This is a genomic window from uncultured Collinsella sp. (assembly GCF_959026545.1).
Classification (GTDB): Bacteria; Actinomycetota; Coriobacteriia; order Coriobacteriales; family Coriobacteriaceae; genus Collinsella.
In genome coordinates this window covers 1-46,010 of record NZ_CAUFLV010000015.1, presented here as the reverse complement: position 1 = coordinate 46,010, position 46,010 = coordinate 1, and the positions used below count along the sequence as shown (strand labels likewise).

The 46,010-nt window shown below is 62.3% G+C and carries 42 protein-coding genes and 1 riboswitch; of the genes, 20 read left to right on the top strand and 22 right to left on the bottom strand.

Annotated elements, in window-relative coordinates:
- Positions 1–118 precede the first annotated feature (118 nt).
- The 3 genes from Q5Q88_RS07475 to Q5Q88_RS07465 form a co-directional block, all read right to left on the bottom strand.
- The gene (locus Q5Q88_RS07475) at positions 119–1,102 is read right to left on the bottom strand and encodes a hypothetical protein (protein ID WP_302742659.1); all 984 of its coding nucleotides are present in this window, start codon (positions 1,100–1,102) and stop codon (positions 119–121) included.
- Positions 1,103–1,110: 8 nt separating this feature from the next.
- Positions 1,111–2,184 carry a septum formation initiator family protein gene (locus Q5Q88_RS07470; protein WP_294123160.1) on the bottom strand — a complete coding sequence of 358 codons (1,074 nt, stop codon included), beginning with the start codon at positions 2,182–2,184 and terminating at the stop codon, positions 1,111–1,113.
- A gap of 88 nt (positions 2,185–2,272) precedes the next feature.
- Positions 2,273–2,842, bottom strand: coding sequence for a TetR/AcrR family transcriptional regulator (locus Q5Q88_RS07465; protein WP_158574789.1), 570 nt, complete (start codon positions 2,840–2,842; stop codon positions 2,273–2,275).
- 177 nt (positions 2,843–3,019) lie between these two features.
- On the opposite strand from Q5Q88_RS07465, the gene Q5Q88_RS07460 reads away from it, so the two are divergent.
- Together Q5Q88_RS07460 and Q5Q88_RS07455 are read left to right on the top strand one after the other, a co-directional pair.
- Entirely contained in the window at positions 3,020–3,514 is a 495-nt protein-coding gene (locus Q5Q88_RS07460) for an HsmA family protein (protein WP_294123165.1), read from the top strand.
- A 28-nt stretch (positions 3,515–3,542) separates the two neighbouring features.
- Positions 3,543–3,995 (top strand): hypothetical protein, encoded by a 453-nt coding sequence (locus Q5Q88_RS07455; RefSeq protein WP_118652757.1) that lies wholly within the window; start codon positions 3,543–3,545, stop codon positions 3,993–3,995.
- Here the strand turns inward: Q5Q88_RS07455 and mazG are convergent.
- The 5 genes from mazG to Q5Q88_RS07430 all read right to left on the bottom strand — a co-directional run bounded on the left by mazG (position 3,961) and on the right by Q5Q88_RS07430 (position 8,343).
- Positions 3,961–4,833: a nucleoside triphosphate pyrophosphohydrolase gene (gene mazG, locus Q5Q88_RS07450; protein ID WP_118652755.1), complete on the bottom strand. Its 873-nt coding sequence runs from the start codon at positions 4,831–4,833 to the stop codon at positions 3,961–3,963. The two genes, Q5Q88_RS07455 and mazG, sit on opposite strands and share 35 nt — an antisense overlap.
- A gap of 34 nt (positions 4,834–4,867) precedes the next feature.
- Positions 4,868–5,428 carry a phosphodiesterase gene (gene yfcE / locus Q5Q88_RS07445; protein ID WP_302742653.1) on the bottom strand — a complete coding sequence of 187 codons (561 nt, stop codon included), beginning with the start codon at positions 5,426–5,428 and terminating at the stop codon, positions 4,868–4,870.
- Positions 5,429–5,655: 227 nt separating this feature from the next.
- Positions 5,656–7,068 (bottom strand): nickel pincer cofactor biosynthesis protein LarC, encoded by a 1,413-nt coding sequence (gene larC, locus Q5Q88_RS07440; protein WP_302742651.1) that lies wholly within the window; start codon positions 7,066–7,068, stop codon positions 5,656–5,658.
- The gene (gene larB / locus Q5Q88_RS07435) at positions 7,068–7,832 is read right to left on the bottom strand and encodes a nickel pincer cofactor biosynthesis protein LarB (RefSeq protein ID WP_302742649.1); all 765 of its coding nucleotides are present in this window, start codon (positions 7,830–7,832) and stop codon (positions 7,068–7,070) included. Before larB ends, larC begins: the two co-directional genes overlap by 1 nt.
- A gap of 151 nt (positions 7,833–7,983) precedes the next feature.
- Complete coding sequence (locus Q5Q88_RS07430) at positions 7,984–8,343, bottom strand: arsenate reductase family protein (protein ID WP_302742647.1); 360 nt, start codon at positions 8,341–8,343, stop codon at positions 7,984–7,986.
- Positions 8,344–8,409: 66 nt separating this feature from the next.
- Here Q5Q88_RS07430 and Q5Q88_RS07425 point away from each other — a divergent pair, with 66 nt between their 5' ends.
- Complete coding sequence (locus tag Q5Q88_RS07425; protein ID WP_233546030.1) at positions 8,410–8,970, top strand: Gx transporter family protein; 561 nt, start codon at positions 8,410–8,412, stop codon at positions 8,968–8,970.
- Entirely contained in the window at positions 8,963–10,000 is a 1,038-nt protein-coding gene (locus tag Q5Q88_RS07420) for an FAD:protein FMN transferase (RefSeq protein ID WP_302742645.1), read from the top strand. Before Q5Q88_RS07425 ends, Q5Q88_RS07420 begins: the two co-directional genes overlap by 8 nt.
- A gap of 230 nt (positions 10,001–10,230) precedes the next feature.
- Here the strand turns inward: Q5Q88_RS07420 and Q5Q88_RS07415 are convergent, their stop codons facing one another.
- The 3 genes from Q5Q88_RS07415 to Q5Q88_RS07405 form a co-directional block, all read right to left on the bottom strand.
- On the bottom strand, positions 10,231–10,569 hold the full coding sequence (locus Q5Q88_RS07415) for a PTS lactose/cellobiose transporter subunit IIA (protein WP_118652745.1): 339 nt from the start codon (positions 10,567–10,569) through the stop codon (positions 10,231–10,233).
- Between the two features lie 9 nt (positions 10,570–10,578).
- Complete coding sequence (locus tag Q5Q88_RS07410) at positions 10,579–11,301, bottom strand: GntR family transcriptional regulator (RefSeq protein WP_302742643.1); 723 nt, start codon at positions 11,299–11,301, stop codon at positions 10,579–10,581.
- 71 nt (positions 11,302–11,372) lie between these two features.
- Positions 11,373–12,296 carry a haloacid dehalogenase-like hydrolase gene (locus tag Q5Q88_RS07405; RefSeq protein WP_118652741.1) on the bottom strand — a complete coding sequence of 308 codons (924 nt, stop codon included), beginning with the start codon at positions 12,294–12,296 and terminating at the stop codon, positions 11,373–11,375.
- A gap of 344 nt (positions 12,297–12,640) precedes the next feature.
- Between Q5Q88_RS07405 and Q5Q88_RS07400 the strand changes: the two genes are divergently transcribed.
- Complete coding sequence (locus tag Q5Q88_RS07400) at positions 12,641–14,326, top strand: PTS lactose transporter subunit IIBC (protein WP_302742640.1); 1,686 nt, start codon at positions 12,641–12,643, stop codon at positions 14,324–14,326.
- Positions 14,327–14,452: 126 nt separating this feature from the next.
- Here the strand turns inward: Q5Q88_RS07400 and murB are convergent, their stop codons facing one another.
- Complete coding sequence (gene murB, locus Q5Q88_RS07395) at positions 14,453–15,403, bottom strand: UDP-N-acetylmuramate dehydrogenase (protein ID WP_302742638.1); 951 nt, start codon at positions 15,401–15,403, stop codon at positions 14,453–14,455.
- Between the two features lie 132 nt (positions 15,404–15,535).
- Positions 15,536–15,684, top strand: a riboswitch (FMN riboswitch).
- Positions 15,685–15,692: 8 nt separating this feature from the next.
- On the opposite strand from murB, the gene Q5Q88_RS07390 reads away from it, so the two are divergent.
- The 6 genes from Q5Q88_RS07390 (at position 15,693) to Q5Q88_RS07365 (ending at position 22,455) form a co-directional block, all read left to right on the top strand.
- A complete protein-coding gene (locus Q5Q88_RS07390) occupies positions 15,693–16,238 on the top strand; it encodes an ECF transporter S component (RefSeq protein WP_118652735.1) in 546 nt (181 codons plus the stop codon).
- On the top strand, positions 16,235–17,872 hold the full coding sequence (locus Q5Q88_RS07385; RefSeq protein ID WP_302742636.1) for an ABC transporter ATP-binding protein: 1,638 nt from the start codon (positions 16,235–16,237) through the stop codon (positions 17,870–17,872). Before Q5Q88_RS07390 ends, Q5Q88_RS07385 begins: the two co-directional genes overlap by 4 nt.
- Complete coding sequence (locus Q5Q88_RS07380; protein ID WP_302742634.1) at positions 17,856–18,656, top strand: energy-coupling factor transporter transmembrane protein EcfT; 801 nt, start codon at positions 17,856–17,858, stop codon at positions 18,654–18,656. The genes Q5Q88_RS07385 and Q5Q88_RS07380 overlap by 17 nt, the downstream gene beginning before the upstream one ends.
- Before the next feature lie 135 nt (positions 18,657–18,791).
- The gene (locus Q5Q88_RS07375; protein WP_302742632.1) at positions 18,792–20,015 is read left to right on the top strand and encodes a CHAP domain-containing protein; all 1,224 of its coding nucleotides are present in this window, start codon (positions 18,792–18,794) and stop codon (positions 20,013–20,015) included.
- Between the two features lie 162 nt (positions 20,016–20,177).
- Positions 20,178–21,233 carry a UDP-glucose 4-epimerase GalE gene (gene galE, locus Q5Q88_RS07370; protein ID WP_118652727.1) on the top strand — a complete coding sequence of 352 codons (1,056 nt, stop codon included), beginning with the start codon at positions 20,178–20,180 and terminating at the stop codon, positions 21,231–21,233.
- A gap of 154 nt (positions 21,234–21,387) precedes the next feature.
- Complete coding sequence (locus Q5Q88_RS07365) at positions 21,388–22,455, top strand: polyprenyl synthetase family protein (RefSeq protein WP_118652725.1); 1,068 nt, start codon at positions 21,388–21,390, stop codon at positions 22,453–22,455.
- Between the two features lie 45 nt (positions 22,456–22,500).
- Here the strand turns inward: Q5Q88_RS07365 and Q5Q88_RS07360 are convergent, their stop codons facing one another.
- From Q5Q88_RS07360 to Q5Q88_RS07350, 3 genes are all read right to left on the bottom strand, one after another.
- Positions 22,501–23,397, bottom strand: coding sequence for a TVP38/TMEM64 family protein (locus Q5Q88_RS07360; protein WP_294160096.1), 897 nt, complete (start codon positions 23,395–23,397; stop codon positions 22,501–22,503).
- A gap of 174 nt (positions 23,398–23,571) precedes the next feature.
- Positions 23,572–25,380 (bottom strand): HAMP domain-containing sensor histidine kinase, encoded by a 1,809-nt coding sequence (locus tag Q5Q88_RS07355; protein ID WP_294160098.1) that lies wholly within the window; start codon positions 25,378–25,380, stop codon positions 23,572–23,574.
- Positions 25,377–26,111, bottom strand: coding sequence for a response regulator transcription factor (locus tag Q5Q88_RS07350; RefSeq protein ID WP_302742628.1), 735 nt, complete (start codon positions 26,109–26,111; stop codon positions 25,377–25,379). Before Q5Q88_RS07350 ends, Q5Q88_RS07355 begins: the two co-directional genes overlap by 4 nt.
- A 419-nt stretch (positions 26,112–26,530) precedes the next feature.
- Here Q5Q88_RS07350 and Q5Q88_RS07345 point away from each other — a divergent pair, with 419 nt between their 5' ends.
- The 9 genes from Q5Q88_RS07345 (at position 26,531) to hypE (ending at position 36,233) form a co-directional block, all read left to right on the top strand.
- Positions 26,531–27,394, top strand: a complete 864-nt coding sequence (locus tag Q5Q88_RS07345; RefSeq protein WP_294123746.1) for a PRD domain-containing protein — start codon at positions 26,531–26,533, stop codon at positions 27,392–27,394.
- 143 nt (positions 27,395–27,537) lie between these two features.
- Positions 27,538–28,968, top strand: coding sequence for a PTS transporter subunit EIIC (locus tag Q5Q88_RS07340; RefSeq protein WP_294123748.1), 1,431 nt, complete (start codon positions 27,538–27,540; stop codon positions 28,966–28,968).
- Between the two features lie 110 nt (positions 28,969–29,078).
- Positions 29,079–29,933, top strand: a complete 855-nt coding sequence (locus Q5Q88_RS07335) for a Nif3-like dinuclear metal center hexameric protein (protein ID WP_118652717.1) — start codon at positions 29,079–29,081, stop codon at positions 29,931–29,933.
- A 298-nt stretch (positions 29,934–30,231) separates the two neighbouring features.
- The gene (locus Q5Q88_RS07330; RefSeq protein WP_118652715.1) at positions 30,232–30,480 is read left to right on the top strand and encodes a hypothetical protein; all 249 of its coding nucleotides are present in this window, start codon (positions 30,232–30,234) and stop codon (positions 30,478–30,480) included.
- A gap of 2 nt (positions 30,481–30,482) precedes the next feature.
- The gene (nikR, locus tag Q5Q88_RS07325) at positions 30,483–30,998 is read left to right on the top strand and encodes a nickel-responsive transcriptional regulator NikR (protein WP_294123757.1); all 516 of its coding nucleotides are present in this window, start codon (positions 30,483–30,485) and stop codon (positions 30,996–30,998) included.
- A 66-nt stretch (positions 30,999–31,064) separates the two neighbouring features.
- The gene (hypF, locus tag Q5Q88_RS07320; RefSeq protein WP_302742623.1) at positions 31,065–33,665 is read left to right on the top strand and encodes a carbamoyltransferase HypF; all 2,601 of its coding nucleotides are present in this window, start codon (positions 31,065–31,067) and stop codon (positions 33,663–33,665) included.
- A gap of 82 nt (positions 33,666–33,747) precedes the next feature.
- Positions 33,748–33,987, top strand: a complete 240-nt coding sequence (locus Q5Q88_RS07315; protein WP_294160112.1) for a HypC/HybG/HupF family hydrogenase formation chaperone — start codon at positions 33,748–33,750, stop codon at positions 33,985–33,987.
- Positions 33,984–35,108 carry a hydrogenase formation protein HypD gene (gene hypD / locus Q5Q88_RS07310; protein WP_118652707.1) on the top strand — a complete coding sequence of 375 codons (1,125 nt, stop codon included), beginning with the start codon at positions 33,984–33,986 and terminating at the stop codon, positions 35,106–35,108. The genes Q5Q88_RS07315 and hypD overlap by 4 nt, the downstream gene beginning before the upstream one ends.
- A gap of 15 nt (positions 35,109–35,123) precedes the next feature.
- The gene (gene hypE / locus Q5Q88_RS07305) at positions 35,124–36,233 is read left to right on the top strand and encodes a hydrogenase expression/formation protein HypE (protein WP_118652705.1); all 1,110 of its coding nucleotides are present in this window, start codon (positions 35,124–35,126) and stop codon (positions 36,231–36,233) included.
- A 149-nt stretch (positions 36,234–36,382) separates the two neighbouring features.
- Here hypE and Q5Q88_RS07300 read toward each other — a convergent pair whose 3' ends face one another.
- The 7 genes from Q5Q88_RS07300 to acpS form a co-directional block, all read right to left on the bottom strand.
- Positions 36,383–38,224 (bottom strand): carbon starvation protein A, encoded by a 1,842-nt coding sequence (locus Q5Q88_RS07300; RefSeq protein WP_302742619.1) that lies wholly within the window; start codon positions 38,222–38,224, stop codon positions 36,383–36,385.
- A gap of 470 nt (positions 38,225–38,694) precedes the next feature.
- A complete protein-coding gene (gene tsaD, locus Q5Q88_RS07295) occupies positions 38,695–41,130 on the bottom strand; it encodes a tRNA (adenosine(37)-N6)-threonylcarbamoyltransferase complex transferase subunit TsaD (protein ID WP_302742617.1) in 2,436 nt (811 codons plus the stop codon).
- A gap of 85 nt (positions 41,131–41,215) precedes the next feature.
- A complete protein-coding gene (tsaE, locus tag Q5Q88_RS07290) occupies positions 41,216–41,719 on the bottom strand; it encodes a tRNA (adenosine(37)-N6)-threonylcarbamoyltransferase complex ATPase subunit type 1 TsaE (RefSeq protein WP_294160116.1) in 504 nt (167 codons plus the stop codon).
- A gap of 1 nt (position 41,720) precedes the next feature.
- A complete protein-coding gene (locus Q5Q88_RS07285; RefSeq protein WP_118652697.1) occupies positions 41,721–42,428 on the bottom strand; it encodes a uracil-DNA glycosylase in 708 nt (235 codons plus the stop codon).
- A 39-nt stretch (positions 42,429–42,467) separates the two neighbouring features.
- Positions 42,468–43,619, bottom strand: a complete 1,152-nt coding sequence (alr, locus tag Q5Q88_RS07280; protein ID WP_118652695.1) for an alanine racemase — start codon at positions 43,617–43,619, stop codon at positions 42,468–42,470.
- Positions 43,620–43,622: 3 nt separating this feature from the next.
- Positions 43,623–45,230, bottom strand: coding sequence for an NAD(P)H-hydrate dehydratase (locus Q5Q88_RS07275; RefSeq protein ID WP_302742612.1), 1,608 nt, complete (start codon positions 45,228–45,230; stop codon positions 43,623–43,625).
- Positions 45,227–45,775 (bottom strand): holo-ACP synthase, encoded by a 549-nt coding sequence (gene acpS / locus Q5Q88_RS07270; protein ID WP_302742610.1) that lies wholly within the window; start codon positions 45,773–45,775, stop codon positions 45,227–45,229. Before acpS ends, Q5Q88_RS07275 begins: the two co-directional genes overlap by 4 nt.
- Positions 45,776–46,010: the final 235 nt, after the last annotated feature.

Below are 46,010 nucleotides of genomic sequence, written 5' to 3'. Positions count from 1 at the left end.
CAAGTCCTTTCGCCCGCACCATAAGATTTGTGAGCCCCAGCGATGGGGCTTTTTCATGTCCAGGCACCACAGGATGAAAAGGCCGTCCAGGAGCCTGTCCGGCGGTGTTCCGGCGGCGCTACAAAGCGCTGAGCGTCGGCGTCCAGCCAATCACGGGGGCCTCGCCCGCCATTGCCTCACACATCGTTGCCGCGGAACCCGCAAGCAGGCTGTTCTCGCTCACCGTCAGGCGGTCGTAACCACCCGAGCGCATAAGCTCGCGCATAACGACCGCTCCCGCCAGAATAACCGGAGCGCGCTTTGCCTGAATTCCCGGCAATGCGGCAATTTCCTCGATCCCCATGGCTCGCATCTTGGCAATTGCGTTCTCCACCTGGTATATCGTCAACTCACGCAAGTGCACGAAGTGCGAATCGTATACGGTCAGCTCATGGACCATCGCCACGAGCGACGTTACCGTACCGCCAACCGCGATGAGGCGGTCAGGTCGCTCGTCCAGCGCCCGCCAATAAGCATCGAACTGGGGTCGCATCCACGCGACCGCGGCGTCAAGCTCCTCACCACGAGGCGGCAAAGCAGAGAAAAAGCGCTCCGTCACCCGACGGCACCCGATATCGAGCGAACGGGCGCACTCGAGTGCAAAAGCGTCGCCCTCAGAGCTGGGCGCATATGTCCCAACCACGATTTCGGTCGAGCCGCCGCCCGAATCTGCCACGGCGATACGCTCGCCGGGGAAATCGTGCGCAACACCGTAAAACGTCAGGCGCGCCTCGACTTCGCCCGGAATGACCTGCGGCTCAAGGCCAAGGTCGCCCAACTGTTCGAGCAGCGCGTCCCCGTTCGACACATCGCGGGCGGCGCTCGTGAGCGTCGTGCACACCCGAGACGCTCCATACGAGCGGGTCTCATCGACGAACTCCCGGCATGCGTCCATCACGCGCTCGATAGCGGCTGCAGAAAACACTCCCCGCGCATCCACGCCCTCGCCCAAATCGGTAATGACCGTGTGCTTGCGGGATTCGACGATCGCCCCATCGTGCATGGTCGCACACAACAGACGCGACGATACCGTTCCCAAGTCGATGGCAGCGAGCTTTACCATGGACACTCCTATTCCCCCGTTGAGACAACCGCCATACCGTTGACGCCATCAAAGAAGAAGATCACGTCAAGCACCTTCCAGTACCAGGCGGAATTCTCGAGAACCGCCTGTTCGGCGGCCTCCACTTCCGCCGACGTCTTGGGGTTGTCCGTGGACTTGGAGGAGCCATTGTCAGCAGATGAGGCGTCCTTACTGGCCGCATCGGCCCCCTTGATCGTGTCCTTCTCCTGCTTGGATGCGGCGCCATTGGCGTTTGCGGGATCCTCCTCGGAAGCACCGTTCGCGCCAGAGGCACCATCCGAGGCCTCCCCATCCTCGCCCTGCGCGCTGGTATCGACCACAACCGGGTCGCCGTTCTCGTCCAGACCCTCAACTGTGATGGTCTTCTCGCCGGGCATGACCATGCCATAATCCCTGCGCGCCGCGTCCTCAACGCCCTCCTGCGAGAGCAGGGACTCGACCTCTTCTCCCAACGAATCGTTATAGGTTTCGCGAATAGCCTTCTGCTCTTGCAAAATCGCCTCGGTGCGATGGGCGATGTAAAAGTCGCGCACGGGCATGTACACGCCCACGCCCACGATTGCAGCGATGATCAGATAGAACAGGTGACGGCTCGGGCCCGTGGTGAAATCGTACAGCCATCGAACCGCCCGGTTGTCCGTTGCGTACTTCATGGCAGCGCGTTGAGACGCCTGCGATTCCCGGGGTGCGCCGCCGCGGCTCCTGCGACCAACGCCGGCATGCGCTCCGCCAGCAGGCCCTCCCCCCGACGACGAGCGAAAGCCCGCGCGGTCGGAACTGCGGGAGCCCTGCTTGCGAGCATCGCGGCGCTCTTTTTTCTCACGTGCTGCGACCTCGCTCCCCCGTGCCGAACGCCGGGTGGGCTTTGCCGTCGCCGCCCCCTCGTCGCCTGCGGAGCCCGGCTTGCCGTTCATGTGCCCCGGAGCCGACGCGCGCTTGGCCGCGACTCGTGCCTCGGCGGCATGCACCGCTGCGGCCTGACGGGCAGCAGAAAGGTCTCCGGTCTTGCCGGGATCGATTCCGCGAGAGATACGTGCAGTTGTGTTCGAAGTAGATGCCATATGCGCCTTGTGCGGTTGAGGGTGTATGTGCGCTTTGCTTCCCTCATTATGGCACGCGGGGCGAATGCAGATGTGCAGGCTTTGCGAGCTACGTATAGAGCGCGAGCTCCATGAGGGCAAAAAGCGTCTCACATGACCCATCGCCCCGTTTCATCGCGTCGAGCATCGCCTGCCAGGCGAAGTCCACCACCGCATCCATTTGAACGCAATCGCGAGCCCGGCTGGTGATAGCCGCGTCCCTCTCGAATGCGTGCCTGACCGTCTCGTGCAGGTCCCCCAGACATGCTCGCTCCGCCTCCATGGTCCGCTGACGCGTCCTGCCGTCGAGCGCCCCCATGTCGCGGAGCCACGCGGTGCGGAACCCCTCGAGCGAGCTGGACAGGGCATTCGAAAGGCGACGGCAGTAGTCCAGCGCGGTCTCGGCATCGCGCGTGCACGTCTCGAGCTCCGCCGCTTCGATCGCCTCGCGCCAAAAACGCTGCAGCACCTCCGTTCGCAGCTCGGCGACGTCGGGCACATGGTTGTATATCGTGCCGGTCGCCACGCCGCAAGCCTCTGCGATGGCGCGCACGCTGAGCGATGCCAGCCCCGATTCGCGCGCCATGCCAAACGCGACCTCGATAATACGATTGCGTGAAATCGCCTTCTTGCTGCTCATGGCCCCGCCTTCCCTTCTGAACAGAAGCGTGGAACGTTCAGGGTCTTTACCAGCAAGTCAGCCCCCGACTTGTTTCCACAGTGCCATGCTCCTAATATGAACGCCGTTCATATGAACATCGTTCATATTATACACCGCCTCGCGGGGTCATAGCGACGCCGCCTGAAAGGAGCTTTCATGTCCCCCATGCTCATGTTCGCCAGCCTTGCCATCACTGGCGCTCTCATCTTGTATACCATCGGCGTGTTCAAGGAGCGTGCTGACGGTCGCCTGCGCGGGATCCACCTCGCCTTCTTCTGGTGCGGCCTTGCGTGCGACACCACCGGCACCACGCTCATGAGCATCATTGCGCGCGAAAGCGCCGCCACTGCGCCCGCCATCCACGGCATAACCGGACTCGCCGCCATCGTCCTCATGCTCTTCCATGCCATCTGGGCAACGGTCGTCTACGTGCAGGGCAGAGGCCATAACGCCAGTGCCCTCAAGCGTGAGCAGACGTTTCACCGCCTGAGTGCCGCCGTGTGGATCGCCTGGCTCGTCCCCTACGTCATCGGCCTGCTTGTGGGCATCCCTTTTATCAAGCTTGGCACAACGCCCTCGGTCATCCTGAGCGTGCTCGTCGCCGGCGTTGCCGCCTGCCTCGTATTTCGTCCTCATTCGTCGCGCGCGTAACCGCGGACGAACCATCTAAGGAGGCCCCATGAACCTATTCACCGTCCGCAAGCACACGCTGCTACTCATCGCGAGCATCGTCTGGCTTGCCGCGGGCATCAACATCGCCCGCATAGGCTTCGAAGCCTACGCCAACAACCACGTGACCCCGATCAACATCTTGCTTTCCGCCGCGGTGGGCGCCGTCTTCTGGCTTTTCGTGTTCGGGAAGCTCGTGGTCAAGCACACGGCGCGCATTGCCTCGTACGAAGAGGAGCGCCACTTCTTCCTCAAGTTCTTCGATGTCCCGGCATTCCTCATCATGGCGGTCATGATGACGGGAGGCATCTCGATCAGGGCATTCGGCCTTGCGCCCGAAGTCTTCATCGCCGTCTTCTATACCGGACTCGGACTGGCGCTCACGCTTGCCGGCCTCCGCTTTGGATGGATGTGGATGAGCGCCCGATCTAACCCCGCTTGGAGTGATCCCACAGCTCGTTGAGCTCGTCCGTCGTGAGGCCCTCAATTGGCATTCCTTTGCGATACGCCGCGCCCTCCATGGATTCCCAACGCGCACGAAACTTCGCGGTGCTCGCGCGCAACGCACTCTCCGCGTCGATGCCCTCTTTGCGGGCGACGTTGACGAGGGCGAAGAGCATGTCCCCGAACTCCATGGCGCGCGCTTCGCTGCGCGGATCCTCGGCCTCGAACTCGGCGCGCTCCTCGGCGACCTTTGCCCACACGTCCTCGACGGTCTCCCATTCGAACCCGACGGCAGCCGCCTTGCGCGAGACCTTTTGCGCCTCCATCAGGGCGGGAAGAGCCCTCGGCACCCCATCGAGCAAACCTTGCGGCATCTGGCCTTGGGCAACGGCGGCCGAATCCTTGTCGCTCTTCTCGGAAAGCTTTACGCTATCCCAGATCTCGAGCACTTCGCGGGCGTCCTTGGCTGCGCCGGTGTCATCGCCGAACACGTGGGGATGGCGGCGAATCAGCTTTCGATTGATGTCGCGCGCAACGTCCGTCATGGTGAAGGCACCAGCATCCGCCGCGATCTGCGCGTGCAGAACCACCTGCATGAGCACATCGCCGAGCTCCTCGCGCAGATGGACCTCGTCATTTTGTTCGATGCAGTCGACGGCCTCATAGGCTTCCTCGATCATGTTCTTGGCAATGCTCTCGTGGGTCTGTTCTCGATCCCACGGGCAGCCGTCCGGCTGACGCAGGCGCCAGATAGTCTCGACCAGACTCTGCATGCTCTCCGCCGCATCTGCAAGCGTGGACGTATCACGCGTGAGGGCCGCCAAACTCGACGAGTCCGTCTCTTTCCATTCGGCCATGGTCTTCTCCTCATTTCCGCTCGAAGTGCTGTTTTTACAACAGTACGTGGTCGAAGGCCTGATCCAGCGGTTTTTCGCTGTCGTAGGTGCCACAGCTGTTCGTTCCGTCTTTGGGGATCGACACGCTGCCAGGGTTGAATAACCACAGCCCGGAGTGTTCACTACTCGGGCCGTTCACTTTGACGTGCGTGTGCCCGTACAGCAGCGCGGAGCCCTGAGGAAGGCACGGAACACGGTCGACGCTGTTGTGCATGCCCGCGCCGAACACGTGACCGTGCGTGCAGAACAGCGTGCGGCCCTGCGGGTCAATCAGCGTGGCGCTGTCCGCCATACAGGGGAAGTCAAGCACCATCTGGTCGACCTCTGCCTCGCAGTTACCCCGCACCGCGACCAAGCGGCCGGACAAAGCAAGCTCGTTGAGCAGCGCGATCACGCGCTTGGGCGCATAATCGCGCGGAAGGTCGTTGCGGGGGCCATGGTAAAGCAGGTCGCCAAGAAGCACCACGTGATCGGGGCGCTCATGGTCAATTACGCTCATAAGGCGCTCTGTCCAATAGGCAGAGCCGTGAATATCCGATGCAATGATGAGCTTCATACCGATCCCCCATCTTTTCGTTCTTCCATGCCGACTTCAAAGACTCCTCGACGCGGCGGCAGACACCGACCCCGCAGGCATTCGGACATGTGGCGCGCCCGATTAACTAGTGTATCGTAGCCCCGCGACGCAAAATCGGCCGCGCATGCCGCAAATCGACCGTTTTTGTAACGAATCTCTCGCACAGCCAAGCAGACGGGGTTCTCAGACCCCGCTCACCTGGGGTTTTACCGCGCGGACAAAATGGCGGCTTCGACCACCTCGTGCAGCGGGACCCCACACGTGCGCGCTAAGGCGGCACAGTCCTCGTATTCAGGCTTAACGCGCTTCGTGCCGTCTGGGAGCGTCGCGCGCTTAACCGTAACGGGCCCAAAGGGGGTTTGGACCGTCGCGCGCTCACGCGCGAGAACCGTACGCTCGCATTCGATGCGCCTAATGCCGAGGGTGGGGGTTTCGGCGAAGATGATCGATTCCAGCGCTGGGACCTCGCTGGACTGACACAGCACCTGCAACTGATAAGCGGGGCGACCCTTCTTGGAGAAAATGGGCAGCCAGTGCACCTCTCGCGCGCCGGCACGAGCGAGCTCGGAGGCTGCATACGCCATCTGCTCCGATGTCGCATCGTCGATATCGCACTCGAGCTTGACGATCCTCGTCGGCGCCTCGAGCTCGGCGGCGCGCGTCCAAACCCCTTCCGAATCCACCGAGGTTTGCAGCCCCGAGCCGCGCTCCTCTTCTATGAGCACCGCGCGCAGAACCGAAGGCCTGCTGTAGGTGCGTTTTCCGGCGCCAAGGCCGACGGCGCGAACGGTGTACCGCGCAGGCAAATCGAAGGCGGGGTCGAGGGCGGCAACGAGAGCAGCACCCGTTGGTGTGACGAGCTCGCCCTCCACCTCGCACGGGGCGAGCGGCAAGCCGTGCGCGGCGCAAATGTTGAGGGTCGCGGGGACAGGCACCGGGATGACCCCGTGCTGGCAGCGGACCGTTCCGTGGCCCTCAACGAGAACGGGTACGCAGACGCGGCCGATGCCGAGATAATCGACAAGCACCGACGCCGCAACGACGTCCACGATCGAATCGACGGCGCCGACTTCATGGAAATGCACCTGGTCAGCGGGAACGCCGTGCGCCTTGGCCTCTGCATCGGCCAAAATCGCGAACGTCCGCTGCGCCAACTCACGCGCCCCGGGCTCCATGTGCGCGGACTCGATGATCGCGTTGATCTCCGCAAGGCCCCGGTGCTCGTGGGCGTGCTCGTGGGCGTGCTCGTGGGCGTGCTCGTGGGCGTGCTCGTGGAGCGCATGTTCACACGCACCGTGTACGGCGCGCGCATGGCCGTGCAGATATTCCATGTCGTGATCGTGATTCTCATGCGCCTCGTCGAGGATCACATTGAAATCAAGGCACGACAGGCCCGCCTTCACCACGCGCGTCACCGCGATGTCGAATCCCTCCACATGTAGGCTCTCCAGGGCGGCCGTCACGACCGCCTCCGCCTCCGCGCGGTCCGGAGCCGCATCGAGCAGCGCCGCCACGAGCATATCGCCCGCAATACCCGCCTGGCAATCGAGCCACAGCGCGGCACTCGAGTCGCCCACGCGGAGCTCGCCGTCGTCTCTTCCCTCGCACTTCATATGCATCACGCCTCCCCGCTCGAAAGATGGTTGATTAAAGACGCCTGGTAGGCAGCACCAAAACCGTTATCGATGTTGACCACCGAGACGCCGCTCGCGCAGCTGTTCACCATGGCAAGCAGGGCGGTGACGCCACCGAGATTCGCCCCGTAACCCACGCTCGTGGGAACCGCGATGACCGGGCAGCTCGCCAACCCAGCAACCACGCTGGGCAGCGCTCCCTCCATACCGGCGATCGCGATGATTACCTGCGCGCCGGAGATATCCTCACCGTGCGAGAGGAGCCTATGAATCCCAGCAACGCCCGCATCGTGTACCACGCGTACGCGGTTTCCCAAAAACCGCGCAGTCAGCGCGGCCTCCTCTGCAACTGGAATGTCGCTTGTGCCGGCGGTGATGATGAGGATCTCCCCGTTCCCGTTGGGTTCGGACAGCTCGCCCACCACACCGGCACGAGCGCCTTGGTGATACGAAAAGCCGCATCCAAGACCCCGCAGCCGCTCTGCCTTTTGCGCATCCAGGCGTGTGATGAGCACCCGCTCCTGTCCGACGGCAAGCATCGCGGAAACGATGCCGGCAATCTGTTCGGGTGTCTTCCCCGCCCCGTATATCACTTCGGACACACCGGTGCGAACACCTCGTTGGTTGTCAACGCAGGCGTATTCGAGGTCGGTCACCGCATCCACGCGAACCTGATGTACCAGCTCCTCGGGCGACATCCGCCCATCCGCAACAGCATGGGCAAGCCCCTCTAGTTCGTGTATCTCCACCAGTACCCCTCACAAGACCGCCTATGGCAAAACGGAAATTACCTATGGCATTCTGACGTTTTACTGTCCTCAACAAGACAATTCCCATAGACATTTTTAAGGGAGAGCCGAGGCATGGACCGACGGCGGCCCTCCTATTTCCAACAGACGCTTAGAGCAGCGCCTCCTCCCACGCGGCCTCTTTAAAGCCCGTGAGAACCGCGTTGTCGGTCACGATGATCGGGCGCTTGACCAGCATGCCATCCGTGGCGAGCAGGGCGTACGCTTCCTCGTCCGTCATGCCGGCGTCGAGCTTGGCCTTGATGCCGAGCTCGCGGTACTTCATGCCGCTCGTGTTGAAGAAGCGGCGCAGCGGCAGGCCGGAGCGCTCGTGCCACTCCGACAGCTCCGCCGCCGTGGGATTATCCTCGACGATATGGCGGTCGGCGTACTCCACACCATGCTCATCCAGCCATTTCTTGGCCTTTTTGCAGGTAGTGCACTTGGGGTATTCGATAAACAGGACGGCCATGAGGGCTCTCCTCTCGTACTGGGTGCCAAACTCCTAACAGCGTACCCAACCCGTATAATGACAAGTATGAGAAACTCAGCTGACACATCCGATAACAGGCGACGCACGGCGCCCACGGTGCCGACCTCCCCCGGACGGCGCGCCGCGCTCTACGGCGTGCTCACCGCCGCCGCGCTCGTATGCGGCTACCTCGAACTACTCATCCCCCTGCCCGTCACCGTACCCGGCGTGAAGCTGGGCCTGGGCAACGTCGTAATCCTCATGGCACTCGAGCGCCTGGGCGCGAAAGCGGGCCTCTTCCTCATGTTCATCAAGGTCATCGCCTCGACGCTGCTGTTCGCCAACCTGCAGATGCTCGTCTTTTCCCTGGCGGGCGGCCTGCTGTCCTGGGCCGTCATGGCACTCGCCGTGCGCAGCGGGGCCTTTTCCACCGTCGCCACCTCGGTGCTCGGCGGGCTCGCCCATAACGCCGGCCAGCTCATCGCCGTCGCCGTGCTGCTCTCCAGCCGCGTCGCGCTCGCCAACATGCCCGCGCTCGCCGTGTCCGGCGTCCTGTGCGGGGCCGCCGTGGGCGTTGCCGCCCGGCTCGTCCTGCGTGCACTGCCCCAGGAGGCATTCCATGGATAGGGAAAAGGGCACGCCGATCTCGCGGCGCGGGCTCATGTGCGGCGGTGCCTGCTCGACCCTCGCGCTGCTGCTCTCCGGATGCGCACGGCCCGGAAGCGGAGCCTCAGCCGCAAAACCCGTCACCGGGTCGACCTTCGCCTTCGACACCTACTGCACCTTCAGCGTCTACGGTGACGACGCAGCACCGGCACGTCTGGCCAAAGCATGTGCCCACTTCGACTCCCTCTTCGATCTCTATGACGAGAAGTCCGATATCGCCCGCATCAACGCGGCGGCAGGCAAACCCGTTCGCGTGCACGCCGACACCATTGACCTCCTGCTCGCCGCCAAAACGTATTGCGAGCAGGCGGACGGCCTGTTCGACATCACGATCGGCGCGGTTTCCACGCTCTGGGATTTCACCGAGGGCGTGCGCCCGGCACCCGAGACGATCGCCGACGCTTTGCCCCATGTGAATTGGCGCTGCATCGAGATTGACGAAGAGGCGCTCACCGTGCGTCTGGCCGACCCGCAGGCCAAGCTCGACCTGGGCGGCATCGCCAAGGGGTATGTGGCCGACCGCCTCTGCGATTTACTACGCGACGAGACGAGCGCCACCGGCGCCGTGCTCTCGCTCGGCGGCAATATCGCGCTGTTTGGGGAGAAGCCGAACGGCGAACCCTGGGAAACCGGCGTCCGCGATCCCAACGACCCCGGTGGCGACACCGTGGTGGGCACCGCGCGCGTCCAGGGAGGGTCACTGGTGACGAGCGGCCTGTACGAGCGCGTGTTTGAGCAAGACGGCGTCACGTACTGGCACATCCTCGACCCGCGCACCGGCGAGCCCGTCCAGACCGACGTGGCGAGCGTCACGGTGCTCAGCCCGTCCTCGACCGCCGCCGATGCGCTCTCGACCACGCTGTTCGTGGCCGGCAGCCGCCAAGGCGCCGAGATCGCCGACGCGCTCGAGGACACGGCGGCGTACTTCATCCTGCAAGACGGCGGCACCGTGGAATCCTCCCGCTGGCAGGAACTCACCGACTTCTCGTAACGGCGAGGTACGCGAACGGGCGCGCATGGGACAGGTGCGAATTGCTCCGGTCAGCGCGGCGTTTGTGCGGCATGCGCGTGAAATGTCGAAAAAAACGACGTTGAAGCGCATCAGTTTCGACATTTCACGCACGTCGTTGTGTTGTGGCAGAAGTGCCGCCGCAGCTCGTCGCGCCGTCGGCGAAAGCGTTGACCGACGCGCAATTTGCACCCAGCCCCCATCAAAATCCCTTAATCCAGTTTCGCCTCGAGGGCGGCGATGCGACGATACTCATCGATGAAAAAGCGGGTCTGCTTCTCCATCATCATGGCGGTCATGAGGGTATCCTGCGCATGGACCATGATGAACGTCACATCCATCTCGGAGCCGCCCGCCTCCTGCGACAGCAGCTTGGTCTGTGTGTCATGCGCACCGATGAGAGCCTCCTTGGCGGAGGCGTGCAACTCCTCGGCCCGATCGAACTCCCCCCTGCGCGCGCAATCCAATGCCTCAATCAGATCCGTCTGAGCATCGCCCGCGTACGCGACGATTTCGAAACCGATCATAGATATTTCCTGCTTGGTAGCCATGCGCTCTCCTTAAGAAGTAAATCTGTAATTCTGATATGACACGCGATCGGTCAGGACTCGACGCTCCACAAGGGCCACGAGCGCGCCGTTCGCGTCGGACACATATCGAGTGATCGATAGCAGGACCCCGTCTTCGACGCCAAAGGCATCTCGCTCACCCGCTGTAATCGACCGTGCGTGATAGCTTTCGCGAACGGAAGACACACGAGGGCGAATCGCCATGAGTGTGCGGAGCACCGGCTCGGATTCGCAGTCCGGCAACGCGTTGACGTCGGATCGCCGCAAGTAAATGCTCTCAAGCGCGACGACGGAACCGTCGACAAGATACCGAACGTCGGTCCTGCACACTGATGCCCTGGAGGCCCCGCCGAACATTTGGACCGTCGACATCGCGACATCCGGCAGATCACGACAAACCAGTTCGCGAACGATCTCGCCCGGCTCCACACTCTCGCACTGAGCGAGCATATCGAAATCAAGCATGGACGAGGGCTCATCGACCGACGCCTCCGAGGCAATGAAAGAACCCTTGCCCTGAATGCGATAGATCAAGCCCCTCTGCTCCAGCTCCGCGAGCGCCTGACGCACAGTCGTTCGACTCACGGCGTATTCATCGCACAGCTCCTTTTCGGTGGGAAGTTGCTCTCCCTCGCCGCCGGCACCGACCACGTCGGAGAGCAGAGCGTCCACGAGCTGAACGTAAAGTGGCCGCTTTTCCCGAGAATCCAACACCGCTGCCCCCAATGTATCGCTCTTCCTGTGTCTTCGTCGTGGATAGTATTATACGGGCGGGACGCTCGCGCCTAGCGAATCACCGAGCGACTCGTCATGGCGAGCTGATGGCGAAGGCCGCGAATGGCGACGCCGAGCGTCCAAATGTTCTCGGGAAGGCAGCACCCGTTGAACGAGTCCCCGATGTGCTGCAGATGCGCTCCAGCCGCCTTCGCCGCAAGTCCGATTTGACGGATGGAGTCCGGGTCGCACGAATCTTGGCTTGTGCCGTTCGCCGCAAGGACAAGCACCTTCTCCTCGATGGGCTTTCCCTCATTGAACTTGTACACGTAATCGCAGATCTCGCGCAGGTCCTGCTCCTGGAAATGCGGGACGGTATACGGGGCGGGCACAAGCAAGATATCGACACCAAGCCCGATGAAGGACTTGGCGATCTCAAGGGTCATGACAGGCTCATCCACACCGGCCCCATGCATTTTGCCAGCGATGACCAGGCCGTTGAAATGCTCTTTGACAACCCTGACCGAATGAGCGATCGAGGCATTCGAAACGCCCGTGCCGGGATTGCCGGTGAGGCAGACAAAGTCGAAGCCGAGCTCATTCGCCCGCTCCAGCGTTTTGATGGAGACACGGCGCCCAACAGGAAGCTCGACGCGGGTCTCGACCATTTCGGTTTGGTCATCCACTGGCTCCAGATTCACACCGATCGCCCGTCCGCAAGCGCGCTTGACCCAAGAGATGGGGTTCTCTTCGATCCCCTCAGGCACGCAGGCAATCTCCGGGTCGAAGAGGTCGAGCGCGTTGAACATGAGCAGGTCCGCACCGGCATGCGCCTCGTACTCGGCATTGGTCGCACCCAGCAATAACGGGGAGCCGGGAACGTTCTCCGCCATGATGGTGCGCCCCTCCGACGCAAGAATCGCCTGCTTGAGCTCCATGGGCGTTGCACTCAGAAAGTCTGAGGCGTTGAAATTGAGAAGACGCTTACCTGCCATTGGATCACCTTTCATATAGTCATTCGAGCGTATAGACAATACCGCTCAATTGATACCTAATTGTTACAACAACTAAATAACTTGTCTGCATTCCATCGGTAAACGGTATAAGGATCCATATCTTTTATTATTTTGGCAGGTATTTATCTTATTGATAAATGTAACTGCTACCGTTCACCGATATTGCCAAATATAACTTGACCTACAATTCCCGAGTGCTTTTCAATTATTGCCGACAATTTGTATCAGTTGTATCTTTCTTGATATGACCGATGCACACTAGGCTCGTTGATTCCGGACGCCGCAGCCTAGCGCCGACGAACGCGTACACGAAAGGACGTGACATGGACTCAATCGTCAAACTGCTGCAAAGGCATCAGGGATTCTTCGACAAGATCTCGAAGAACATGTACCTGGTGGCCATCAAGGATGGCTTCATATCGAACATGCCCATCATCTTGTTCTCCAGCTTGTTCCTGCTGATATCCACCCTTCCGGCATATGTCGGCATCACGCTGCCACAGGAGGCGCTTGACTTCTGCAACAAGGTGTATGCCTACACCATGGGCGTCTTCGGCATCATGGTCGCCGGGCAAACCGCCAACTCACTCGCCACCTCCATGAACCGCCGCATGCCTGCCGGAAAGGCGATCAACCCCAGCTCGACCATGATCGCGGCCATGTGCGGCATGCTGTTGCTCTCCGTGACCAACTCCGTTGTCGCCGTCGACGGAGTTGACACCAGTGTTTTCGACACCGGCTTCATGGGCAGCAAGGGCGTCGTCTCCTCGCTCATCTCTGCGTTCATCATCGTGAACGTCTATAAGTTCTGCATCTTGCACAACGTGACCATCAGGATGCCCAAGGAGGTTCCCGGCACGATCGCCCAAAGCTTCCGCGACATCTTCGCTTTCGGCTTCTCCATCATCATCTGCGCCGCAATCGACTTCGTCTGCCGCGCCACCATCGCGACGCCGTTCGCCAACCTCGTGTCCACGTTGATGTCGCCCTTGTTCTCCGCCGTCGACTCTTATGCCGGCATGGCGTTCATCTCCGGCGCTGTCGCACTTTTCCAGTTCATGGGCATCCACGGCGCATCCGTCGTCATGACTCCGCTCAACGCCGCCCTCTATGGCAACCCGACCATCAACCTCGAAGTGTTCCAGGCGGGCGGCCATCCCACCCTTGCCCTCACGCAGGACTTCACGAGCTTCATCTCCGGCCTGGGAGGATCGGGCGCAACGTTCGTCGTTCCGATCATCCTCATGCTTCTCATGCACTCCAAGCAGCTGCGCGCCATGGGTAAGGCCTCCGTCATTCCCACCATCTTCGGAGTCAACGAGCCTGTCATTTTCGGTATGCCCATCGTATTGAATCCTTACATGTTCGTCCCCTTCCTTCTCGCCCCCATGGCCAACGCCGTCATCGGCAAGGCATTCATTGACTTCCTCGGTATGAACGCCCCCATCTACACCCTGCCCTGGGCGCTTCCCGGACCGGTGGGCATCTTCCTCACCACCAACATGCAGGCCATTTCCCTGCTGCTCGTGGTCGTGCTCCTGGCAGTGGACTTCGTTATCTACTATCCGTTCTGCAAAGCATATGACCTTAGCCTCATCGCCGAGGAGGAGACCGGTGCCGAGGGAGAATCCATCGAACCGGTTGTCGACACCAAAGCCATCGCCGACAAAATGAAGAGCACGGGCGAGCAGATCAAGGTTCTCGTCCTGTGCCAGGGAGCCGGCACGAGCGCAATGCTCGCCAATGCCCTGCGCGAAGGAGCTGCTGCCGAGGGAATCGACCTGGTTTCGAACTCCGGCGCGTACGGCAGCCATTATGAAATCATGAGCAAGTACAACGTGATCGTACTTGCACCTCAGGCTCGCACGTATTACGAGGATATGAAGGCCGATACCGACCGCCTGGGCATCAAATTGCTCACGACCCGCGGTAAGCAGTACATCGACCTCACGAACGACCCGAAGGGCGCTATCAACTGGATCCTCGACGAACTCAACAAGGACAAGTAGTCACCACGCACCCTTACCGCCCCAAACCGAAGCGGCCGTCTCATCCGAGACGGCCGCTTCTTTTCAGGCTTTTGAACGATCGCACGCAAGGAGACGGCACGTTTACGCCAAGGCCTATTCGAGACGTTAGAACTCGCCGATCATGCGGACCTCGGGCTCGAGGTCGACGCCGAACTGTGCCTTGACCTCGGCCTGCACATGCTCGATGAGGCCGAGCACGTCCTTCGCGCTCGCGCGGCCGGTATTCACCACGAAACCGCAATGCTTCTCGCTCACCTGCGCATCGCCCACGCGCGCGCCGCGCAGGCCCGCGTCCATGATGAGCTTACCGGCAAAGTAGCCTTCGGGACGCTTGAACGTCGATCCCGCGCTCGCCATGTCGAGTGGCTGCTTTGCCTCGCGACGTGCCTGGTAGTCGTCCATCGCGGCTCGGACCATGGCAGGGTTACTCGGCGAAAGTTTGAAGGTAGCGGAAAGCACGATGAGTCCGTCATCGTGCACGCGGCTCTTGCGGTACCCCAGATTGAGGTCGCGCGCCTCGAGCGTCACGACCGACCCGCGATTGCCCTGTTTGCTCGGCACGTACACGCGGACCGACTCGAGGACGTCGCCCATCGTACCGTCGTACGCGCCGGCGTTCATAAAGCACGCACCGCCCACCGTCGCGGGAATACCCCACAGCGGCTCCATGCCGGAGAGCCCCTCTTCGGCGGCGGAGAGGGCCACGTCACGCAAAAGCGCGCCGGCCTGGGCAGTCACGCGCCAGCCGCCGGCGTCGACCTCAACCTGAGCGAGATTGTCACGCAGGAGCACAACCACACCGCGAATGCCGCGATCACCCACGAGCAGGTCCGACCCGTTACCCACGATCGTCACCGGAACATCACCCAAATAGCAGGTATCGAGCACCTTGACGAGCACCTCGGGGGTGCGCGGTGTCACGAACACGTCAGCCGGCCCGCCAATATGAAACGTCGTGTAATCGCGCATGGGCTCGGTCATGAGCACATTGTCCTCGCCGGCGATTCCCGCCAACACACAGAGCAGCTCTTCGCTCACATACTCGTGCTCGTGCATAAGGCCCTCCCAATAGGTAGGTGAAAAACAGTCACACCCCACTATACCCAAGCACCCGCCCCCTCCCACGCGACTCCATAACCCTTTCGAGGAGCTCCCCCATTGCGCCCCGCAGAAAGGCGCGTTATAGTCGACATGTTTCAGGGCGGGGTGCAATTCCCCACCGGCGGTAAATGTGCGGCGTATTCCTCGCCAAGCGCATGAGCCCGCGAGCCGCAAACAGCGGCCGACCCGGTGCGATTCCGGGGCCGACGGTATAGTCCGGAGTGAAGAAACGGAAGGTATTCCCATGAACAATGCTATCGATTCAAAGAAGATCGCCCTCGCGGCGCTTTTCACCGCGGCCTCGCTCATCTTGAGCTTCGTGCAGATCCCCATCTTCCCCGCCGCGCCTTGGCTCATGTACGACCCCTCGGGCATCGCCTGCCTTATCGCGGCGCTCGCCTTTGGCCCCAAGCTCGGAGCCGCCGTCGCCATCATCTCGTGGATGCCCCGCGTGTTCCTCGATCCGTTCGGTGCGCCCATGGGCATGCTCTCTACCTGTGCATTCGTCATCCCCGCGGCAATCATGTACGCAAAAGGCGGACATTCGCGCCGCGCATCCGTTGTTGGCATGGCACTCGGCTCCGTGGTGTCCGTTGCGCTTGCATGCGCGATGAACCTCGTGGTGACACCCCTCTACACGGCCATCACCGTCCAAGAGGTCGCGGCCATGATCCTGCCGATCCTGCTGCCCTTCAACATGCTCAAAATGATCATTAACACCGCTGCCGGCCAAGTGCTGCTCGCGCCGTGCGCAAACGTCCTCAAGGCACAGGGGGCAATGCGCTCGTGACCGCCGACGCCATCGTCTTCGAACACGTACACGTCACGTACCCCGGCGCTGCGACCGAAGCCCTCAACGATATCTGTCTGCGCGTCCCCAGCGGGCAACACCTCTGTATCTTGGGCGGCAATGGGTCGGGTAAGTCGACCTTGCTCCAACTCGTCAACGTCTTGACCATCCCAACGGCGGGCCGCGCCGTCATTCACGGCATGGACACGAGCGACCCGTGTCGCACGCTTGCCATACGCAGCCGGACCGCGAGCGTCTTTCAGCATCCCGAGGACCAAATGGTGACGAGCGTCGTGGCCGACGACGTCGCCTTTGGTCCGGAAAACCTGTGCACCCCCCAGCCGGAGATCGCGAAACGCGTCGACGCCGCCCTCGCCGCCGTCGACATGGCCGAACGCTCGCAGAGCGACCCCGCCGATCTATCCGGCGGGCAGATGCAGCGCGCGGCGATTGCCGGGGCACTCGCAATGAAACCGGAAATCCTGCTGCTCGACGAGCCATGCGCCATGCTCGATGCCGAGGGCCGCTCGGGCGTGCGAGGCATCATCGCCGAGCTCAGCGCCCGCGGCATCACCATCTTGCATGTAACCCACTTTATGGAAGACGCCCTCGCGGCCGACCGCGTTCTCGTGCTCGATCACGGACGCACGGCGTTCGACGGCACGCCGAGCGAGCTCTTCTCGCAGCCCAAACTGGTGGAGAGCCTCGGTCTCGAGGTGCCGAGCGCATGGAGTGTAAGCGCTGAGCGCTCTGGCGCTGCAGGAGCCCATGGCGGCGCGGAAGGCCACGGCAGACCCTCCAACCAGCAACGTGCCGTGGCGGCAACGCGCGCCGACAGCGCGGCCGAGCCCATCGACAAGCCCAGCGTCGTATTCGATCACGTCTCGTTCTCCTACGCAAAAGCCGTGAACCCGCGCAAGCGCACGCGCCGCCGGAGGCTGTTCGGCGTCCGCGGAAGCAGCGACGCCTCCCGCAGCTCAGTTCCGCTCGCGCTCGACTCCCTCTCCTTCCAGGCGCGGCCCGGCACCATCACCGCTCTCATTGGGCGCACGGGATCGGGCAAGTCGACCACCGCCGAGCTCGCTTGCGCCCTCAAGCTCCCCACCCGGGGAACGGTACGCATCGCGGGCATCGACACCGCCGACCTTGCGCGCCGCGGCGAGCTTCGTCGCAGCGTTGGATACGTGGCGCAACTCCCCGAGCGCCAGCTGTTTGCCGAGACCGTCTACGACGATGTCGCGTTTGGCCCGCGCAACCTCGGGGTGCCGTCGGACGAGATCGACCGACGCGTGTGCGACAGCCTGCGCTCCGTCAACCTCGAGCCCACCGAATCCCTCCTTCAGGCGTCGCCCTTCGCGCTCTCGGGAGGCCAGCAGCGCAGCGTCGCGATCGCCGGCGTCCTGGCGATGGGGCAACCCGTCCTCGTGCTCGACGAACCCATGGCGGGCCTCGATCCCACCGGACGCAAACACATCCGGAGGCTTCTGAAGCAGCTCAAGCAGGTTGGGACCACACTGATTATGGTCACCCATAGCATGGAAGACGTCACCGAGCTCGCCGACCAGGTCATCGAGCTCGACCGCGGCCGCCGTATAGACCATGCGGAGGTGAGCCGCCATGGCACTACGCGCTAGCATCGGCCAGTACTATTCCGCCGACTCGCCTATCCACCGGCTCGACCCTCGGGTGAAGCTGATGGGGACCGTTGTCTTTATGGTGAGCTGCTTTTTCGTGAGTTCCTTGCCCACACTGCTCCTTGCGGCGTTGGCCGTGGGCGGCGCCGTGGCCTGCTCCCATGTGCCCGCGCGCCGCCTCCTGTCGCAGGTCCGTCCCATCGCGCTCTTCCTCGTGGTCACCTCGCTCATCAACCTTTTCTTCGTCCAATCCGGCGAGGTCGCCTTAAGTATGGGGCCGTTGCACATCCATTGGAGCGGCGTGCACGCCGCCGTGCTCTACACCGCCCGTTTCTTCCTGTTGCTCCTTGCCGGGTCGCTCCTCACCCTCACCACCACGCCCGTCGCGCTGACCGACGCCGCCGAGTACCTGCTCGCCCCGCTGGAGCGCGTGGGCGTACCCGTGCGCCAGGGAACGCTCGTGCTCTCCATAGCCCTGCGCTTTGTGCCCACGCTCTCGCAGGAGGCCGAGCACATCGTGGCGGCGCAAACCGCTCGCGGCGCCGATCTGGAAAACAAGGGCGCGCTCGCCTATGCGCGGGCGTGCGTACCGCTCATCGTTCCGCTATTCGCCAGTGCCCTTCGCCATGCCGAGAACCTGGGGCGCGCCATGGATGCACGCTGCTACACCGGCGGCGAACGAACGCACTACCACGTGATGCGGCTCGTCGCGAGGCGCGACGCCCCCGCGATCGCAGCGCTTGCACTGTACCTTGCGGCCCTCATCGCGTTCAGCATGCGGTAACCGTCCCTCTCCGCACCACGACCATGTCCATTGGCCGACGCGTTTCCGTGAAATTTATACCGTGCCCATTATCTTGCGGTATCCTTTATCCCTGATATGTGGCGTACATCATTCACAGAACCAAACGGAGCACCCATGTCGCACATTCCCAACGCGCCCGCCTCGGAAGTCGAGAAGCAGGAGCGCATTCAGAACGCACTTTTCAACGTGGGCTATAATGCCGAGTTTTCGCGCCGCGGTGCCATCAAGGCGGCACTTGCGCTGACCGCTTCCGCCGTGCTATTCGGCCTGCCCGGACGCGCCTATGCTGCACGAGCCTCGCAAAAGACCCTCGACGCACTCGCCACGGCAGAGGAGAAGCTCGCCGCCGTGGAAGCCGAGCTCAAGCAGCTCGCCGCCGAGTTCCAAGCGCTAAGCCTGGAGCAGGAAAAAACCATCGCCCAGATCGATGACGTCCAAACCCAAATCGACGAAACGCAAGAGCAAATCGAAGAGAAGCAGCAGGAACTCGAGGACAAGCAGAACGTCCTCGCCGGCCGCGTGTCCGACAGCTACAAGGACGGCCCCGGCAGCACCCTCAAACTCCTGCTCGCCGCGAAGTCCTTTGACGAGTTGCTCTCCAACAGCCGTTACGTCGAGAAGATCAACGATGCCGATAAACAGGTCATCAGTGAGATCCAGCAGATCCGCGAGAGCCTGGAGCAGCAAAAAGCAGAACTGGAGCAGCAGAAGACCGAGCTGGAGACCCTCAGGCAGCAGCAGGCCGACCAGCTCTCCGACATGCAGGCCAAGCAAGGCGAAGTCCAAACTTTGGTCGATGGCCTTTCCAGCGACGTCAAAGAGCTCATGGCCCAGCGCGATGCCGAATACCTCGCCGCAGTCGAGGAGGAGCGTCGCCAACAGGAGGCTCAGCAGCAGCACCAGCAGAGCGGCGGGGGAACGACGTATCTGCCCGGCAACGCCCAGGTCTCCGGTTCGTCCCGCTCGCAGGAGCGCGTGGTTTCCTGCTGTTACGCCGTGCCGAGCCCCGGCGCCGGATATTGCGCCATGTGGGTCTCGCGCGTGTTCGCTGCGGCGGGCTTCTCCTACCTGGGCGGCAACGCCAACGACATGTACAACCGCTGGTGCACGAGCTCCAACAAGGACAATCTGCGCGTGGGCATGATCGTCGCCGTCTCAACCTACTCCAAGAACACCATGGGCCGCATCTACGGCCATGTGGGCATCTACGTGGGCAACAATACCGTCATGGAGAACATCGGCGGGATCGCCTCCACCAATCTTGACCGTTGGATCTCCTACTACGGTGACACGGTGAGCCCTCGCTGGGGCTGGGCGGGCGGCTGGGCCCTCGAGTAACCCGCATCCAACAGGTCTTGCGAACAACGCCTGCCGCATGAAGCCATCTTGGCACGCGGTAGGCGTTTTGCGTTAACGCGGGCCGCGAGACGCTCAACGGACGGGGCAACCATGTGAAGCGGTATACTCTCCCCAGCATCATCCCCCGAAAGGAGCGCTTGCATGACCCAGACCCTCACCCCTGCCGATACCTGCGTCCTTGTTACCGGCGGCGCCGGATTCATTGGCTCCCACACCGTCGTCGAGCTGCTTCAGCGCGGCTACCAGGTTGTCATCGTCGACGACCTGTCGAACGCCTCGGCCAAGGTCGAGGACCGCATCAAGACCATCGTCGGCGACCAGGCCGCGGCCAACCTCACCATGTACGTCGCCGACGTCAACGACCGCGAAGCTCTCGAGCGCATCTTCGACGCCCATCGCATCGACCGCGTGATCCACTTCGCCGGCTACAAGGCCGTAGGCGAATCCGTGGCCAAGCCCATCGAGTACTACAGCAACAACATCGGCAACACCCTCACGCTCGTCGACGTCATGCGCGGCCATGGGTGCAAGTCCATCATCTTCTCCAGCTCCGCGACCGTCTACGGCGACCCCGACAGCCTCCCGCTCACCGAGGAGAGCCCCAAGAAGATGGCCACTAACCCCTACGGCTGGACCAAGTGGATGATCGAGCAGATGCTCACCGACCTCCACACCGCGGATCCCGAGTGGAACGTCGTGCTGCTGCGTTACTTCAACCCCATCGGCGCGCACGCGAGCGGCCTCATGGGCGAGGACCCCAAGGGCATTCCCAACAACCTGCTGCCCTACGTGGCACAGACCGCCATCGGCAAGCGCGAGGCCGTGCACGTCTTTGGCGATGACTACCCCACGCCCGACGGCACCGGCGTGCGCGACTACATCCACGTGTGCGACCTGGCCTCCGGCCACGCCGCCGCGCTCGCATGGATGAACGGCCGCGAGGGCGTCGAGGTGTTCAACCTGGGCACCGGCCGCGGCACCTCCGTCCTCGAGATCATCCGCGCCTTTGGCAAGGCATGCGGGCACGAGGTCCCCTACGTCATCGACCCGCGCCGTCCCGGCGACGTGGCCGAGAACTACGCCGACTGCTCCAAGGCCCGCGAGCTCATGGGCTGGGAGGCGCAGTTCGACATCGACGACATGTGCCGCGACGCCTGGAACTGGCAGTCCAACAACCCCAACGGCTACGAGGGCTAAAACGCGGCCTCATCGCGTCCGCTCCGCGCAGTCATTGCACCGGCAGGACGTAGGAGCTGAGGGCGTTACAGAACGAACCTGGACGGGGCGGCCAACGGTCGCCCCGTTTTGCTAGCATTACACGGTGAGATCAACAGAAACGAAAGGGCCGCACATGAGCGATGCAAACACCAACACGGGAGAGGCCTTCGTCGCGTACCTGCGCGAGAAGCTGCCGCTCATCGAGCGCGCCCTGCACGAGGCGAACGCCGCGCCCATGGCAGAGGTCGACGCCCCCGCGCGAGACCTCGACCGGTACCTGTACGAGCCCCTCGCGCACTTCACCGCCGGTGGCGGCAAGCGCGTGCGCCCCGTCCTCGCCCTGCTAGGAGCCGAGGCCATGGGAGGCTGCACTGAGCAGGCGCTTTCCTCCGGCGTGGCCATCGAGCTGTTCCAGAGCGCCGCGCTCATCCACGACGACATCGCCGATGCCAGCGAGCTGCGCCGCGGCGAGCCCTGCCTTTACCGCACGCACGGTGAGGGCCTTGCCATCAACGCCGGCGACCTTGCCCTCACGCGCGTGTTCGAGGTCGTCCTGAACGATGCCTCCCTGCCGGGCGATCGTCGCCTGCGCGTCCTTGACGAGCTTGTGCGGATGGAGCGTCACACGCTCGAGGGTCAGGCGCTCGACCTGGGCTGGGCGCGCGACGGACGCTGGGACGTCACGAGCAGCGACTACCTGTACATGATCGAGGGCAAGACCGCCTGGTACACCGTGGCGAGCCCCCTGCGCATCGGAGCGCTGGCCGCCGGCGCGGCGGACGAGGCCGCCCGCGAGCTCGTCGAGCTGGGACGCCCCGCCGGCCTTGCCTTCCAGCTGCAAGACGACCTGCTCAACCTCGTGGGCGACGCCAGCGCCCAGGGCAAGGACTTCCGCTCCGACATCACCGAGGGCAAGCGCACGCTCGCCGTGGTCTGGGCGCTCGAGCACCTCGATGACGAGCCGCACCGTGAGCTCGTCGACCTGTTGGAATCCAAGACAACCAACCCGGACGAACTCGCGCGTGCCGTGGAACTCATCGAGCAAGGCGGCGGCATCGAGGCGTGCCGCGACCTCGCCCTCAAGCTCACGCGCGACGCGCAGGGCAAGGCACGCGCCCTCGCCACGTCCGGCACCATCACGCCCGAGTCGGCCGAGCTCCTCTGCTCCATGGCAGACTTCTTCATCAACCGCCGCGCGTAGAGCGGCGCAACGCAAAAACGCCTTTCGTGCTTCCCCTTGCAGGATCTACTTCGCCCGTGCACGCACGCGGCGATACATCAGGCCACCCGCGGCGACGAGCAGTGCAGACGCAACCAAAACCACGCCGACCATCACCCAATTGCCGCTACCCACGGCAGAAGCCGCAGCCGTCGAGGTCACGATGGACGGAATGCGACCGAACGTGGCAATAAGAACGACGGGGGCAAAGCGCATCTTGGTGAGCCCGGCGAAATACGTGAGGAAGTCCTTCGGCGTGCCCGGGATGAGGAAAATGACGAGCATCACCAACTCAAGGCGCTTGGCATTGTTGAGCCAAGAAAACCGGTCGAACAGGCTTCGATCGAAAAACAACCCCACCAAGCGCCAGCCCCACCGGCGCGTCGTCCAGTAGATTGCCGAAGTCGCAACCGCCGAGGCCACGAGGCACAACGCCGTACCCTCCCAGAAGCCAAAAGCGTAGCCACTCGCCAACTCGACGGGCTCGCCGGGCAGGAACGCCAAGAAGATCTGCGTCGCGTTGATTCCCAGCATAGTGAGCCGGCTCATCACCGCGTTGTCGGCGACGAAGGCCCGCACTGCCTGCGGGTCCGCAAGCCATGCGAGCATGCTCGGGAGATACTCCCAACACGCAGCGGCGATCCCAATCGCGGCGACGACGAGGACGATCACGACGCGGCGGCGCAAGGTCTTTCGGCGGGCGTCGAGATCGCTTCCAGACTCAGCCTCCGCCGGCGCGAAACCCGCCACAGGCATCGCATCTGCAGCCAGTGACGCGGAGGCCGCGCGCTCTCGAGCCTCCTCCACCTCGGGTTTGACGCGACGGCGCAGCTCGCCGAGAATGCCCGTATCCACACGGCGCACAGCTCCCCCGCAGGAGACCTGACCGGTGTAGCTTTCCGCTTCGGGCTGCATTTCCATCATCGCGATCCCTCCTTGGTTTTAGGACAAGGATAGTTTCTCAACCGCGTGTCTACCTTTTGTCTACCAGTGATGACAATTCAGTAAGCCTTACGTTAAGGTAAGCTTTTCTTAAGGTAAGGTCGGCGCATCACCGAGAACAAGCTCCCCCTTCTTCAATCGTATGCAGGAACGCGGTCACCCCTCTCGCTCCGTGCCATCCACGTCAAACGTCGCGGACGCACATGCGCCACCCATTTCGCCGTTCGCCAAATCAAGCGCACCGCCGTGCAGCCCACACAGGATGCTCGACACGTTCAGCCCCAAGCCAAAGTGCACGGCAGACTTGTTCTCGCTGAAAAATGGATCGCATCCGCGGCGTAGCGCCTCGGGCGTGAAGCCCGGACCGTCATCGCTCACGCGGAGGACGAGCTCACCCTCCCGCACGACTGCCTCCAGCCCAACGACACCGCGCGCGTGTCCACACGCGTTGCTCAGCAGGTTATCGAGCACCTCCTCGACGAGAGAAAGGTCGACATACGCGAGACCGCTCTCCATATCCGCGGTGTGCGGACGGGGGCTCTGCACGATCGGGACCGTCGGATCCACCATCGGCTCCTTCCCCGCCGTGCCCGCCCGCCCAAAATGCACCGGCGGCATCTGCGGACTCACGCGAAGGCCAAGGCCCTCGCCACGTGCCGCGACAACCTCCGCGGCATGGGCGGCGAGCTCGTCAACGAGCTCGCTTGTCGGCATGATGCGGCGCTCGACGGGCCGATCCTCCAGCTTGGTGAGTCCGCCCATTTCTGTAGCGTATCGTTCAAGCCTCATCACCTGCGACGAAAGCGTGTTGAGCGACTCCTCTGCAAGCGCATCCCCACGGCGCAGGCGCATCTGCGCCATCTCGACCGTGCCCTTGAGTACCGTAATCGGCGTGCGCATATCGTGCGCGAACGCCGCATTGAGGCGGCGGCGCCCTTCCGCCGTACGCCACAGCTCCCGCTGGGCATCGAGCAGCGAAGCCCTCATGTCTTCGAGCCTCTCCGACAAGCGGCCAAGCTCCTTGCCCCGAACCCGCTCAATCGAAAAGTCCAAGTCTTGCCTGGCTATGCGCTCCGCGGCACCCGAGAGCTCGCCCAAAGGACCGGCGATATGCACCCGATAGAACCTGCGGAACGTGATCCAGCCCAACCCGCCGTAGGCCAGCACCGGAGCAAGGCCGGTAGCAATCGCCAGAATCCACGGCATGGGGCCGGCGGGGCGCTGGGATGCCGCATAATATGCGGTGTTCGAGACGAGGTTCTCGCCAAAGGTCTCCTCCAGGTCCGCGTCGGTCATCGACTCGAACAGCTCGACACTCTGCAGGCGATTCGCGCGGCTAAGCTCGTCATATCGCGCCAGATTGTCCGCGGAGATCGAGTTGTTCACCTCGAGGACCTCCTCCTGCGGATACCATTCGTTGTAATTGAGACCCCAGTCGTACAGCTGGACCTGTCCGTCGCGAACCATGTCGACCGTCGCGTGTATCACGCTGGCCGCATCCGCACCCTCAGGCGCGTAATCGTCTCCGGCCTCCCAGTCCCCCGTGGCGATGAACACCGCAAGCGGACCGTTGCCCGGCAGGTCAAGCTCGGAGGCGGGAAGCAATTCTCGCGCCACGGGGTCATAGATATATGGCCCCGAATCAACCACGCCGCGCTGCGTCAGACCGTTTTCGAACGTCACCTCAAGTTCGTAGTAGCCGTTGTTCCAGGTGGAAAGAAGCTCGATGAGCCCCAGCGTCAGCACCGTGGCGACCGCGAGGTACGCGCCCAGATACACCGTGAACGTCAGGCCGAGCGGGCGCGTGCGCCACCATGCGCCAAGGCGCTCCCGGCGGGGAAGCCGCTTGAGGGCCTCGCGCTCACGCGCCCGGCTTTCGCGACGCGACGCGCGACGGGCGCGGCGCTCATCCCCGCGCGCAGCCAGCCGGGAATGCCATCCGCCCGCATCTCCCGCGCGCCTCACTTGGCCACCCACTTATAGCCGACACCCCAAACCGTAGCAATGGGGTCTTCGGCCACGCCCGCGGCGGCGAACTTGTTCCGGATGCGACGGATGTGCTCGCGGACCTGCGAGGGGTCGCCCGCGGCGTCCCAGCCCCATACGCGCTCGTATATGGCATCTCGGTCGAACACTTGGCCGGGGCGTTTGCTCAGCAGGGCGACGATGTCGAACTCAAGTTTGGTGAGGTCGACGGCTGCCGTGATCGAGTCATCCGCCTCGTATGGCTGCCGCCCGCCGTTCGCTCCGTGGACCTCCACAACCCGCTGCGCGTAATCGATGGTAAGTTCGCTAAAGAACCGTGCGGCATTGCCGCTTTTGCCGCCACGGGCCCTCCCCTCGCGCGCCATGTGGGCCGCCACACGACGACCCAGCACCTCAAGGGAAAAGGGTTTGAGCACGTAATCGTCGGCGCCGGCGGCGAAGCCATCGAGCTGGTCCACGTCCTCGACGCGGGCGGTCAGAAACATGATGGGACAGCTCACGTGCTCGCGCAGGCGACGACAAACCTCAAAGCCGTCCATACCCGGCATGTTCACATCGAGCAGTATGATGCCGAGCGCAGATTCGGCCGAGGCAGCGGCAAGCGCCTCTGCGCCGCTATGCGCAGTCGTGACCTCGTAACCCTCCATACGGAAATACTCCGCAAGCATATTCGCGATATCGACCTCGTCATCAACGACCAGCATGTGCATGGCGCCCCCTCCACTCTTCCAACAGCAAGACGCGCCCAGGTGCCCGGGCTTCGCGCCGCATAATCTCCCACCCGTAATCTTGCTCCAAATCTGTCTATCCTTTGTCGAGAGTTAACTCTCGGGGAGCTTTTGTCGACTTACGCACGAAAAAGCGCCGCGAAAGTTAACTCTCGCGGCACCATACCCGGGCGGCACGAGAGCCGCCCCTCCCCAAGGGTCTCCAGTAATCCGTGAGCGGTACGCCCGAATCGGCTAGCGGCAAATTCCCCCATCTCCAGCCATTCGCTTGACGCCCTACAATCTCGGCAAGTATTATGCAATGCGTACACAGGGTGTTACCCACGCTTTTGCGACGGGGCAGACTGGGCGCATCAGGGCGCATTATGTCTGTTCCGTTTTTTCATGCCGAGGGAGGGCCCGTGATCGTACTCAAGCGCATTAACAACAACGCCGTGCTGTGCATCGACCCCGCTGGCCACCAGGTCGTCGCCCTCGGTAAAGGCCTAGCGCAATGCACCGTGGGCAAAGACGTTGACCTCAACCTTGTTGACCACACCTTTTACGACGTCGAGCCACGCTATGTTGAGCTCATGCGCGACCTTTCTCTCGACTACCTTGAGGTAAGCGCCCAGATTGTCAACGTAGCAAGAGGCATGCTGGGCTACGACCTGAGCCCGAACATCGAGGTCGCCCTGGCCGACCACATTCAGTTTGCCATCCAACGCATGCGCGAGCATATCTATCTTTCGGCTCCGCTTTCGTACGATCTCCAACAAAACTATCCGCTGGAATATAAGATCGCGCAATGGTCACTCGGCCTGATTCGGCAGCACTTCGGCGTCGCGCCACCCAGCAACGAGATATCCGGCATTGCCATGTGCCTGATAAACGGTGCCTACAGTTCAGCAGGAGCCTCCTCAAGCGATGAGGCAGAAAAGCAGGACAACCTGCTTGAGCAGATAATCTCGCTCATTGAATCCAACATGGGGGCCTCCGTCAGCCGAGAGGGATTTGGCTTTGCTCGGTTCGCGACCCACCTGCAATACCTTATCCGACGCGTAGCCTCCGGCGACTCCATATCCTCTGACAACTCCGAGATGTACCAAATGGCTGCAGCGGACAACCGGGCTGTCTCCTCGTGCGTCGACGCCATTGCGGCTCTCATCTCAAGCGCATATCGCCAATCACTCACCGATGAAGAAAAACTCTACCTCATTCTTCACGTCAACCGTATCTGTTCACGCTCCGATGTAGCCCGCCCAGGCAATAATCCCAGCGCGTAAAGATAGCTATCCGGGATCGGCACGGCGCGCACGCCGATCAGGGCATAGAGACCGTTTCGTAAGGCATCCGCATACGCTCGCGCGATGCCCGCGATGGTGAGCGCATGCTCGCCTGCCATCGCAATACGTGAAAGGAGTCCACTGTGGCCAACAATAAACAGATCGCAGCCGACGTCCTCGAGGCAGTCGGCGGCAAGAGCAACGTCAGTTTTGTGACACACTGCATGACCCGCCTGCGCTTCACCCTCAAAGATCGCACCGTGCCGGACACCGCAGCCGTCAAAAAGCTCAACGGCGTCCTCGGGGCACAGGAGTCCGGCGGGCAGTTCCAAGTCATCATCGGTCAAAATGTTCCCAAGGTTTACGATGAACTCTGTATCCTTGGAGGTTTTTCCAAGCAGGCGGCGATTGACGAGAATCTGGATGGCCCAAAGGAAAAGCTCACCATGGCAAGCGTCGGCAAAAACATCATGAACTATCTTGCCGGCTCCATGACGCCGATGATCCCCGTCCTTCTTGCCGCTGGCCTGTTCAAAACCATTGGCGTTGTGTTTGGGCCCACTATGCTTGGCGTCATGGCCGCGGACAGCGACCTCGTTCGCTTTATGGACATGATCTACAATGCCGCATTTTACTTTATGCCCATCTACCTTGGATTTAATGCTGCCAAGCAAATCGGACTCACGCCGATTCTCGGTGCGTTTTTAGGAGGCATGCTCATCGAGCCAACTTTCTCCTCACTCGCTGCCGAAGGGGCAGACTTTAGCATCTACGGTGTCTTCCCATGCGCTCCTGGTGCCTATGCGCAGACCGTTCTGCCCATTCTCTTGACCATCCCTGTTGCCTATGCAATTGAGCGCATTATGCGTAAACACATGCCTGATGCACTGCAAACCGTGTTCGTTCCTTTCCTCACTCTCGGAATCACGCTCCCCATATCCTTCTGCCTACTCGCCCCTGCTGGCTCTTGGCTCGGGAACGGACTCGCCGGCGCGTTCGAGTTCCTAGGGACCTCCGGCGGCGTCATCTCCATCCTTGGCGGCGGCATCCTTGCAGCGGCATGGCTCCCCATGGTCATCACCGGCATGCATGTTGCGCTCATCGGAATCGCTCAGGTCGCCTTCCTCCAAGCTGGTTTTGACCCATTTATCTTCGTTGCCATCACCATTAGCCTCTGGCCTGCGTTTGGTGCGGAGATCGCCGCGTTCCTCCGTCTTAAGCTTCGCGACGAGAAGAGCGCTTGCGCCGGTTATCTTGTGGCACAGCTGATTGGAGGCGTCGGCGAGCCCTTCATCTACGGAATGACCTTCCGCTACCCCAAGCTCTTCGCCTGCTGTATGGCGGGGAGCTTCGTTTCCGGCGCGCTCGCACTCGCACTCGGCGTCACTGCATACGTAGCCGGGCTTCCGTCGAGCGTCCTGTCTATCCTCACCTTTGTGGGCGGAGGTACGGAAAACCTCCTGTTCGCCTGCATCGCTGCGGCGGCGGGCTTTGCAGTCTCCTTCGCAGCAACGTGGTTCTTCGGCTTCAGCAAGGACGAGATCGAGAACGGGCCCCTTAGCGAACGCGACTAGCGTCGCCCGTTAAACCCCACAGGGTAGCCATTACCATTTAAGAGGGCGACGGGGCATAGCGCTCCTCGCCCTCTTCATCACGTCAACTCACGAATCCGGGAGGCCATACCATGCTCATCAGCGAGGCAATCCAGAAGACCAAGGACTTTTGTTGCGGCATCGACGCTTTCACGGGCAACCCGATCGACCCCGTCACCACGCGCGACAAAGTCACCTACGGCAACACCGATCAGGAGTGCACGGGCATCATCACGTGCATTTGGCCAACCGCGCACATCATCGATGAGGCGCGAAAGAGCGGGGCGAACCTCATCATCACCCACGAGGCCCTCTTTTGGAATCACGGGGACCATCAAGATGTTGTTGCCGACAATAGCGCATTTATAGCCAAGAAAGAACTGCTCGATAACTGGGGCGGAGCCATCTGGCGCTGTCATGACTATATCCACGCTGGAGTTCCCATCGAGGAAAACGGATCGATGGCCGATGGCATATTTTACGGCTTCGCTTGGAAACTAGGATGGCTCGGCTATCGAACGGGAAAGCTGTTCAACAGCATGGATTACGTAATCCCTCCTACGCCCGCACGGTCCCTCGCCAAGCAAATCGTAAACAAGCTCGGTTTAAACGGGGTGCGCGTAGTGGGAGACCTGGATACAGATGTTGAACGAGTCCGTATTCCCATGCACATCATGGGAGGACCTGGCGACACCGCTACCGCCAACGCCATGGATTCCGAGCGCATCGACGCCCTCCTTAGCATGGAGATGATTGACTTCACCACCTGCCAATACGTGCGCGATGCCGCTATGCTCGGCCACGGCAAATGCGCCATTCAAATCGGACATTTCAATCTGGAAGAGCCCGGCATGGAATACATGGCAACATGGCTTCCCAAAGCGCTCGAAACAGAGGAAGTCCCTGTAACATTCGTCCCCATGGGTGACACCTACCAATACGTGTAGAGGAACGCTCCCAAATAACCGGAGCTGCCGATTGGTCGCCATGCACAACGTGCCAGCCATAACCAGGCTGCAATTTGCGAGGAATTCTCGCACGGCCTCTCACCGCTGCCGAAGCTCCCCGAGAGTTAACTCTCGGGGAGCTTTTGTCGACTTACGCCCGAAAAAGCGCCGCGAAAGTTAACTCTCGCGGCACCATGCCCAGGCGGCACGAGAGCCAAAAGAGTACACTTAACCCATATCGACCGTCCCGTCACAACGGGGGGCTGCACAGCGGCCCGAGCGTATCGAGGAGCACGACATGCACGACGCAGGCATGAATATGGGGCAGCTCGAGATGAGCATCAAGCAGGTAGACGACGCCATCGCGCTTGCCCGCGAATGGAGCCACACGCTGCTGCACGCCACGGAGACCTATGACATGGAGCGCATCGGCGGCAAGCTCGAGGCCGCCATGAGTGCCCTTGATGAGGCGCGCGGCGCGCTTGAGGGCTATCAGGAGGCCATCGAAGCCGACCACAACGCCGTTGGCACTATCAAGCTGGTGTAGTCATGGCGCACGAGCACGCCCACATCGGCCACAGCCATCATGCACGCGCCGAGAGCAATGCCCGAAGCTGCACCGTCCAGCCATCGAGCGGCTCCGGGGAACTCGCCCGCTTTTCCGTCACCGTGCCCGAAGACCTTCTCGCCGCCTTTGACGAGCAGATTTCCCGACGTGGCGACGTCACAAACCGTTCCGAGGCCATTCGCGACTTGATTCGCGCGTCCCTTGTCCGCGAGACTACGCGCACCCCAGAAGAGCAGGTCATTGGCTCGCTCACCATGATTTACGACCATCACACCGGAGACCTCACGCGTCGTTTAGACGAGGTCCAGCATGACTACACGGATGAAATCGTCTCTACCATGCATGTACACCTCGATCACCACAACTGCCTCGAGATTCTCGCCCTCAAGGGAGTCGGCGCGCGCGTCTACGAGCTCGCCGACAGGCTCTTGGGCCTGCGCGGGGTAAGCCATGGCGAATTCACCTGCGCGGCGACCACATCCAGCCTAGAACTCTAGGCAACCCAAAGCCCGTCGCCACGCAAGCGAATCCGCAATGGCAAACAAACACGAAAGCACCTGGCGATGAAACACGTGCGCATACATATCACCGGCATTGTCCAGGGAGTGGGCATGCGCCCGTTCGTGTACCGCGAAGCGGTGGCGCATGGCATTTCGGGATGGGTGCTCAATGCCGGAGACGGAGTTCATATAGAGGCCCGTGCGGCAGAAGATGCACTCGAGGTGTTCGTGCGCTCGCTGCGCGATCACGCGCCGGCGGCATCCCGTATCGATCACATCGCCGTGGAGGAGCTCGACGCACACGACGACACAGTGGTGCAGGCATCGACGACATCGGGCGGGACGAGCGCGCGCAGAAAGCACTCAGAGGCCCACGAGTCTTGCGGCATGCCCGCGTTCCGCATCGTCGCCTCCCGCGATGCGACGGCCCACACGACGCTGGTTTCCCCCGATATCGCCACATGCGACGACTGCCTGCGCGAGCTTTTCGACCCCACAGACCGACGTTACCACTACCCCTTCATCAACTGCACCAACTGCGGACCGCGCTTCACCATCATTCGCGATCTGCCCTATGATCGCGCCAAGACCTCCATGAGCGCTTTTCCCATGTGCCCCGACTGCGCCGACGAATACAGCGACCCCCTTGACCGGCGCTTTCACGCGCAGCCGGACGCCTGCTTTGCGTGCGGCCCTCACATCACATGGCGCGAACGAGAAGATCACGAGACCGCAATGGGCGATTCGCTCGAGGCAAGCGATGCCATCATCGCGCGTTGCGCCGAGGTCCTCACCGCCGGCGGCATTGTGGCGATCAAGGGCTTAGGCGGCTTTCATCTTGCCTGCCGCGCCGATTCTGAACAAGCCGTTCGCGAACTGCGCCGCCGAAAACGCCGAAGCAATAAGCCACTCGCCGTCATGGTGCGCAATGTGCAGATCGCGCAGAAGCTGTGCCGCATCAACCAGGTGGAACGCGACCTGCTTACCGGAAGCGTCCGTCCCGTCGTCCTGCTCATGCGGCACGCCGAAGAAACGTGCCCCACAAAAGAGGACAAGACGCCGCTCGCCCCCGCCGTCGCATTCGACCTTCCCGAACTCGGCGTCATGTTGCCCTACACGCCGCTCCAGCACCTACTCATGGAGGAATGCCGAACGCGCGGGGTCGATGTGCTCGTCATGACCAGCGGAAACATAAGCGAAGAGCCCATCGAGAAGGACGATGAGCACGCATGGGATCGCCTGGTCGCCAGCGAGATGGCAGACGCCCTGCTCGGTAACGATCGGGCGATTCTCTCGCGATTCGACGACTCCGTCGTGCGGGTCGTCAACGGTAAGGTCCAGCTCGTGCGGCGGGCACGAGGATTTGCCCCGCGCCCCATTGCGCTGCCCGCTCCGCCCGCTTCGTGCTCATCCTGCGTCTTGGCGTGCGGACCCGAGCAAAAGGCGACCCTTGCGCTCACCCGTCCCGGCAACCTCGACACGGAGGAGTGCTTCGTTTCCCAACATATCGGCGACCTTGAAAACGCGGAGACGTTCGATGCATGGAACATGGCGCTCGACCGCATGACGCAGCTCTTTGATGTGCGCCCCTCCGTGCTCGCCTGCGATGCCCACGCGGGATACCTCTCCAGCCAATGGGCGCAGGAGCAGGCACGGGCACTGGGCCTTCCGCTCGTCCGCGTGCAGCACCATCATGCGCACATCGCCTCCGTCATCGCAGAGGCAGCCGTGCACGGAGAGACCGATCCCGCTGCACGTGTTATCGGTATCGCCTTTGACGGCACGGGGGCGGGGGCGACTCCGAACCCCGGAGGCCCCCTCCGCAACCCTGTGCTCGATAGCACCATCTGGGGCGGAGAGATTCTCCTCGCAAGCCTCTCGTCTTATGAGCGCGTGGCGCATCTCGAGCCTTGGCGCCTTCCCGGCGGGAGCACCAGCGTCCGCGACCCGCGCCGCAACGCATTTTCACTGCTTGAGCAACACGGCCTTCTTGACCACCCCGGCGCCAGCACGCTCCTTGCAACACTGAGCTCCGATGAGCGCGCGCTCACTTCCCGCATGCTCGAGCGCGGCATCAATTGCCCAAGCACCAGCAGTATGGGTCGCCTGCTCGATGCCATAAGCGCCATCCTTGGCATATGCCACGTGGCGACATACGAAGGCGAGCCGGCAATCGAACTCGAGGCCGCCGCGTGGAAGCACGCTCGGAGGTGCGGTGCCGTAAGCGCGCAGCGCTTCGACGCAGGCACGCACCACGATGAGGGCGACTGCTTTACCGCTAGCCCCCAACCATCGCACGGCTACACGAACCGCCCCGGGGAGCATGTGTCCACCGAAGAGGCCACGATCGACGTCCGCCCGCTTCTCATCAAGCTCCTCGACGGGATGGCGCACAGCGCACCCGTCGAGGAGCTTGCATGGGTCACCCATCGGGCAATCATCGACATCACTGCAAAAACCGTCATCGGCATTTCAGACGCCACCGGTGTGCGCGCCGTTGCGCTTTCCGGCGGCGTCTTCATGAACCGCCTGCTCCTTGACGGCGTTTCCTCCGCGCTTGAACAGGAGGGGCTCACCGTCCTCACGCCTCACAGCCTTCCGCTGAACGACGGATGCATAGCCTACGGTCAAGCGGCAGTCGCCGCGTGGGTCGTCGGAGCATAGCACCCGCGGCACGCCGGTTCGTTGCTTCGTTTTTCCCGTAGCGTTACCATCTAGACCGATGACGCGACCCTGGGAGGTTGGCATGTGTCTCGCGGTTCCCGGCAAAATACTCTCGCTACACGATGACGCGCGCGGAACGGTCGATATGCTCGGCGCGCAGCGCGAGGTCTCCATACGCCTCACACCAGACGCCGCGGTAGGCGACTATGTGCTGGTGCACGCCGGCTTTGCCATCCAAATCATCGATGCCCAAGAAGCGGCGGAAACCCTCAGCATCGTCGAAGACCTTGCCGATCTGGTTGATGAGGAACTTCCGGCATGACCCAGGGCACCGCTAAAGACGTCGCGGCGAACGCAGCACCCCCACTCGACGCTTTTCGCGATCCGGCGCTTGCCCGATCGCTCATCGACACCATCCACGCACTCGCCGGCGGTCACGCCATCAACCTCATGGAGGTCTGTGGCACGCACACTGTGAGCATCGGCCGTTATGGCTTCCGCTCAGTCATGCCCGATGGACTGCGTCTGCTCTCCGGACCAGGGTGTCCCGTGTGCGTCACCGCCAATCAAGACATCGACCACGCCATCGCCCTCGCGCGCGTGCCCGGAGCCATTATTGCGACATTCGGCGACATGATGCGTGTGCCCGGGTCAACGAGTTCGCTCGCGGCGGAGAAGGCTGCGGGCCGTGACGTGCGCATGGTGTATTCGCCACTCGATGCGCTTTCGCTTGCGCATGACAATCCCGGCAGCGAGGTCATCTTCATGGGCGTGGGCTTTGAGACCACGACACCGACTATAGCCGCCGCCATCCTCGAGGCGCAGGCGCAGAGCCTCAGGAACTTCTCGGTCTTCTGCGCCCACAAAACCACGCCACCCGCACTCCGCGCGATTGCAGGAGATCCGCATACGCACATCGACGGGTTCATCCTTCCCGGACACGTCTCGACCATTACCGGCATCGAGCCGTACCGGTTCCTTGTCGATGAGTTCCGCATCCCCGGCGTTATCACGGGTTTTGAGCCCGTCGATGTCTTGGAGGGCATCGCCGTGCTCGTCAACATGGTCGAAAGGGACGAACCCGCCATCCAAAATGCATACCGTCGCGGTGTGGATACGAAGGGCAACGCAGTCGCTCGCGCACTCGTCAATCAGGTCTTTGAGCCCTGCGACGCGATCTGGCGCGGGCTGGGCCCCATCCCGCAATCGGGACTGCGCATACGGGACGACTTCGCGGCATTCGACGCCACACGCCGCTTTGAGGTGGAAGTCGAACAGACCGTTGAGCCACAGGGATGTCGCTGCGGCGATGTGCTTCGCGGGCGCATCGCACCAACCCAATGCCCGCTTTTTGGCCGGAAGTGTGCGCCCGAGGACCCCGTCGGCCCCTGCATGGTGAGCTCGGAGGGCAGTTGCGCCGCGTACTATCGATACCGCGCATAGCACCAAGGAGGCATCATGGGCATACAAGCAGAAACCGTGCAGCTCGGCCATGGATCGGGCGGGCAGATGATGAAGCGCATTATCGACGAGGTGTTCCTCGAGGCCTTTGGCTCGCCCGAGCTCCTCGCCGGCAACGACGCAGGCGTTGCCGAGCTGTCCCCATCAGCCACAATCGGCACTTCGCCGTCCACCCGTGAACCCGCCACCCACGACGACACGACCGCGCAGGCGCGGCTCGCCATGTCAACCGACAGCTTCGTAGTTACGCCGCAGTTCTTCCCCGGCGGCGACATCGGTCGGCTGGCCATCTGCGGCACCGTCAACGATGTGGCAACTTCGGGGGCGCGACCGCTCTATCTGTCGTGCGGATTCATCCTGGAGGAGGGCTATCCGCTCGCAGACCTGCGACGCATCTGCCAATCCATGGCCGTAACCGCCCGCGAAGCGGACGTGCGCATCATCACCGGCGACACCAAGGTCGTTGAGCGCGGCAAGGCGGACGGCGTCTACATCAATACCGCCGGCGTGGGAATCGTGCCCGCGGGTGTCAACCTCTCCGGCTCGAATTGCCTGCCGGGAGACCTCGTTCTCGTCTCGGGCACCCTTGGCGACCATGGCATTGCCGTCATGAGTCAACGCGAGGGCCTCACATTCTCCACGCCCATCGAGAGCGATGCCGCGCCACTCAACCACCTCATCGCAGACGTGCTTGCAGCGGCACCTCACACCCGGTGTTTCCGCGATCCCACCCGCGGAGGTCTTGCGAGCACACTCAACGAGTTCGCGCAGGCAAGTAGCGTCCTTATCGCCGTTGATGAAGAGGCCATCCCCGTCAAACCCGCCGTGCGCGGCGCGTGTGGGATGCTCGGCTACGACGTGCTCCAAGTGGCAAACGAGGGCAAGATGGTTGCCGTCGTGCCCGCAGAAGAGGCAGAAGCTGCCCTTGCCGCCATGCGCGCATCGCGCTACGGCGAAAACGCCGCCATCATCGGCGAGATCGCCGCGCTGCCCGATGGCTCCAGCCAACCCGCGAGCACAACGGGCTCCGTCCGCGTGCGCACCCCGTGGGGTTCAACGCGCATCCTCGACATGCTCGTGGGCGAGCAGCTCCCCCGCATCTGCTAAATCGACTGCAGCAAAACGACCGAAGAAAAACGGGCTTCGTCGCGCATACGACGAAGCCCGTTCACGTGGGGGCTATGCTGATGCGAGGACGGGGCAAGAACGCCCCAGACCGTGCCCTTTCGGGCAACCCGCAGGCGTCCTAAGAGGATTTATGCCTCGACGCCCATACCCTCGGGAACCTCGGCCTTACCGGAGAACTTACCGGCGCGGTAATCGCGGGCGCCCATCTCGGACCACTCGGGCTCCTCATCGGGCATGGAGCCAGAATCCTTGCCCACGAGCTCCTTGAGGCAGTTCACGGCCACGATCAGGCCCAAGGCGACCAGCAGCACGGCGAAGACGAGCTGCAAACCAGAGGTTGCCATCACGGCCATACCGCCCGCCTGGAGCGCAGTGACGCAGCCCATGATGCTCATGCCGAGCGACGTGAAAGTACACACGAGCAGGAACGCAACGGGAACGTAGAGCATCCAACCGGATCGGCCGGTGCACTTGCAGAACACGGCCAGCGTGATCATGGTCATACCGCCGAGCAGCTGGTTGGAAGCGCCAAAGAGCGGCCAGATGTTGAGGTAACCGCCAAAGGTGAGGGCGAGACCGGGCAGCAGCGTCACAACGGTGGCCACCCACGGGTTGCCGAGAACCTTCATGACGCCGGTCTTCTCGTTCTCAACGGCGAGGGCGTCATTGCTGGTGGCAAAGAACTCGGAGAAAGACGTGCGGCCAATACGGGCAACCGCGTCAAGGGAAGTCAGGGCGAGGGCGGAAACATTCATGGTCATGAACACGGTGGCCACGGTGCCGTCCACGCCAAATGCCTGCATGCCGCGGGCAATGCCGGTGGCGAAAATGGCGAACGGAGTGGAGGCGACGCCGGCGTTGAGCGCGCCGGTTCCCGCGGTGTTCATGTCGGAGAACATGATGCCGGCGACGATGATGGCAAGGACGCCCACGAAGGACTCGACTACCATGGCACCGTATCCGACCTTGACGGCGTCGGCCTCGTTCTCAACCTGCTTGGAGGAGGTTCCGGAAGACACGAGGCTGTGGAACCCGGAGAGCGCGCCGCACGCAACGGAGACGAACAGGACCGGGAACATCATGCCGGAGGCGGTGGTGAAGCCCGTGAACACCGGTGCGGTGATGGTGGCCTGACCCTTGGCCCCCAGAACGACGATGCCGAGCACGGCGCACGCGATCATGACGATCATCATGATGGAGGTCAGATAGTCGCGGGGCTGCTTGAGCATCTGGATGGGCATGGCGCCAGCGAAGACCAGATAGACCATCACGACAGCGATCCAGCCGTTGAGATCGAGGTAGACCGGGAACTGCATGCCAACGGCGAACATGGCAACCATGAGCACGACGCCGGTAACGAACTGCTTGGCACCCGTGAGGTTGAACTTATTGCAAGCCCAGCCAAAAACCATCGCGACGAACGTGAACAGGATGGAGATGGTGCCGGCGCAACCCGCGGCGTAAGACTTGGCAACATCGACCGCACCGGCGGCGTCGGGTGTGAACTTGAAGGTGCCGGCGACCATCGAGGTGAACGCGGCGATGACGATCAGGCAGAACAACCAGCTGAACAGCAGGAACAGGCGACGGCCCGTGCGACCGATGTACTTCTCGATAAGCTGTGCGAGCGACTTGCCGTTATTCTTCATCGAGGCGTACAGCGCGCCAAAATCATGCACGGCGCCAAAGAAGATGCCGCCCACGAGGACCCACAGCACCACGGGCAGCCAGCCGAACGCCATGGCGACGATGGTGCCCGTCACGGGACCCGCACCGCAGATCGAGCTGAACTGGTGCGAGAACGCCGTGAATGCCGAGGCGGGCGAGAAGTTATGCCCGTCCTCCATGCGGCGAGCGGGCGTGAGCGCCTCGCGGTCAACGCCCCACGTATTGGCGAGCCAGCGACCGTATCCCAGGTAGCCAACAGCCAAAACCGCCGCCGCCACCACCATCAATACAACTCCGTTCATGTTTTCCTCCCCCTCGTGAGCTTTAAAGCCAAAAAAATGGGCCGTCGAACGATACGACGGCCCACAACCTATAAGCCGCCCGTGAAAATGCACGGGCGGCGACACCACGCCAACCCGTGCTAGCTAATAATTAGGCGAATGTATAGGCTGAACTGATGCATGACTTCAAAAACCCTCTTGGTCCTGACGAAAGCCCTTCTGCTTTCATCGACTAAAGTGAACATAGCGCAGTATCACGCTTTAGCAAGATGGAGTCAACTATATTTCTCACGTGTTTCGAACTATGAAACACCCTGTTTCCGCCGCGCTCGGCTCAATGGCCACAAGTCTGCCTCTAGGCCCGCCACCGCAGGGGCGTTTTGTCCGGCGCTCGGGCAGTCCTGCTCGCACGGAGGGTCCACTGGACCCTCCGGCTCGTGCGGAACTCGCGGCGGACAAAACGCCCATGCGGTGGCGGGCGGCCGGGGTCGCTACAGCGTCATATTGGGATCGGCGTCCACCGTAAAGTCGGAGCTTTCTCCGCGCAGGAACTTCTCGCGGGCCACCACGGCAATCATCGCCGCGTTGTCAGTGCAGGCGTTCTGCGGTGGCACGGTCACGCGGATTCCCTGACGGCCGAGCTTCTCGATCATCATCTTCCGCAGGTGCGGATTTGCGGCGACGCCACCTCCGATGCAGTACTCGCGAGCACCCGTCTCACGCAGTGCGTTCTTCGCCTTCTTGTACTGCACGTCAAACACCGCCGCTTCGAACGAGGCGGCCAAATCGGGAAGATGGATTGTCCTACCGGCCGCAGTCTCCTGCTCAATGTACAGCGTCACGGCGGTCTTCAGGCCCGACAATGAGAAGCGGTAGTCTCCCTTGCTGTTAAGGGCGCGAGGGAAGTCGATCGCTTTGGGATTGCCGTCTTCCGCGAGGCGCGAAATCACGGGGCCGCCCGGGTAACCCAGACCCAACGCCTTGGCGACCTTGTCGAACGCCTCGCCCACGGCGTCATCGAGCGTTTCGCCCATGACCTCATAATCGCCCCAAGCCCGCACATGCACGAGCATGGTATGACCGCCCGAGACGAGCGTGAAGATAAACGGCGGCTCAAGATCGGGCGTGGTGAGCTTGTTGGCGAACAGATGCCCCTCAAGGTGATTCACGCAGATAAGCGGTTTATCCGCGGCGAAGGCAAAGCCCTTCGCGAACGCCACGCCCACCACCAGCGCACCCACGAGGCCCGGCCCCTGCGTCACGCCCACGGCAGCAAGCTCGAAAGGAGCAATGGCACCGCCCTTGAGCCCCAGCGACACCGCGGCTTCCCCCAGGGCAGCATCAACAATGCCCACGATGACCTCGACATGCTTTCGCGAGGCGATCTCGGGCACAACGCCGCCAAAGCGCGCATGGAAGTCAATCTGGGTCGACACCTGATTTGCCAGCAGATTGCCTGCGGCGTCGATGATGGCCACAGCCGTCTCGTCGCAAGAGCTCTCGATGGCGAGCACAAGTTGACGACGGGCGAGCTCGGCGGCCTCGTCGTCGGTGCGTTCAGGTGCAGGCAGGGGCCATTCGCGCACCGATGCCGCGGTCGGCTCGGGCGAGGCGGCATCCACGGGCAGCACCAAGGGCAAGGAGGCCCCCATCACAAGCGCGTCGACTCCTGCCCCATAATATCCACGACGACGCCCCACCTCGACGAATCCCAGGCTCTCATACAGGGCGATCGCCGACGCATTGCCAGCTTCGACTTCGAGTGATGCCGAGGTGCACCCCAGCATCTGCGCGTCATAGCTCACATGCGCGAGCAGTTTGCGCGCGATGCCCTCACGGCGGTGCTCGGGCGCGACTGCAACGTCCAGGATCTCCACGTCCTTGTCCACGACCATGCCGCCGGCAAATCCAATCAGCTCGCCGTTGTCGTGAGCGACCCACCACGAGCGGGCAGCCGGGGCCTCAGGGTCAAGCTCCGCCAAAAACATGGATGCGCTCCACGGCTCGTGACCCGCGCCGACAAAGCACGTACGCTCCAGCGCTGCCATGGCCTCCGCATCCGCCGCCGCCATGGGGCGCAGCTGCAAGTGGCGACCCGCCAGCTCGTCAGCCACGCCGGTCGTGGCAGTATTAACGCTTTCGGTGAGCCCCAAGCGTTTACGCTCGTTCTCCTCGGCATCGGACAGCCTGGTGTACACGGGCAGCACGGCGGCAGGATCACTGCTGCCGGCGGCCATGAGGCCCTCGGGGCTCGCGGCAGCCAAGAGCAACCCTTCGCCCGTAGGCCACCAAAGCTCACGCGGCAACGCGCGCGCCATCATGCCCGATGGCTCAAAAAGCTTCCCATAGCGCACCAGGCCGTCACCCGTGAGTTGGATATCGGCGGCATCTGGCCGAGATGTCCACTCCTTGACGACGAGATCCGCTTTGATCACGCGCTCTCGCTCAAACAGGCGCTTGGGGCCGCCATCGCCCACCTCATACAAAGCCGGGTAGATCTCGCCACGCATGGCATCTGCCGCAACGCCGATCATGCCGCGAACGCCGGAGCGCCACGCCGTCCAAGCGTAGGCGTCGAGCGTCGACGCGCCCATCAACGGCACATTCGCGCCACAGGCGAGACCCTTTGCCGTCGAGATGCCAATGCGCACCCCCGTGAACGAACCGGGCCCGCGTCCAACCAAAAACCCGCCCACGTCCTCAATCGTCTTACCGACATCCGACAGGGTCGCCTTCACCGTATCGACCAACTCGACGTTCGCATGCCTGCGGCACAGATGGTCACGAGAGGCCAGGACCTCCACGCACGCACGCGAGGGCGTGTCGTCAAAGAACACCTCGGGCGTCCACCAGGCAACCGAGCACGCGAGCATGTCCGTCGAGGTGTCAATCGCCACAATCAGCGTGCGAAAATCGTCCAACTTCATCGGAAGCGCCCTTCCAAACTGCAATCGTTCATCCAAATCATCCCCGGGATCAAACGGGGGGTGCCGCGCAGCCGCAGCCACGCACCTACCGCGCGGCCAGGACCGCAGCGTCGATGGCTTGCGCCAGCTCCTCCGCGCGTGCGCCATGTGGCACAAGCTCGATACTCCGCCCAGCGGGCTCACCCTCGACGCGCGATATGACTACGCCCAGATACTCATCGGTCAACTCGTCCTGGAACTGTTCGCCCCATTCGAGGAGACATGCCCCCTCGTAGCCGAGCACATCGAAGATGCCCGTGTCTTCGAGCTGATAGGCGTGCTCAAGGCGGTACAGGTCAAAGTGAAACAAGGGAATGCGTCCGCCATCATGCACAGCCATCAGGGCAAACGTGGGGCTCGTCACGGGATGGTCATCACCCAGTCCAGCCGAGACGCCCTTGGTGAAATGCGTCTTGCCCACACCCAGGCCGCCGGTGAGCACCAACACGTCGCCATCGGCCAAACAGGCAGCGACAAGCTCTCCCAAGCGAACCGTATCCTCAACGGACGCACTCTCGTAGAGCCGGTCCCCCTTGCGCGAAAGCGCCATACTACTCTCCCATCCGTGGCAGGGCATCCGAGTTGGAGGCATCTACGGTCGACGTCCCTGCACCCTCGCCCTTGGCACGTGCCTCATGGGCGGTGCGCAGTCCGGCATCGATGGGATGCTGCGCCAAATACTCCCCCAACATGCGGAAGTCCGCTTCGAGCAGCTCTTGCCACGCCGGGTTTCGCAACGCGGCTGCAGGATGGAAGGTTGGCATGACGGTGAAATGCCCCATTTGGTGGAAGCGGCCGCGCAACTTGGTGATGCCGACCTCCGTCTTGAGCACGAAATGCGTCGCCGGATTTCCCAGCGTCACGATGACATCCGGCCAAATGCTCCTAATCTGCTCGCGCAAAAAAGGAGAACACGCCAAGACTTCGTCCGCCTTGGGGTTACGGTTTCCCGGAGGCCGGCACTTGAGCACGTTGGCAATATAGATATCCTCACGGCGCAGACCAGCGAGCGAGAGGATTCCGTTGAGATTCTCGCCCGCTCGCCCCACAAACGGCTCGCCCTGCAGATCCTCGTTCTTACCAGGAGCCTCCCCCACAAACATCACGCGCGCGCGAGGATTCCCAACGCCGAACACGATATTGGTGCGCGTCTGGCACAACTCGCACAGCCTGCAGTCACCCAAGACAGAACGAATCTCATCGAGCGAGACTTCCCGTGGCTTCTGATTCTCATGTCCGGGAATGTGCATGACACCCATTGCGAAGTCCCTTCGTCACCTCGAGCCCGGCGAGCCCCTTTATACGTAAATCTTCTCCAAGCGCATGCCAAACCCGCATGCCAACTCATAGTTGATGGTCTGGCACGCGGCAGCGAGCTCGTCGAGCGTAATCCGCGCCTCGCCATCGCGCCCCACAATCGTCATAAGGTCTCCCACCTCGGCCTCGGGTGCCGGGCGCATGGGGTTTTCGCTGATGGCGACCATGCACTGATCCATGCAGATATTTCCCACCTGGCGAACGCGTCGCCCATCGAACAGCACTTCCATACGATTGGACAGAACGCGCGGAAGGCCGTCGGCGTAACCGATCGGCAGGGTGCAAATCTCAACACGCGTGCGCGGGACACGGTAGGTAAACCCATAGCCGACTCCCTCGCCCATGGCCGGATGACACGCATGCGTCACGCGAGCCTTGATGCTCATCACAGGTTCAAGCGGAAACACCGTGGCGGTGCGGTCACACGGCTGCAATCCATACAAACCGATTCCCGCCCTGATCATGTCGAAATGCATCGACGGGTTCAAAATCGATCCCGGCGTATTGTCGCAATGCACAATTCCCGGATCAAAGCCCGCCTCGCGCAAGCCGGAGATCGCCTCGGAGAACCGCTTGCACTGCAGCTGATGATCCCATCCATCGGGTTCGTCGGCAGTCGCGAAATGCGTGAACGTGCCGTCGCATTGCAACCCGGAATGAAAGTCGACGCTGCGTCTGAAATCGATGGCCTCCGTATAGTGCACGCCAATTCGATTCATGCCCGTGTTGATGGCCATGTGGTACTTGCCCACCTTGCCAAGGCTCGCCGCCCGCTCACCATATGCCCATGCGAACTCCGGTGAATACACGGAGGGCATAATCTCGTGTTCGAGCAGCGCATCGATGGCATCGGTGGGAGGTTCGCTCAGAAGAAGGATGGGGAGCTTCTGCCCCGCCTCGCGCAGGGCGACGCCCTCGAGTACCGTTGCGACGGCAAACATGTCGGCACCTGCTGCATGCATGACTTTTGCGCATGCAGCCGCTCCGTGTCCATAGGCGTCCGCCTTGACCACGCAGCAGAGGCGCTGACGCGCTCCCACAAGCCCCTTGAATGCTCGCGTATTGCGACGCAGGGCGCCCGTGTTAATCTCGGACCACGCCCAACGTGTGGGTGGTTCGCTCAACGTCTGCATGACCTACTCCCCCAATTCGATCCCGGCATCCTTGAGCGCCTCGCTCTCGACAAGGTGCATGGCATCGCCCAATACGTCGACCAGGTCGGTCGCGATGACACTTCGCTCGCCCATGGCAGCCGCGGCGGCATATCCGGTATACGAGTGCACGGCGACCGCATAGGCGCAAAGCAGCTCCCAGCGATCGACCTCGCCGTGACTCACCGCGACGTTAGCGGCAATGATGCCGGCAAGCACGTCACCAGAACCCGCGGTCGCCAATGATGCGGGACCGCTCATAGGCAGGAGCACCTTCTCAACACCCACGATTGCCGTGGAGGGGCCCTTTGCAATCACGATGAGGTTGTCGGAACCAGCGGCCCATACAAGCTTTTGCGCCGCATCGATGGCGGAGCTCAAATCATCGACGCGCGCATCTCCCACAAGTCGCGAAAGCTCGCGATTATGCGGCGTCAGGATGAGCGGTGCCTCACGACGATACACCTCCGGCGTCTCCTCGATTCCACCGATTGCCAGCCTGCTCATGCAGTTGAGTGCATCGGCGTCGAGCACCAAGGGAACTTCGGTACGCAGAAGGTCGGTCACCACCTGCATACCGCCCGCCGTCACCGTCATGCCAGGACCACACAACACGCAATCAAATTTCTTTGCAAGCTCACGAACGGGGGAGCTCGCCGCCGCACCGAACGCACCGCGGGAGTCGGAGGGAATACCCACAACCGGAACGCACGGAAGCGCCATTCGAATCAGGTTGGCACATGGCTCGGGGGCGGCAACCGTCACATAGCCGGCACCAGCGCGCGCGGCCGCCTTGGCCGCCAGAATTGCCGCTCCTGGATACGTTGCAGAGCCAGCGACGACCAAAACGGATCCGCGACTATATTTATTGACGTTGGCAGGTAAATCTGGAATATACTCCACCAAGTCCGCCGGCTCTATGATCTCTGCCGCATGCTCGACGTCGTCAATCACCTCGTCAAGCCGGTCATACAGCTCACCGCAGGAGATCTCTCCAGCAACTTCGGGCCCCTCTCCGCTATACAAACCGATCTTGGGAGCGAGAAGCGTGACAGTCGCCGTGGCCTCTACGCAGACGGAATCAACAACACCTGTCTCAGCGTTGAGACCCGAGGGGACATCGATGGAAACAACGGTGAGGCCAAGCTCGTTGAGCGCGGGAATCCAGATGGAAAACGGCGCGCGGACAGACCCCGAGAACCCGGTTCCCAATATTGCATCGAGCACCACATCGGCTTTAGAGAGAATAGCGGTAAGCTCATCACGAGAAGGGCCCACAACGACGCGAACATCCCGCCCCGCCGTCCTTCGAGCCACATGGCGAGCAATGGGACTCTTGCTCTCGTTGGGCTCGATGGGCGTGACAACATCAACCGTGACGCCCTTATGACTGAGGATATCGGCAGCGACCCATCCATCACCGCCGTTGTTGCCAAAGCCACAAAGGACAACAACGTGTTTGGGCGCGAATTCGTACACACGATCAGCAGCAAACTCGCCAGCGTGCTCCATAAGCGCAGCCTTGGAGGTGCCTTCCTTTTCAATGAGGTCCTCGAGACGTAAAACCTCCTCGACATTCAGCACAGGCTTCATGCGGCACCACCCTTCTCGACAACCGGCGCATCGCCAGTCGATTCTAGCAGCTCAGCGTTTTGAACGCGTTCCAATTCGTCGAGAACCGAACGCGCCTCGCGAAAAGATTGCGCGAGACGTTCGCGTTCGGAAACGCGCTCCTCCTTAGCTTTAGGCCTGAAATCAGGAGTAATCGCCATGGCATTGGCAACGGCAAGCTCACCCGTGAACGAAAGGGAAAGGGCCACTTCCTGCACGCCAAGACGCTGGGCAATGGCCAAGGCCCCACCAGACAAGACGGCAAGCGGGCGACCATTGGCATCACGAGAGACAGAGACGTCCTTACGCCCAACGCCCTCTTGGCCAAATCCGACACCGAGAGCCTTTAAAACGGCCTCACGCGCGGCAAACCGGCAGGCGTAGTGTGCTGCCGGCCTTGCACTGGCCTCACAATACTGTCGTTCTTCTTCGGTGAACATGCGCGGGAAGAAGCCGGGAGTGTCGCGCATGATTCGTTCCATGCGGGCAATCTCGACAATATCAACGCCGATGCCAGCCTCGGCCATAGGCACCTCCCGATATCAATAGGCATACCATCACTATTGTATCTATCATGGGTGCGCAAAATCATTGCAAGGTGCGCTGTCACGATATCGCCTCCCCGCCCGCCCGCGCGGGGCGGCGGGGGAAGAAAAAAGGGGGAGCTCGCGCTCCCCCCTCGACTCGCCCCCGCAAGGGGGCGAGAGCCGTCCACCCGGGTGACACGCGCGTGCCCTGAGGGCCGCACAGCGACTTCCGCGG

What these genes read in the sequence shown, in the direction of transcription:
- nikR (WP_294123757.1), top strand. Translation starts at nt 30,483, where the DNA reads ATGGCGCACGAGCACGCCCACATCGGCCACAGCCATCATGCACGCGCC.
- yfcE (WP_302742653.1), bottom strand. Translation starts at nt 5,428, where the DNA reads ATGAAGCTCATCATTGCATCGGATATTCACGGCTCTGCCTATTGGACA.
- tsaD (WP_302742617.1), bottom strand. Translation starts at nt 41,130, where the DNA reads ATGAAGTTGGACGATTTTCGCACGCTGATTGTGGCGATTGACACCTCG.
- Q5Q88_RS07375 (WP_302742632.1), top strand. Translation starts at nt 18,792, where the DNA reads ATGTCGCACATTCCCAACGCGCCCGCCTCGGAAGTCGAGAAGCAGGAG.
- Q5Q88_RS07405 (WP_118652741.1), bottom strand. Translation starts at nt 12,296, where the DNA reads ATGGCAGGTAAGCGTCTTCTCAATTTCAACGCCTCAGACTTTCTGAGT.
- galE (WP_118652727.1), top strand. Translation starts at nt 20,178, where the DNA reads ATGACCCAGACCCTCACCCCTGCCGATACCTGCGTCCTTGTTACCGGC.
- alr (WP_118652695.1), bottom strand. Translation starts at nt 43,619, where the DNA reads ATGCAGACGTTGAGCGAACCACCCACACGTTGGGCGTGGTCCGAGATT.
- larC (WP_302742651.1), bottom strand. Translation starts at nt 7,068, where the DNA reads ATGCATATGAAGTGCGAGGGAAGAGACGACGGCGAGCTCCGCGTGGGC.
- hypD (WP_118652707.1), top strand. Translation starts at nt 33,984, where the DNA reads ATGACCCAGGGCACCGCTAAAGACGTCGCGGCGAACGCAGCACCCCCA.
- Q5Q88_RS07365 (WP_118652725.1), top strand. Translation starts at nt 21,388, where the DNA reads ATGAGCGATGCAAACACCAACACGGGAGAGGCCTTCGTCGCGTACCTG.
- tsaE (WP_294160116.1), bottom strand. Translation starts at nt 41,719, where the DNA reads ATGGCGCTTTCGCGCAAGGGGGACCGGCTCTACGAGAGTGCGTCCGTT.
- Q5Q88_RS07420 (WP_302742645.1), top strand. Translation starts at nt 8,963, where the DNA reads ATGGATAGGGAAAAGGGCACGCCGATCTCGCGGCGCGGGCTCATGTGC.
- Q5Q88_RS07430 (WP_302742647.1), bottom strand. Translation starts at nt 8,343, where the DNA reads ATGGCCGTCCTGTTTATCGAATACCCCAAGTGCACTACCTGCAAAAAG.
- Q5Q88_RS07475 (WP_302742659.1), bottom strand. Translation starts at nt 1,102, where the DNA reads ATGGTAAAGCTCGCTGCCATCGACTTGGGAACGGTATCGTCGCGTCTG.
- Q5Q88_RS07465 (WP_158574789.1), bottom strand. Translation starts at nt 2,842, where the DNA reads ATGAGCAGCAAGAAGGCGATTTCACGCAATCGTATTATCGAGGTCGCG.
- Q5Q88_RS07400 (WP_302742640.1), top strand. Translation starts at nt 12,641, where the DNA reads ATGGACTCAATCGTCAAACTGCTGCAAAGGCATCAGGGATTCTTCGAC.
- Q5Q88_RS07285 (WP_118652697.1), bottom strand. Translation starts at nt 42,428, where the DNA reads ATGGGTGTCATGCACATTCCCGGACATGAGAATCAGAAGCCACGGGAA.
- Q5Q88_RS07275 (WP_302742612.1), bottom strand. Translation starts at nt 45,230, where the DNA reads ATGAAGCCTGTGCTGAATGTCGAGGAGGTTTTACGTCTCGAGGACCTC.
- Q5Q88_RS07425 (WP_233546030.1), top strand. Translation starts at nt 8,410, where the DNA reads ATGAGAAACTCAGCTGACACATCCGATAACAGGCGACGCACGGCGCCC.
- Q5Q88_RS07330 (WP_118652715.1), top strand. Translation starts at nt 30,232, where the DNA reads ATGCACGACGCAGGCATGAATATGGGGCAGCTCGAGATGAGCATCAAG.
- Q5Q88_RS07360 (WP_294160096.1), bottom strand. Translation starts at nt 23,397, where the DNA reads ATGATGGAAATGCAGCCCGAAGCGGAAAGCTACACCGGTCAGGTCTCC.
- Q5Q88_RS07390 (WP_118652735.1), top strand. Translation starts at nt 15,693, where the DNA reads ATGAACAATGCTATCGATTCAAAGAAGATCGCCCTCGCGGCGCTTTTC.
- Q5Q88_RS07380 (WP_302742634.1), top strand. Translation starts at nt 17,856, where the DNA reads ATGGCACTACGCGCTAGCATCGGCCAGTACTATTCCGCCGACTCGCCT.
- Q5Q88_RS07335 (WP_118652717.1), top strand. Translation starts at nt 29,079, where the DNA reads ATGCTCATCAGCGAGGCAATCCAGAAGACCAAGGACTTTTGTTGCGGC.
- murB (WP_302742638.1), bottom strand. Translation starts at nt 15,403, where the DNA reads ATGCACGAGCACGAGTATGTGAGCGAAGAGCTGCTCTGTGTGTTGGCG.
- Q5Q88_RS07455 (WP_118652757.1), top strand. Translation starts at nt 3,543, where the DNA reads ATGAACCTATTCACCGTCCGCAAGCACACGCTGCTACTCATCGCGAGC.
- acpS (WP_302742610.1), bottom strand. Translation starts at nt 45,775, where the DNA reads ATGGCCGAGGCTGGCATCGGCGTTGATATTGTCGAGATTGCCCGCATG.
- Q5Q88_RS07415 (WP_118652745.1), bottom strand. Translation starts at nt 10,569, where the DNA reads ATGGCTACCAAGCAGGAAATATCTATGATCGGTTTCGAAATCGTCGCG.
- hypE (WP_118652705.1), top strand. Translation starts at nt 35,124, where the DNA reads ATGGGCATACAAGCAGAAACCGTGCAGCTCGGCCATGGATCGGGCGGG.
- hypF (WP_302742623.1), top strand. Translation starts at nt 31,065, where the DNA reads ATGAAACACGTGCGCATACATATCACCGGCATTGTCCAGGGAGTGGGC.
- Q5Q88_RS07315 (WP_294160112.1), top strand. Translation starts at nt 33,748, where the DNA reads ATGTGTCTCGCGGTTCCCGGCAAAATACTCTCGCTACACGATGACGCG.
- Q5Q88_RS07460 (WP_294123165.1), top strand. Translation starts at nt 3,020, where the DNA reads ATGTCCCCCATGCTCATGTTCGCCAGCCTTGCCATCACTGGCGCTCTC.
- Q5Q88_RS07300 (WP_302742619.1), bottom strand. Translation starts at nt 38,224, where the DNA reads ATGAACGGAGTTGTATTGATGGTGGTGGCGGCGGCGGTTTTGGCTGTT.
- mazG (WP_118652755.1), bottom strand. Translation starts at nt 4,833, where the DNA reads ATGGCCGAATGGAAAGAGACGGACTCGTCGAGTTTGGCGGCCCTCACG.
- Q5Q88_RS07350 (WP_302742628.1), bottom strand. Translation starts at nt 26,111, where the DNA reads ATGCACATGCTGGTCGTTGATGACGAGGTCGATATCGCGAATATGCTT.
- Q5Q88_RS07470 (WP_294123160.1), bottom strand. Translation starts at nt 2,184, where the DNA reads ATGGCATCTACTTCGAACACAACTGCACGTATCTCTCGCGGAATCGAT.